General features: G+C 61.6%; 47 protein-coding genes and 3 pseudogenes. 16 read left to right on the plus strand and 34 right to left on the minus strand.

Annotated features, from left to right (window positions below):
- Positions 1-182 precede the first annotated feature (182 nt).
- On the minus strand, positions 183-455 hold the full coding sequence (locus OCL88_RS14950) for a hypothetical protein (protein ID WP_243542959.1): 273 nt from the start codon (positions 453-455) through the stop codon (positions 183-185).
- A 375-nt stretch (positions 456-830) separates the two neighbouring features.
- Here OCL88_RS14950 and OCL88_RS14955 point away from each other — a divergent pair, with 375 nt between their 5' ends.
- Genes OCL88_RS14955 through OCL88_RS14970 form a run of 4 tightly spaced genes read left to right on the plus strand, consistent with a single transcriptional unit; the run spans position 831 to position 6219 of the window.
- Positions 831-1961, plus strand: a complete 1131-nt coding sequence (locus OCL88_RS14955; RefSeq protein WP_264963028.1) for a hypothetical protein — start codon at positions 831-833, stop codon at positions 1959-1961.
- 13 nt (positions 1962-1974) lie between these two features.
- Positions 1975-3105, plus strand: coding sequence for a hypothetical protein (locus OCL88_RS14960; protein WP_243542957.1), 1131 nt, complete (start codon positions 1975-1977; stop codon positions 3103-3105).
- 2 nt (positions 3106-3107) lie between these two features.
- A complete protein-coding gene (locus OCL88_RS14965; RefSeq protein WP_243542956.1) occupies positions 3108-4877 on the plus strand; it encodes an Hsp70 family protein in 1770 nt (589 codons plus the stop codon).
- Position 4878: 1 nt separating this feature from the next.
- Positions 4879-6219, plus strand: a complete 1341-nt coding sequence (locus OCL88_RS14970) for a hypothetical protein (RefSeq protein WP_243542955.1) — start codon at positions 4879-4881, stop codon at positions 6217-6219.
- 140 nt (positions 6220-6359) lie between these two features.
- Here OCL88_RS14970 and OCL88_RS14975 read toward each other — a convergent pair whose 3' ends face one another.
- The 8 genes from OCL88_RS14975 to OCL88_RS15010 form a co-directional block, all read right to left on the minus strand.
- On the minus strand, positions 6360-7850 hold the full coding sequence (locus tag OCL88_RS14975; RefSeq protein ID WP_243542954.1) for a hypothetical protein: 1491 nt from the start codon (positions 7848-7850) through the stop codon (positions 6360-6362).
- Positions 7843-9036, minus strand: a complete 1194-nt coding sequence (locus tag OCL88_RS14980; RefSeq protein ID WP_243542953.1) for a GIY-YIG nuclease family protein — start codon at positions 9034-9036, stop codon at positions 7843-7845. The genes OCL88_RS14975 and OCL88_RS14980 overlap by 8 nt, the downstream gene beginning before the upstream one ends.
- Positions 9033-11021: a DEAD/DEAH box helicase gene (locus OCL88_RS14985; protein WP_243542952.1), complete on the minus strand. Its 1989-nt coding sequence runs from the start codon at positions 11019-11021 to the stop codon at positions 9033-9035. Before OCL88_RS14985 ends, OCL88_RS14980 begins: the two co-directional genes overlap by 4 nt.
- On the minus strand, positions 11018-13735 hold the full coding sequence (locus OCL88_RS14990; RefSeq protein WP_243542951.1) for a DNA methyltransferase: 2718 nt from the start codon (positions 13733-13735) through the stop codon (positions 11018-11020). The genes OCL88_RS14985 and OCL88_RS14990 overlap by 4 nt, the downstream gene beginning before the upstream one ends.
- Before the next feature lie 669 nt (positions 13736-14404).
- On the minus strand, positions 14405-15220 hold the full coding sequence (locus OCL88_RS14995; protein WP_243542950.1) for a hypothetical protein: 816 nt from the start codon (positions 15218-15220) through the stop codon (positions 14405-14407).
- Positions 15213-15902: a helix-turn-helix domain-containing protein gene (locus OCL88_RS15000; RefSeq protein ID WP_243542949.1), complete on the minus strand. Its 690-nt coding sequence runs from the start codon at positions 15900-15902 to the stop codon at positions 15213-15215. The genes OCL88_RS14995 and OCL88_RS15000 overlap by 8 nt, the downstream gene beginning before the upstream one ends.
- A 226-nt stretch (positions 15903-16128) precedes the next feature.
- Entirely contained in the window at positions 16129-17295 is a 1167-nt protein-coding gene (locus OCL88_RS15005) for an ATP-binding protein (RefSeq protein ID WP_243542948.1), read from the minus strand.
- A gap of 280 nt (positions 17296-17575) precedes the next feature.
- On the minus strand, positions 17576-18178 hold the full coding sequence (locus OCL88_RS15010; protein WP_264963029.1) for a DNA-binding protein: 603 nt from the start codon (positions 18176-18178) through the stop codon (positions 17576-17578).
- 406 nt (positions 18179-18584) lie between these two features.
- Between OCL88_RS15010 and OCL88_RS15015 the strand changes: the two genes are divergently transcribed.
- Positions 18585-19178 carry a hypothetical protein gene (locus OCL88_RS15015; RefSeq protein ID WP_243542946.1) on the plus strand — a complete coding sequence of 198 codons (594 nt, stop codon included), beginning with the start codon at positions 18585-18587 and terminating at the stop codon, positions 19176-19178.
- Between the two features lie 77 nt (positions 19179-19255).
- Here OCL88_RS15015 and OCL88_RS15020 read toward each other — a convergent pair whose 3' ends face one another.
- The 4 genes from OCL88_RS15020 to OCL88_RS15035 form a co-directional block, all read right to left on the minus strand.
- A complete protein-coding gene (locus OCL88_RS15020) occupies positions 19256-19837 on the minus strand; it encodes a hypothetical protein (protein ID WP_243542945.1) in 582 nt (193 codons plus the stop codon).
- Between the two features lie 64 nt (positions 19838-19901).
- Positions 19902-21134 (minus strand): hypothetical protein, encoded by a 1233-nt coding sequence (locus OCL88_RS15025; RefSeq protein ID WP_243542944.1) that lies wholly within the window; start codon positions 21132-21134, stop codon positions 19902-19904.
- Between the two features lie 28 nt (positions 21135-21162).
- Positions 21163-22791 (minus strand): relaxase/mobilization nuclease domain-containing protein, encoded by a 1629-nt coding sequence (locus OCL88_RS15030; RefSeq protein ID WP_243542943.1) that lies wholly within the window; start codon positions 22789-22791, stop codon positions 21163-21165.
- A gap of 4 nt (positions 22792-22795) precedes the next feature.
- Complete coding sequence (locus tag OCL88_RS15035; RefSeq protein WP_243542942.1) at positions 22796-23188, minus strand: MobC family plasmid mobilization relaxosome protein; 393 nt, start codon at positions 23186-23188, stop codon at positions 22796-22798.
- A gap of 238 nt (positions 23189-23426) precedes the next feature.
- Here OCL88_RS15035 and OCL88_RS15040 point away from each other — a divergent pair, with 238 nt between their 5' ends.
- The 4 genes from OCL88_RS15040 (at position 23427) to OCL88_RS15055 (ending at position 25256) form a co-directional block, all read left to right on the plus strand.
- Positions 23427-24116: a hypothetical protein gene (locus tag OCL88_RS15040; protein WP_243542941.1), complete on the plus strand. Its 690-nt coding sequence runs from the start codon at positions 23427-23429 to the stop codon at positions 24114-24116.
- Between the two features lie 31 nt (positions 24117-24147).
- The gene (locus tag OCL88_RS15045) at positions 24148-24459 is read left to right on the plus strand and encodes a hypothetical protein (protein ID WP_243542940.1); all 312 of its coding nucleotides are present in this window, start codon (positions 24148-24150) and stop codon (positions 24457-24459) included.
- 146 nt (positions 24460-24605) lie between these two features.
- Complete coding sequence (locus OCL88_RS15050; protein ID WP_243542939.1) at positions 24606-24893, plus strand: hypothetical protein; 288 nt, start codon at positions 24606-24608, stop codon at positions 24891-24893.
- A 9-nt stretch (positions 24894-24902) separates the two neighbouring features.
- Positions 24903-25256 (plus strand): VOC family protein, encoded by a 354-nt coding sequence (locus tag OCL88_RS15055; RefSeq protein WP_264963030.1) that lies wholly within the window; start codon positions 24903-24905, stop codon positions 25254-25256.
- 359 nt (positions 25257-25615) lie between these two features.
- Here the strand turns inward: OCL88_RS15055 and OCL88_RS15060 are convergent, their stop codons facing one another.
- The 9 genes and pseudogenes from OCL88_RS15060 to OCL88_RS15095 form a co-directional block, all read right to left on the minus strand.
- The gene (locus OCL88_RS15060; protein ID WP_052474217.1) at positions 25616-25885 is read right to left on the minus strand and encodes a ParB family protein; all 270 of its coding nucleotides are present in this window, start codon (positions 25883-25885) and stop codon (positions 25616-25618) included.
- Positions 25872-26636 (minus strand): single-stranded DNA-binding protein, encoded by a 765-nt coding sequence (ssb, locus tag OCL88_RS15065; protein ID WP_243542937.1) that lies wholly within the window; start codon positions 26634-26636, stop codon positions 25872-25874. Before ssb ends, OCL88_RS15060 begins: the two co-directional genes overlap by 14 nt.
- Positions 26633-26896 (minus strand): glutaredoxin family protein, encoded by a 264-nt coding sequence (locus OCL88_RS15070; protein WP_243542936.1) that lies wholly within the window; start codon positions 26894-26896, stop codon positions 26633-26635. Before OCL88_RS15070 ends, ssb begins: the two co-directional genes overlap by 4 nt.
- Before the next feature lie 546 nt (positions 26897-27442).
- A complete protein-coding gene (locus OCL88_RS15075) occupies positions 27443-27685 on the minus strand; it encodes a hypothetical protein (protein ID WP_021474734.1) in 243 nt (80 codons plus the stop codon).
- A 479-nt stretch (positions 27686-28164) separates the two neighbouring features.
- Positions 28165-28527: a hypothetical protein gene (locus OCL88_RS15080; RefSeq protein ID WP_225740155.1), complete on the minus strand. Its 363-nt coding sequence runs from the start codon at positions 28525-28527 to the stop codon at positions 28165-28167.
- A gap of 99 nt (positions 28528-28626) precedes the next feature.
- Positions 28627-29112: pseudogene (locus OCL88_RS21305) on the minus strand (TniQ family protein); the annotation flags it as partial.
- Positions 29109-30017 (minus strand): TniB family NTP-binding protein, encoded by a 909-nt coding sequence (locus tag OCL88_RS15085; protein WP_166186494.1) that lies wholly within the window; start codon positions 30015-30017, stop codon positions 29109-29111. The gene OCL88_RS15085 and the pseudogene OCL88_RS21305, both read right to left, overlap by 4 nt.
- Before the next feature lie 2 nt (positions 30018-30019).
- Positions 30020-31705: a Mu transposase C-terminal domain-containing protein gene (locus OCL88_RS15090; protein WP_243542935.1), complete on the minus strand. Its 1686-nt coding sequence runs from the start codon at positions 31703-31705 to the stop codon at positions 30020-30022.
- A gap of 199 nt (positions 31706-31904) precedes the next feature.
- A complete protein-coding gene (locus OCL88_RS15095; RefSeq protein ID WP_264963033.1) occupies positions 31905-33560 on the minus strand; it encodes a ParB/RepB/Spo0J family partition protein in 1656 nt (551 codons plus the stop codon).
- A gap of 14 nt (positions 33561-33574) precedes the next feature.
- Here OCL88_RS15095 and OCL88_RS15100 point away from each other — a divergent pair, with 14 nt between their 5' ends.
- On the plus strand, positions 33575-33730 hold the full coding sequence (locus tag OCL88_RS15100; protein WP_264963034.1) for a hypothetical protein: 156 nt from the start codon (positions 33575-33577) through the stop codon (positions 33728-33730).
- A 467-nt stretch (positions 33731-34197) separates the two neighbouring features.
- Here the strand turns inward: OCL88_RS15100 and OCL88_RS15105 are convergent, their stop codons facing one another.
- The 8 genes and pseudogenes from OCL88_RS15105 to OCL88_RS15140 all read right to left on the minus strand — a co-directional run bounded on the left by OCL88_RS15105 (position 34198) and on the right by OCL88_RS15140 (position 41763).
- Complete coding sequence (locus OCL88_RS15105; RefSeq protein ID WP_021474739.1) at positions 34198-34545, minus strand: DUF3846 domain-containing protein; 348 nt, start codon at positions 34543-34545, stop codon at positions 34198-34200.
- 66 nt (positions 34546-34611) lie between these two features.
- The gene (locus OCL88_RS15110; RefSeq protein WP_264963035.1) at positions 34612-35043 is read right to left on the minus strand and encodes a hypothetical protein; all 432 of its coding nucleotides are present in this window, start codon (positions 35041-35043) and stop codon (positions 34612-34614) included.
- A gap of 628 nt (positions 35044-35671) precedes the next feature.
- A pseudogene (locus OCL88_RS15115) lies at positions 35672-36218 on the minus strand (DNA-processing protein DprA); the annotation flags it as partial.
- A gap of 243 nt (positions 36219-36461) precedes the next feature.
- The gene (locus tag OCL88_RS15120) at positions 36462-37229 is read right to left on the minus strand and encodes a DUF5677 domain-containing protein (protein WP_152343067.1); all 768 of its coding nucleotides are present in this window, start codon (positions 37227-37229) and stop codon (positions 36462-36464) included.
- On the minus strand, positions 37226-38395 hold the full coding sequence (locus OCL88_RS15125) for a helix-turn-helix domain-containing protein (protein WP_021472088.1): 1170 nt from the start codon (positions 38393-38395) through the stop codon (positions 37226-37228). Before OCL88_RS15125 ends, OCL88_RS15120 begins: the two co-directional genes overlap by 4 nt.
- Positions 38325-38915, minus strand: a pseudogene (locus tag OCL88_RS15130) (recombinase family protein). Before OCL88_RS15130 ends, OCL88_RS15125 begins: the two are co-directional and overlap by 71 nt.
- A gap of 286 nt (positions 38916-39201) precedes the next feature.
- On the minus strand, positions 39202-39948 hold the full coding sequence (locus OCL88_RS15135; RefSeq protein ID WP_021472087.1) for a FadR/GntR family transcriptional regulator: 747 nt from the start codon (positions 39946-39948) through the stop codon (positions 39202-39204).
- Between the two features lie 72 nt (positions 39949-40020).
- Positions 40021-41763: an L-lactate permease gene (locus OCL88_RS15140; protein ID WP_021472086.1), complete on the minus strand. Its 1743-nt coding sequence runs from the start codon at positions 41761-41763 to the stop codon at positions 40021-40023.
- A 186-nt stretch (positions 41764-41949) separates the two neighbouring features.
- Between OCL88_RS15140 and OCL88_RS15145 the strand changes: the two genes are divergently transcribed.
- The 4 genes from OCL88_RS15145 (at position 41950) to OCL88_RS15160 (ending at position 45360) form a co-directional block, all read left to right on the plus strand.
- Positions 41950-42753, plus strand: coding sequence for a (Fe-S)-binding protein (locus tag OCL88_RS15145; RefSeq protein WP_021472085.1), 804 nt, complete (start codon positions 41950-41952; stop codon positions 42751-42753).
- Positions 42750-44291, plus strand: a complete 1542-nt coding sequence (locus OCL88_RS15150; protein ID WP_021472084.1) for a LutB/LldF family L-lactate oxidation iron-sulfur protein — start codon at positions 42750-42752, stop codon at positions 44289-44291. Before OCL88_RS15145 ends, OCL88_RS15150 begins: the two co-directional genes overlap by 4 nt.
- A complete protein-coding gene (locus OCL88_RS15155) occupies positions 44288-44920 on the plus strand; it encodes a LutC/YkgG family protein (RefSeq protein ID WP_021472083.1) in 633 nt (210 codons plus the stop codon). Before OCL88_RS15150 ends, OCL88_RS15155 begins: the two co-directional genes overlap by 4 nt.
- Before the next feature lie 92 nt (positions 44921-45012).
- Positions 45013-45360 (plus strand): hypothetical protein, encoded by a 348-nt coding sequence (locus OCL88_RS15160; RefSeq protein WP_052474142.1) that lies wholly within the window; start codon positions 45013-45015, stop codon positions 45358-45360.
- Here OCL88_RS15160 and OCL88_RS15165 read toward each other — a convergent pair.
- Positions 45303-46049: a GntR family transcriptional regulator gene (locus OCL88_RS15165; RefSeq protein ID WP_082038871.1), complete on the minus strand. Its 747-nt coding sequence runs from the start codon at positions 46047-46049 to the stop codon at positions 45303-45305. The genes OCL88_RS15160 and OCL88_RS15165 overlap by 58 nt on opposite strands.
- Positions 46050-46158: 109 nt before the next feature.
- On the opposite strand from OCL88_RS15165, the gene OCL88_RS15170 reads away from it, so the two are divergent.
- Together OCL88_RS15170 and OCL88_RS15175 are read left to right on the plus strand one after the other, a co-directional pair.
- On the plus strand, positions 46159-47580 hold the full coding sequence (locus tag OCL88_RS15170) for a purine-cytosine permease family protein (RefSeq protein WP_021472080.1): 1422 nt from the start codon (positions 46159-46161) through the stop codon (positions 47578-47580).
- 29 nt (positions 47581-47609) lie between these two features.
- Positions 47610-48266, plus strand: coding sequence for a flavin reductase family protein (locus OCL88_RS15175; protein WP_021472079.1), 657 nt, complete (start codon positions 47610-47612; stop codon positions 48264-48266).
- Between the two features lie 157 nt (positions 48267-48423).
- On the opposite strand, the gene OCL88_RS15180 is transcribed toward OCL88_RS15175, so the two are convergent.
- The 3 genes from OCL88_RS15180 to OCL88_RS15190 form a co-directional block, all read right to left on the minus strand.
- Complete coding sequence (locus OCL88_RS15180) at positions 48424-49035, minus strand: recombinase family protein (RefSeq protein WP_021472078.1); 612 nt, start codon at positions 49033-49035, stop codon at positions 48424-48426.
- 101 nt (positions 49036-49136) lie between these two features.
- Positions 49137-50339, minus strand: coding sequence for a TniQ family protein (locus OCL88_RS15185; RefSeq protein ID WP_264963036.1), 1203 nt, complete (start codon positions 50337-50339; stop codon positions 49137-49139).
- On the minus strand, positions 50336-50823 hold a 488-nt coding region (locus OCL88_RS15190), incomplete at its 5' end, for a TniB family NTP-binding protein (protein ID WP_264963037.1). The genes OCL88_RS15185 and OCL88_RS15190, both read right to left, overlap by 4 nt.

The raw sequence follows: 50823 nt of genomic DNA on the forward strand, positions 1-50823 counted from the left end.
ACCTTCCCGCAGAATCCCAGGATCCCGCTACTTCAGGTGTCCACCAACAGAGGCTGACGCCACGCGTGCCTGTTTGCGGCGAGGAGTGCACGACGTACCTGTCGGCCTAATACGCCTAGCCAGCCGGCATCACCGGCCGCCGCTTACACCACTCATCTCATACCCGGATGTTGAGGAAGACGTCAGCTCTCGAGCCAGAACTCTTGGACGTTCCCAAAGTAACGTTCGGCGGAGGTTAGGTCCTGGGATAGGTCCTGTATTTCCTGCTCGATCGTTGCGAGTCTGCGAAGCGCGACGGCCTCTTCCTCGGGCGACTTCGCTTCGTTCGCTTGTCGCTCGATTTCTTCGGCCCGTTCCTTAGCGATAGCCAACTCGTCATCCAGCTTATCTATGGCAACACTAGCCTCTTTGATGGCGGCTTCCGCAGCTTCTGGATTCTCATCGTATCTCGTCAAAATTGATCCCCTCAGTACATTTTTAGTGACCTCGTGAATAGTCTTATCAGATCCACCGCTGCTCGTTTCCCTTGAACCTCAAGTTGCACATAACTTCGAGTATGGTTCAAGCGCAGCGACTACGTCGTCGAAGGCCTGTTACCAGCAGATATATACTCCCCACATATGCAAAAAAGCTCGCCCTGTTCGGTCACCGCTGGGCCGGAAGGAAGAACATGGGTAATTTCTCTGACAAACGAAGACACCTTACGTCTTGGCAGGCAGGGACCGCCGTCCCATGCCTAAGCATCGAAGAACATACGACCGGAGAGGATGACCGTCCTCCACGGCCGGTCTTCTTCGCGCACGACTCAACAGCGGAGATCTAGGAGCGCAGTGGGTTTCTGGCATACCGGTTACATGGAGTTCCATGAGCACACTGAAGAGGGCGGCGGAGGATTCATCGACGAGCGGCAGGTCTCGGTGTTCCCATGTACAACATGTGGCCTCCAGTTCGTCACCGAGCGTGACTTCCGTGTTCACACGTTTCAAGGACATTCAATTCAACGGCCCGTCCTGGTGTTTAAGGGCCGGGAATGCGGAAGAGGTCGACTCCTCGTCACAGAAGAAACCTCGGTCGACGACTGGGTAATACGCAATACCGATAAAGTCACGGTGAACGGCAGCACAGTCTCGTTGGAAAGCGTAGCCGAAGTCCTCTGCTCTCAGCGGACCGGGGTAGTCGAAGTTACCCTCGCGCAAAATGGTGTTCCCCGTCCACCGCGTTTCGAGTTCGAGTTCAATCTCACCGAGGAAAACGACTTGCTCTCGGTCGACGAGGCTCTAGACCGCCTAATAGATGGACGTGAGCTAAGTGCCCGCTCCATCGATGACTTCATTATGCGCTCCAAGCACTATCCGACCTCCGCCAGGTACGTCGCGGGTCTTGCCAACTATCTGTACGGCGTCATGGCCCGCGAACGCGCGGCGGAGAGCGGAAATCCCGACGAAACACCTGCTGGAGACGGCTATCAGGCTAAGTACGACCAAGCAGTCGAAATTCTCCGAAACTTCGATCGACCTCCGGCAGAAGCAATTTGCGGCATAGTCGCCTTCCACTACAACCAATTCAAACGAGCCATGACCAAAACCAGGAGCCAACGCGTCGCAGAGGCCTCTCTACGGCTCCAGTCGCTGCTCACTGGGCAACCTACCGCGCTGGGAGACCTGTCGCTTACACCGCACTCGAGTCTCGACAGAGCACTTAGCGATTCTGTAATTGAACAGGTTCTACAGTGGAGCACCATACCGCTTGATGGGTCCGCCGCGCCTGACGTTGTATCTGAGCTAACTTCAGGCATCAACACGCAGCGGTTCAACGATTCCCTCAAACTGCACCTTGTTGCCGCTGAACACACCTTCGCGGCCGGTGATTTGGTCTCCGCCAAGCGCCACGCAGAGAACCTACGTCACAGTCGACTCACCGAAGACTGGTATGCAGCCTTCCAAACCCGCGTCCAACTATAGGAGTTGCAAGATAGTGACGATAAATCCCGAATCCACTGGGCCTGCTGCTGATGTCGCGCCCGATTCCAAGCACGATGAGAACTTTCGACGGAAGGTGGCACAACCGCCGGTCACGGACACCACAGCGAGGAAGGAAACCCCCAAATCCATTCTTGCCCTCTTTGAGTTTGCTTACAGGGAACCAGGCCGAAAGCTCAACCTCACACGCAAAGCACTAGACGACATACCCCTGCAGCCCAACGCGGCACAAGACGAAGTGGATGCCGTTCGTCGACTAGTCCAAACGGATCCTTTCCTCAATGTTCCGCCCAACGTGTTAGCGGCGGTGGCCGAATTAGGCGCTGAACGACGTGTTCGTGAACGAATCCTTGATCTGGTGCTGGAAGCCATGGATAACCACAGTGTCTTTAAAAACCGGATCAGGCCGTGGATGGAAGCCCAGACCCAGGCTCCCACCCAACAAGTCATCGAGGCAGTCAAGGAAGCAAAGTTCAATGAACTTGGCCTTCAAAAACCGTCTGACCTGACCGAGGCTACCCGTGAGCGGCTGCGAGTCAATGCGGTGACAACGGTTGCACTCATGAGCGTTCTTCGGGGTATGCCACTGGATCATTTTATTGATGACATGAGCACACACATCTGGAAAAAGCACATGGACCGAAACGAAGCACGAGCTGCTGCCGTATTGTCTGCTGCCAAGAACACTGACGCCCTTCACTACCTATCCCAGCGATTCACAACTCGTGTGCAAGACAGCGATGCTGGACGTGAAAGAGCCACCATTCAGGCACGAGAATACGAACTCCGTGCGATAAGAGCTGAGGCTTTAGGCAAGCAACGACTAAGCGATCTGGACTCTGAGAGGACTCGTTCCGCACGCCTGGAGGCAGAAATCGATGATCTAAAGCGGCGCCTGGCTGCAGAGCAAAGCAGCCGGATAGTGGATCGAAGCCACCACGTAGATGACTATGAAATTCTCCGAACACAAGTCATCCGTCGCTTAACTAACCAGGTGGAGCTCCTGAACGACGGCCTTCACGCATTACGCAACGGAAGCACAGATGTTGCTGAGGAGTTCGTTGACCGAGCCCTGAACGCGATCGGCGGCGAAGTCAAACGCCTCAAAGAAATCGATGGAGTGTAACCATGATTGTCGGATTCGATTTTGGAACCACAAACAGCCTGGTTTCCATAATAAGCGGCAACCGGGTCATTGATGTCTTGGATGAAGAAGGCCGTCCTCATCCTTCCGTAGTCCGGTACGAGGGCGAGGAAGTAATAGTTGGGCGAGAAGCACGCCATGCCCTGGAAGAGGTCGGACTGGGAGTCCATGGCAGCACCGTGCGCTCACCCAAATTCTATCTGGGGCAAGAGACCATCAACGTGGGCGGGGTGGATCGCAGCCCTGTCGATATTGTGGCCGAAGTCATCAGCCATGTCCGGACAGAGTCCAAACGAAGCAATCGGCGTCAAGTGCTGGGCGAATTGGACCGTGCTGTCGTCACCATCCCGGTGAACATGAACGGTCCGAGACGTGCCGCGCTTCGCGAGGCGTTCGCTCAGGCCGGGATGTCAGTGGCCCAGTTCGTTCACGAACCGCTAGCAGCACTATATGGCTACCTTCGAGGAGCAGCGGACCCTCAAAGTGAGATGCGCCGGTTGATGCGCCGCAATGTTCTCGTCGTCGACTGGGGTGGTGGCACGCTCGACCTAACGCTCTGCCGGATTGAATCCGGCAGGATCCTTCAGCTGCGTAATGGCGGGACAGATCTCGTCGGCGGCGACGAATTTGATCAAGTTATTCGCGACGAGGTCGTCACAAGGTTCTCCAACACGCACGGGATCTCAGGATCGGACAAGCCGACACGAGAGGCACGCTTACGCCTGCTTCAACTCACGGAACGAAACAAGATCGAACTGTCAGAGCGCGCAAAAGTAACGTTCTACGGCCCGAGCTATTTCCCTGAATCTGGTACTACGCTTCAGTACTCCCTGAGCCGACAGGAACTTGACGGGATAACCCGCCCCCTCGTGGCAGCGGGAGTTCGGGAAATTGAATCACTTCTCGAAACCGCCGGAATGGCTCCCGCCCAGATTTCACTCTGCCTCGTCGCAGGAGGTATGGCAGCTATGCCCAGCATCCGGAGCAGCCTCCACGAGTTGTTCGGTCCAGAACGCGTGCTCGTCCCGGAAAACAGCGGCACGTTGGTTTCGCAGGGCGCAGCCTGGATAGCTCATGACTCGCAGCGGTTAGTACTGGCAAAGCAAATTGAACTGGAAATGTCCCGCGGATCCAGGCTTCCCCTTCTAAGCGCCGGAACGCCGATGCCCACTCACAACCATGTCCGCCGGGAGCGCTTCCACCTCTACTGCACAGACCCGACGGATGGGACCGCGAAGTTCTCAGTGGTGGCACCCTCAGAGCTGACCGAGCAACCACAGGCAAGCGATCCCAGAACTTCACTAGGGGTAGTAACCATCAAGGTCGATAAGAGTGCACCGCCGCTCACCGAACGACTCGAATTTGACGTCCAGGTGGACGATGACCTCATCCTCTCGGTAGAGGCCAAGTCCAGCCAGCAAGGTAGCCGCGCCACAGCCTCCTATTTCGACCTGGAGTTCGGAATCGGCCTCCCCGGTGCAGAGGACCTCGGATCCATCGACGCTGCCGATACCAGCCGCTTCGTGCCTAACGACGGTCTCGTAATCCGAGCCAATGTTGCAGACGAAAAGGACTCGCGCTTAATTCCAGGTGATGTCCTCTACAAGCACAAACCACAAGCGTTCTCGAGAATCCCCGGCCCCGGCCAAGCTACTGAGGAGCAGATCCAGGAACATCTGTACTACATGCCATGTGCTGTCTGTAAGCGGCAGTGGGGCGACCCTGCCTGCAGGTGCGCCTCGTCGGTAATTTAGCGTGGCAGCTCAGCAGCTTGTCGTCTGCATCGTCGACGGCGATTTCACCGTTGAAGAATCCATCCGCCGGCCAGTTCGGCTGACCCCCGATGGTTATGCCGGCATAGTATTTGCGGGCGCAGTCTACCCAGTCTTCGACGGCAACCTCGTTGACATCTCGGGAGCGTCATGGGAAATCGAGGACTGCAACCGGTTCCTCTTCTCAGATGCCTCAGTCCCCTACGCGCCCCGACTCAGTAACGCAATCAGGCCGTCTAGATTCGAAGGATTTGCCGGAGAATGGGCACTCGAAAGCAACCGCTTTGGGCACCACGTCGTTTTCAACGCCTCCGAGCGAGCTGCAGCAGAGGTCATTGGCGCCCTGGAAGCAGCGGACCTCTCAGTGCAGCGGTGGGACGTAAGCCATCGAACGGCCTCCGATGGCAAGTTCTATGACTGGTTTGCCCGCCTGCGCCTACAGGCTGGCCGCGACGAAGTAATAGCACGGGTTTCAGCGGCATTCTCGCCTTCAGCAGTCAGCCCTCTACCCGATCTCTTACAACCAGAAGATACACGGCTGGAAGACCTCACCGCCCAGGTCGAGCGTCTGCTTGACCAAACCATCACGCTACAGGAGCGCCTAACCGGGTCAGAACTAGAAGTTCACAACCTTCGCCAGCGGCTCAAAGCGGCTACAGACCGCGAAGCTAAACTGTCGGCCGACCTCAAGCGGTCGCTAGAGCACCAGAAAACTCTGCGTACCCAGATCGCGACACTGGCCAACTCAACTGAACCATCCAACTACGCCAAAGAACTCCTGGCTGAACAAAAGGAGACGGAAGAGCTACTTGAATTTGCACTGTCTGAGAACGCTGAACTCCACAGCAGCATCGCGAACTGGCGCACTCGGGCAGAACAAGATGGGGCCCGGATCGTTTCTCTGAAGGCTACGATGTCTGCCCTGCAAGACAGGATCCAAGAGTTCCAGCAACAGGAAGGCGAACGACGTAGAACCACCACAAATTCCACAGTCCCGCGGCGAGGCGTCCTCGGATTTCTGGACACGATCTTTTCGCGGCTAGTTTTCGTTCTCGATGGCGCAGAAGTCCTGGCAAATGTGGAATCACCAGCTTCGCTTCTACGGTCGCTCGTCCAGATCGATATGGGCGAGAACCTCGGAAAAGATCTAGAAGGCGTCCGAGGATGGCGCGAAATTTCGAAGCTCTCAACCGGAATTGCCGGAAGTGAAGACATGGGCCGTCTCTACTACAAGCCCGACGGCAACCGTGTGCTTGTCAGCGTTCACATAAAGCAGGACGACAAGGAGCAGCGCCGCCACATTGACCGACTTCGCTCCGTATAGCTGGCTGCGAAGCCATGCCATCCAACAGAATCGCTGACCACTCCGAACACTGAGTGCCGACCGGTGCCAGCTGTGCAGGCGGGTTGCCGACAAGATGGTAAGCACTTGATGTTCGTGAAAATGTTTGTGGCCTAACGGGGCTAGACCTTGGAGGCCGACTCCTTCGGTGAAGCATCGATGATGACAACCTCCATCGTGTCCGTCCTGTTCAGGCCGAGGTCCTGCACCGCGTTCTCAGTCTTTTCGATTTCCTTCGCCGAGTACGCGATGACGACAAAGACTGCTGAGTCTGTGCCATTCGCCTTCTTATAGACCTCGACTTGGTTCTCCATATTGCGCTTAAGGGAGCTGCTTTTGGCGAGCTTGAACTCGATCAGGGTCTTGTCGAGGCCCATCGAAATCTTGAAGTCGACCGGTCCGCGACCGTTGTTGGCTTCGCGGTTGACATCGAACCGGGATTCTTGGAGTAGCAGGCCGAAGAAGATCTGGACATCCGCTTCGCTTGACAAACCTTTACCGTCGCCCTTGTTGATTGCGCGCCAGCCGTCTTGGTTCTCGACGTAGTTCTTGAAGATTCCGACTGCCCGGCGCGCTTCCTGCTGCGAGTTCCACGGCTTCTCGTAGAGGCTCGTCTTCTGAGCGATGTCACGGGCCGCCAGCTGCACCTGGTCGCGGAGCAGGGCTTGGGTGTCTTGAACCTTCTCCCAGCTTCTGGCGATGGCCTGGTCGCCGGTCTCTTCTTTGAGTTTGATGTAGCAGTCGACGAGCTCGGGGAAGTGGCGCAGAGCGAGAGCACGCGCCTCGCGGTGGTCCTTGTCCGTAGACTTCTCGGTAAGGCGTTTGGCGAGGTAGTTGTTGACGTCCGATCTGAGCTGATCGTCTTCTGTTGCTTCGAGAACCGTGTCAAAAGATCGATCCATGTCGGAGCGGTTGATCCACGTATCGTCCTTCGTGAGGAGATCGCTGGGGGTCAGAATCACGAAATCGCCTTCCGTGAATGGGAGCTCGTACGTCCCGGCCGCCCACGTCTGGGTGTTGTAGTTGAACTTCGCGCGCGGGACCGCGATCTTCTTCCGGCTGTCCGGAGGGAGGTGCTTGATTGCGAATTCGCTCGTGTACTTCAGCAGGAAATGTTTGATGAGGTTTGTCGTCAGGTCTGAGATGGTGTCCCGGCCGACACCGTTGCTGACGAGGGCGAGCTTCTCGACATGGGTCGAGTTGGTGATGGGCTCGTTGCCGACGTTGCGGAGCAGATTGCCAAGGGCGCCGTGCATTGCGACTGCGAACTTCCTTCCGAGGCCGTGGCCGCGGTTGCTGCCGACGGTGAACCCGAGCCAGTTCTGCCTCACCTCGCTGAACGAGTACCAGCTCTTGATGCGGCCCGAATCGAGCGGTTCGTCGGCGTGATCGCGTAGGAAGCGGAGATAGTTGACGATCTGCTCGTGCAGCGCGCGGTACTCTTCCTTATCGCTGTTGAAAAGCAGGAATGGATCGATGAAGACCGGGAGGTCGGAGACGACTGAGATGTCGAAGGCACCCCAGTCCTCAAGCACCTGTGGGTCCACGTTGAATCGATCGCTGAAGTAGACACCTGCGGGGTCAGCGGCCCATTGAGCCTCCGCCTCAGCCACGCTTGACCAGTCGCTGCAGCGCCTTGTCGTAGACGTAGTCGGTGATCTCGCCGGACATGATCATTGCGACGGCCTTGTTGATAGTCTCCAGCGGCACCAGGAACCATTCCGAGGGATCGTAGTCGAGCCCTTTCCGGTCTACCTGTGTCAGGTCCAGACGCACCTCGGCAAACACCCGGTGCAGGAGGTGCTCCAGCCACGACGCACGCACGTTGTAGAGGCGGTAGTCCGCCAGCACCTTCACGGGTGCCATCAGGTAGGTCGGTGAAGTTGTCGCATTCTTGATCCGCGTCTCGACGTTTGTGGTTGAGAAACCGATCTTGTGGAGGTCGTTCATTCCCGCGATTTGGGGGTCCTCGCTGAGCGACTGCAGCACGTAGATGTGACCGCTCTCCACATCCGCGTCGAGGACTTCGCCGGCATCGTGGCCCGCCCGTGCAAGGACCTGGCCCTGCGCTTCATATAGCCGGGTCATGAGGCTCTGCCTGTACATCGCCGACTCCGTGCCGTTCTCGAAGACGACGCGCAGGCGCTGCTTCTGCCTGGGCCTACCGCCGACGATCAGGTCGACGTCCTCGCCGACCTCAGCCACGAAGCACATGACGCCGCTCAGCACGAAGAACACACCCACGCGGATGAGATCCATGCCTGTGAAGGGCATCAGCTTGTATGTGCCATCGGCCAACTCGGCGTGCTTGGCCTTGAACAGCGGCTCGAACAAGTCGAAGTCCTCGGATTTCACCCGCTGGGCAACCGAGTCCGGAGACTCGGGCCGCTTGATCACGGGTAGATCCGACACGTCGAGGATGCCGGAGTCGTCGCCGAGCAGATCGTCCAGCTCATCGCTCTCAAGAAGGTCGCCCAGCGACTCAGGAGCTGCTTCTATTGTGAGTAAATCGAACTCCGTGTCGAGGTGTTTGAGCGCCGCAATCTTTTCGTCGTTGGCGAGGATGCCTTCGAGCCGGGCCCCGAGCTTCCGTTCGGCGATCTCCCGGGTCACCGAGCTGGGCAGACGCCCGTGCGTTCGCCGGAACTCCACGATCTCCAGGAATGCACGTTCGAGCCGGTCGGACGAGGTGATCTTCCTGGGCTTCTCGGGCGCGTCGAGGAGCCCGTCGAGGTCGTTGTCGATGAGGTCCTGCAGGGAGGACGGTGCTGCTTCGAGGATGTCGTCGTAATCGCTCATTCGCTCTCCACCATCTCATTTGCCCGCTTTTCGGCTTCGAGCTTCTGCTTCGCCCGTTGGAGCCACAGCAGTGCGTCTGCATAGCGCTTCTCAGTCGGGTCCTCGGCCCGCGAGTCCGGTCGCCGGCCACCGTTGACCTTGATCCAGTTCTTGATCTTGGGGACGAGTGCCAGCGCTTCTTCTTCGGTGAACTCGACACGGGTGGCCGTGATCTGGTCCTGAATGATCCGGAGCACTGAGGGGGTCACCGATTTCGACATGACCTCGAAGGCGCGCTGGAACGGATTCACCGAGTCGATGAGGTTGATGTTGAGGTCGTCGATGTTGACGAACTTCTCTGCCATTTTGATGAACCGCTTGTCGCCGACTGTGCGCACTTCGCCGTTCTTGATCACAGAGTCCACGACGACCTGCTGGCGGACCTCCTCCACCTGGGCCTCAGTGAGATCCGGGTACTTCTCGCGGATAATTTTAGGGATAAGCACCTTGTTGGTCGTCTCCGCGTCCACAGAGCCGGCGGCGGCGCGCGCGAAGGAATCGTCCTGGAGGATCGTCGCCTTCAGGTCGTTCAGATCAGTCTCCACGATCTGCTTCACGCGATCGCTCGACGGTTCCTTGAAGCCCTTGATCTTCAGCTGGCCCGGCACCTCGGAGTCGTCGCCGTCGAACTTCTTCGTCTTGAAGGTGAAGTTCTGCGCGAGCACCTGTTCCATGAGGAGAGAAGCGGTGATGGCCTTGAGCATGTTGTTGACCGAGACCTTCACCTCACCCTGTGTGGCGTCCGGCTCGGCGATGAGGTTCGTGAACTGGGCGTGCTCCTTGCCGGGGCTGTCGCGGGTGACACGGCCGATGATCTGGATGACCTCGGTCAGCGAGGCCCGGTACCCGACGGTGAGGGCGTGCTCGGCAAAGGGCCAGTCAAAGCCTTCTTTAGCCATGCCGAGGGCGATGATGATGTCGACTGCGTCGCGGTTCTTGGAGGCTGTGTGTGCCAGGTAGTGGAGGGTGTCGCCGCGCTTCCTCTGGTCGGTGTCGTCGACGAGGTCCGCGACACGGACGATGGTTCCAGTGTCCTGCCGGCGCACGCTGATGATGCCCGTGTCCCGGTCGGTCTCCTCGACGTGCCCGATGACATCGATGATGCGGCCAATCTCTTCGAGCTTGTCCTTCGTGGATTCACCCGAGTTGACGTTCGGGATGTGCACGATGGTTTTCTTGTCGAGGTCCAGCACTTCGCCGATCGCGTCGGTGTAGCGGCCCTGGTAGAAGTGGTGGCCGATGCCGAGCGAGTGCAGATGCTCGTAGCCGTTGAGCTGGTCGTAGTAGTTGAACGTGACAGGCGTGAACCTGGCCTCGTCCTCCGGCGAAAGCACCGGGACGGAGTCCCCGCGGAAGTAGGAGCCCGTCATCGCGACGATGTGGACGTCGCTGCCTTTCATCACGTCCCGCAGGAGCGCGCCGAGGCGGCTCGACTCAACGTCCGCGGAGACGTGGTGGAACTCGTCGATCGCGAGAACTGTGCCGTTGAACGACTCCGGTGCCAGCTTCTCGAACGCGAAGCGGAGTGTCGCGTGGGTGCACACAAGCGTTGCATCGGGCCCTTCGAGGAAGCTGATGAACGCGTCGACCTTGCCGGCTGAAGAGCCGGCATCACAGAGGTTGTGCTCCGGCTTGATCTCCCAGTTCGCGAAGAAGCCGAACTTGGACAGCTCAGTCGAGGCGAAGGACGCGCCAATCGAGCGCTCCGGGACAGCCACGATGACCTTCTTGCGTCCTTGGTTGTAGAGCTTGTCGAGGGCCACGAACATCAGCGCACGCGATTTGCCCGAAGCGGGCGGGGCCTTGACCAGCAGGTGCTGCGCGTCACGCTTCGCGAAGACCCGCTGCTGCATCTCGCGCATGCCAAGCGCGTCCGTGTTCACCGAAGCCCTCGTTTGGGCATAAGTGACGTCGACGATGTTGATGGGCTTCTTGATCGCGTTCACTTCGCGGTCCTCCGGGTCTTCCTGGCTGGGGCTTTTGTAGCCTCGGCTTTAGTCATCTCCTCATACATAGCAAAGAGGTCCGACAGTCTTTGTTCGTCAGTCTCGTAGCCGCGTTTGGAGTAGATGGAATCGACCAGTGCGTCGATCTCCGCGTGGGCGGCGCGAAGATCGTCGGGCATCAAGTCAGGATCATAGAGCTCTGCCAAGGTCCGTTCGCAGTGGTACTCGCGGACGTCGAGCACCCGCAGTGCAGCGACAGTGAGCTTTTCCTTCATCGCATCTGGCAGTGGCGGGACGGGGAAGTTGTTGTAGACGATGGTGTTTGAGTAGCGGAGCCTAGTCTCCATCTGGCCGGCAACCGCACGTGTCCAGGACATGTGCATCGATGAAGTCAGCACAGCGAATACCCACGGCTCCGCGTCGTATGCCGCGTACGCTTGGTCATTGATGACGTATCCCTCATCCAAGTAGCCCATTGGGATGTAGGTCCGCCGTTCCGACGAGACTCGCGGCACGAAGATCGAGTTTGACGGTTTGTATGCGATCTGCTTGAACCGGTGTGGACGGCCGGCGAAGTCGACCGTACTCTGCGCCTTGCTCTCGAGTCGCCACTCCGAAAGCTTGTCCAGTCGGGAGGCTATGGGTGGAATCAGGCGCGCAGCTCTAACCTCGCGATCTGTAATCCATAAGCAGTATCTCTCGATGTCGTTGATGTAATCGGCGGCACCGACGTATCTCTTCACGAACTGAGCGGCTATAGGGTGCTCGTCGAGCAACCGTGCCTTCTCATCGGGCTCAAGTACGAGGTACCCGCCGTCCGTTGGCTTCGACCCAAAGGCCATGGGTGGGAGTCCAGTTGAGATCGGCTTCATCTGACGACCTACTATGATGCTCGGGGCATCGGTGAGATAGCCGTTGATGTTTTTGGCGGCGATTTGAAGATCGTCTGTGAAGATGTATTTTGGCGCATTCGACTCATTTCGAAGACTTATGACCGCCACTGTCACACCTGCGTTGCGCTTGGCGTTGTTTTCCCATTTGAATGAGGTGTAGGCAAAGCCAATCTCAATTCCCATGTTGAAGATTGTGGGAAACATCAAGCTCACGTGTTCGCCCTGTGCGACGGAGTTTGTCGTGACGAATGCGAGCTGAGCCCGAGTTCCTTTTATGTAATCGGAACCCTTTACAAACCAGAGAGCGATGTAATCGAGGTTCTTCGAGAAGGGTCGCCGACCAAAAACGAAAGAAAAGTCTGTTTTCTGGTCGCTCGACTGCATGCTCGACCCCACGTATGGGGGGTTCCCGATCAGATATATCTCACCGCCGTCGTTCGGGCAGACATGGTTCCAGTCGAAGTGGGTCGCGTTGCCCTGCTTGATCTGACCGGTCTCCTTCAGCGGGATCAGCGGGATCGAGACATTAAACTTTTCCTTGAACTCCGTGTTCATCTGGTGCTTGGCAATCCAGAGGGAGAGGATTGCGACTTCTACGGCGAAATCATCGATTTCGATCCCGTAGAAATTTTCGATGTTGATCCTGGACTCTGCGAACAATACGAGGTGTTTGTCGTCCAGTTCGGCTAGACGTTCGAGGATCGCATGTTCGAGCTTTCGCAGCTCCTTGTAGGCGATGATCAGGAAGTTGCCGGAGCCACAGGCTGGGTCAAAGACCTTGATGGCGCTGATCCGGTTGAGCAGTGCTTCCAGCTTCTTCACGGAGTCAAAGCTCTCGTCGAGCTCGTCCTTCAAGGTATTGAGGAAGAGCGGTTCGATCGTCTTGAGGATGTTCGGTACCGACGTGTAGTGCTGGCCCAGGTCGCTGCGCTTGCCTGGCGTGACGATCGCCTGGAACATCGATCCGAAGATGTCCGGGTTGATCTCGCGCCAAATGAGCTTGCCGGCGTTGATGAGTTCTTCCCGCGCCTTCTTGGTGAACACCGGCACAACGTGGTCCTCGGACATCGTGAACAGCCGGCCATTGACGTAGGGAAATGCCGCGAGGTGTTTGGGCTTATCGGACGCGTCTGCAGTGTCCAGCGCCGTGAACAGGTCTGTGAGGAAGTCCGCGGTGTCCGAGCCGTCGTCCAGCGTGTGGGACCCGACGGCATTAGTGAACTGGCTCTCGGCAAAGATGCCTGTGTCCTCGGCGAAGTAGCAGAACAGCAGACGAGTGAAAAACAGGTTAAGCGCGTGGCGTCCCCCTGGCTGCTTAAGAAGATCAGGGTTGGCCTGCAGCAGCTCATCGAACAGTTTGCCCATGCGCTCGGCAGCTTTGACGTCCGCGTGGGTTTCGGCGACGTACTGCGCCTTCTCCATCCCCGCCCAGGGCAGGAAGAAGGTGAAGTGCTGGCCAATTTCCCCGATCGGGAATCCGATTGTCTCGCCCGTCTGGGTGTCCGTGGCCACGAGCTCGACGTAGTCGGTGACGATGACGAACCGCGCGCTGAAGCGCACGACGTCCGGGGATTTCTTCAGCTCCTCGAGTTCTTCCAGGGTGTCGCCCGATGTCTCCTTGAAGTAGACGACCTTCTTCTGCGCGACCTCAGTGTCCTTGTCGGCAGCGACGTTTAAATCGCCATTGCGCAGGCGGGTGATGCTGCTTTGGGGCTTTCCGTAGGCGAGCAAGAGATCAAAGATCAACTCGCGGTCGTACGCCTCACGGCCTCCGAGCGGAGCAACGCGCTCTTCGATGGCTTTCAGATTTAGCTTTGCCATGAACGGGCTTCCTCCGCGAACGTTTTCCTGCCGTGGTCCGCCTTGCCCTTGGTACTTATGTGCCTGCCCCGGGGGCAGGCTGGAAGACCCTCGGTCCGCGGTTTACACACGTTGTTACTCCTTACAAGGTAGGGCGGAAGCGCACTGCCCCCCCCGTGATCTTATCCGGGACCTGACCGCAGTTGATTTTCCATCACCGGGTCATGCGAAGGCTGCCCCTCCCCATGACCCGATAAGGGCTGATTTTAAAGAAGCTGAGGAAAGTTGAGGGCAGATCTCCCGGCATCCCACAAGTGATTACATTGATGTCACCCAAGGCCGTCTTGCCGATGACTCGCGCCATCGCGCAGTCCGTGACGTCGTCGCCCGTACTCCCGCCAGCTATCCTCGTTCTCCGCGATGATGCCAGCGAATTAGGAACGGTCAATTGCCCCACCCGTGCGCGCCGATAACAACGCATATGTCAGTACGCGCCAGTCATCTTGTGCAGCGGCGTGGGCTATGGCGCAGAGTACAACGATTTCGGCTGTGTCTAGGTCCTGCGCTTCGTCGACGAGGATGGCCAGCCCAACATTTTCTTCTTCGGCTGCCAGCGCAAGGTCCTGGATGAGCTTTTTGAGGTCCGTTTCAAGGACGAGCCTGAACGTCCCGAGGACCTAAGACCGCGGGTCAGTCCCTCTTGAGCCGGTTCACAGGGGGCAATTGGAGGTTGCTGGCCAGGATGCGCAGGGCGTCCATTGCCTGTGTCCGGTCGACCGCTTCGAGCAGTTGCCAAGAGCGGTGGCCCGAATTCCCCAGGGCTGTGTGCAGTGTGATGATGCGGGACCGGTCGCTGCCGCCCATCTCCTTCGCAGTCTCCAGTGGCTTCTTGATCGTGGCGCACAGCACGACGGCGTCATCCAAGTGGCGGTCCCTGTCCCGGGAGTCCTCCTTGTAGGCCGCACCTTTGAGGACGAGAGCACCTAGGGCGTTGGGGATGCTGATAAGGACTGGCTCGATGTCGTCGACCTTAAGCCGACAGTTGACTGTCCGCTTCAGTGCTTGAGTGCCGCCGGAGACCTGGAACGGCTTGCGGCCACCAATGGTCGGCACCTTGCTCTCGGGCATGTGGTCGGCAATCATAACGTCGATCTGTTGCTTGTCACGGACAAAGCGGTGGGCCGGCGCCTCGTCGTCGATGGACTTTTGCAGGGTGTAGCCGAGCTTGGCGAGGACAGCCATGACCGACGTCGTCGTCGCTGCCCCGGTTTCGATATGCAGCACTATGTCCACATCAGCTGTCGGCCGGGATACGGCCAGCCCGGCGGCCGCGGAGTGCAGCTGGACCATGAGTCCGCCCACCAGTGTCCACTGAGTCGACGGCAGTGCCCTGGCCAGTTCAATGCACTGCGGCCAGGGCGTGCCCCAGCCGCCCGGCGGAACTGGGACGTCCCAGACCTCGCGATGGTCGTCCTCGGCCACATCGGCCAGCACGGGTTCAGACATGAAGCAGCTCCTCGATCACGCGTTGGCCGGCGCTTCGTTCACGGATCGCAAGTGAACGCATGAGGTCCACCGCGACGGCGGCAATGGGTGCCCGTCCTTCGGCGAAAGGTTCCTCCAGCTCTACCTCGTGGATGACGGCATTGCCCTCGGGATCCTCGGCCAGCCCGAAGGAGTTGGCAAGGGCCCGGGCGTCGCCGGCCATGACGTAGCCCTCGGCGATGCCGCTGCCGCCGGTCATGCCGAACGTCTCTGCCGTTGTTTCATCCCTCATGGCTGTCGCTCCGCTGGCGATCAGGTAGTCGCTGAGGGCCAGCAGCGCGTCCGGCGTGGCCCGGTAGCGGAAGGTGCGGTCCTTGTTCCTCGCCAGAATGGAAACGGCGTGGGCGTCCAAAGTGCTGAGCCGCTTCTTCAGCCGCGACTTCTCCGAGGCAGAGATCCAGGTGGGGTTCTGGCCGGACAGTATGGCCAGTGCGGCCCAGGCGATCCGAGCGGTCCAAGCTCGGCCGCGCCGTGTGCCGGTGGCGGTTAGTCGCTCGACGGAGCTGCGGTCGATTACGAGGGAATGGGCCGTCCGACCGCTGGTGATGAGCTGGCCCGAGCGGAGCAGGTCATGAACCGACGCACGGGTGATACCGAGCATCTCGGCCACCTCAGTTACAGTGAGGCCGTTCAAAGAGTTCATACACTAAACCATACGTTCATGAGGATAAGTGTCAACCTTATACACTATTCCCAACAATCGTGGGGAATAGTGCAAAGTATGCGGTAATGAGGTGAGGCCTACAGTGAGGCAGCTCGTAGTTCGCTGAGACGGGAGGGCATATCGAGCCAGATGTTGCTCTGACTTCTTTCCTGAGTATCTCCTCAGCCAGGCCGCCAGAGCTCGGAGTTAGACCATCTCACTACAGTCACTTGGGTTGGCGCTTTATGAAAGCTGCCATCCCCGGGACTGTGAATGCAATGACACCGTGCTCGGGAGCGTAGACGAGTCCTTTGGAGATGAGGTTCGCCCGGATGGGGCCGAAGCTGGCTGGTCCTCGGCCCAGTCGTGATGCTATTTCCCCTGAGGAACTGCCGTTGTCGCCGTCCTCCGCCATGGCTCTTAGGTAGTTCTGTTCCGCTCTGGTGGCCCGATCCCATCGTGCCCGGAAGAAGCCGCTGTCCAATGCCGCTCTGCCGTTGGCTGCTCCAACCCGGGCATCGTCGTAGGTGATCGTTCCTCCTGCGGCGGCGTTCCATGTGTCCTGCCCGAATTGCTGCAGGAAGTATGGGTATCCCGCGCTCTCATCGACTATCAGTGCGACGGCCGAAGCGTCCCATTCGACGCCGTCGTCGGCGGCAGGCTTGGTCAAGGCTTCGGAGGCCACGGCTCCGCGGAGTTCCTCGATTTTCTCGTAGTTGAAGCGCTCCGCGTAGGATTTCGCTTCGGCGAGGACCCTGGGCAGGCTGGGCAGGCCAGCGAATGCGAACAGTACGCGCCAGTCATCTTGTGCAGCGGCGTGGGCTATGGCGCAGAGTGCAACGATTTCGGCTGTGTCGAGGTCCTGCGCTTCGTCGACGAGGATGGCCAGCCCAACATTTTCTTCTTCGGCTGCCAGTGCAAGGTCCTGGATGAGCTTTTTGAGGTCCGTTTCAAGGACACCGGTGTCCGCTCCCCCGCCTGAAGCACCGTCCAGATCCAATCCGAAATTCCAGGCTCCATTCTGGTCATATGAGGCCTTGAAACTGACGGCGGTCTTCAGGGCTTTCAGCAGCCTCCTGCCCGCGGAGGGGCGGGCGAGGTCGGCTAGAGGGCCATGGAGCGCTTCTCCCAGCGCTTCGCGCAGGGATTTTCCTGCGCCTGCTTCGACCTGCGCGACGAGCCAATCCCGGTCGGCAGCTGAACGCCGGAAATCCGAGAGGAGCACGGTTTTCCCGACCCCTCGGAGCCCGTAAAGGACGAACGGTTGGGCTGACCGGCCGGCTTCAACCCGTTGGATTGCGACTTGCCAGTCCCGTCGGGGTCGATCCCTGCCGACCAGTGCGGCCGGTTTTCTTCCAGCACCTGGCGAATAGGGATTGGCTACGGGATCCATGAAGTACCGCCTCTTCCGGTCTATCAATGTCTAACAAAGTATAGCGAAACACTAGATCCTAGTAGATATTGATATTTTCCCGCCCAAGGTTCACGTCGACAGATGTTTGACAGGAGAGGACTGGCGGGGGACGAAGCCCCACAACGGTGCGCACGCCGCTCGCTTCCCGAGGAGGCATGGCGCAGGACGGCTCCTCCCCAGGATCGGGAACTCCGGCAAGTCCCGGGCTCAGCAGTCCCGAGCCTCCGGGAACCATGGTCACCCCCCGATTGCCATGGAGTTACTGCTCGGCGGCGCCGGCCTGCGGGGTGATCCGGGCAAGGAGGGCGTTATGGGCTTCCTCCAAGGTGGCTGCCCGGGCTTCAGCGATGGCCAAGGCACGGACTGCGTCGGCGGCTTCGGAGGCTGCGGTGCGTTCTGCGTTCTGTGACTCTTCCAGTTTCTGCCCCAGCTCGGCTATCTGGCGTTCCAGTCCGGTGCGCCGTTCCTGCAGGCGGGCGAGCTCTTCTGCATGGGCCGTGGCGGTGGCGTCCTTTTCGGCGCTGGCCGCATCCAGATCGGCCACGAGCTCGGCGATCTCCTGGTCCTTGTCCCGGCGCTCCTGAACCCACAGGGCCTCGATCGCGGCGTGCCGTTCGTTCGCGAGCGTGACCGCTTCGGCCCAGGTTGCGCCGGCGAGACGGGCGGCTGATTCGAGCAAGGCCGGGGGCGTAGCGGCGACCTGTCCCCCAACGGCCTGCCGTTCCTCGTTCCACTCCTTCAAGTACCGGGTCGCGTCGGCGTTACTCACCCCCGCCGCGGCGCGGACCGTCGAGACCGTCGGCCGACGCTCAGCACTGATTTCCTCGGCGGCGGCGTACACCCGGTCTTTCGCACTCAACATCATCGCAGCCTTTAGTAGTAGGAGTAGTTTCGATACTACTCCTACTACGAGAGACGTGGAAACCGCGAGAGAGGGGTTCGGGACTGAGCACCTAATCCGGGGACCAGCGGGGACAGCAACTGGCGCATCCGTGGGCTGAAGTGTCGGTATTGCCGTCCTGCCAGCTACCCCTGGAACACCGATAACAAGCGTCACCGTCCCAGCCCATGCGAGGGACAGAGAAGGTCAACGGGTCTTCACCTCGATAGGGTTGGAGAACCCCCTTACGGTTACAGTGTGGGTTCGGTCCGGATCGTGACGCGAAAACGGGAGAAAACTTTCTCGCCGGCAGTAGCGGCATAGACTCGGTTCCGGCCTTGGAGTTGTTGGGCCTCACTGCTCTAAGAATTAGGGGGAGGAAACTGTCATGCGTGCGCTGGATCCTGAGTTTCTGACATTCCGGTACAGCTGTGAGTACCGTGGCATTCCCGGGCGCCGGTACAACCAGACGGACCCGGTCGAATGGGACCTGGCCATCGAAACGGGCACGTTCGTGTTCGACGATGATGAGGATCCTGACGGGGTGGTACCTGTCGGTGATGCCCGGTTCTGGGTTGTTCCGGACGCCGGCACGATCGACTTGCTCGATGCCTTGGACGCGGTCGACCAGGAAATGCTGAATGTCGCGGAGACGCTGGTCCATGAACGGCCGGACCTGTTTTTCGCAGCACGGATGGATCTCGGCGGTGACTTGCTGGTCGTTCCGGAGATGACGATTGATCCGCGCTTCCGCGGCCACCAAACCGGCCACGCTGTTCTGACGGCGATCCTGACCACGGTGGCACGCAACACCACCCTTGTCGTTCTGGACGCCGCTCCCGTCCTGGAGGACGGCGTGCCGGAGGGTTCACCACAGCATGTGCAGGCCAGGGCAGCGCTGCGGCGTTACTGGAGTGAGTACGGCTTCCAGGAAGCAGCCGGTGACTACCTCGCCCTGGTCATCGGCGACGACACCCCCTAAGGGGCACGCCAAAGGATCCCGGCCAGCCACGGTACGGTGGGCCGGCTCCGTGTCCTCATTGCCCTGACGGGTGGGTGTCAGGCCGACTTCCTGGCAGCTGAACTGTGGTGTGCGGCGGTACTGTGGTGGGCGGCTTTGCCGGTGAGGGTGAGGGACCCGCTGTCGGTGGTGAAGGAAATGACACCCTCGGCGAGGAGCTGGGTGAGTCCGTGCCGGGTCTGGCCGCGGTCCCATCCCATGACCGTGCGGATCTCGGACCAGGCCGGTCCGTGGCCCCGACGTTCCCAGGACGCCCGAATCATGGTGGTGAGGTGCTCGACGACGGCCGGGGTCAGGTCCACCGGGGAGGCTTGGGCATTGCGGCGCAGGTACGCGTTCTTCCGGGACTCGTACCGGGCAGCAACCTTTTTGATGGTCGGGATTTCGTTGTTTTTCACCATCGCGTCGGCGATGGCTTGATACCTGGACCCGGGCCGGTACCTGTCGACGTACTCTGCCAGCTCGTGCACCCGGGCTTCGGTGATCCGTTCGGGTGGCACGAGCCGCTCCAACCAGCGCCTGGCGTCGTCCTGCCGCCGGACCAGGCTCCTGCGCTTCGGCCTTCTTTTCCTGCCGGGCTTCGCTGCTTCGGGCAACGTCTTCGTCTCTAGCTCACCCATTAACACACCCTACCGACGCTTGATTCATTGTTCTGGGATTTTTCGATTCCTGGATTTCCGGCCCTTAGCGGCTGGGGCCGTTCTTGCTGCGCTCGGCACCCTTCGATGCCCCAGTGAGGGTCTTTCGTGCTTTGGCTGCCCCATTACCCGTGATCAAGCCCGCGCGGGGATGAGTGGCCTCGCTGCGCTCGGCAGCTACCCGCCCCCGCACCTGGGATTCGGTGGCGCCGCTGGCGGCCAGTGAGGCGGCGAAGGCCTTTTGCTGTTCGGCCGAGCCGTAGTCGCTGTCGGACGTCGTTTCCGCTTTCAAGCCCTGATCTTTCAGCCGACCACGGTCGGTGCCGGTGACGCGGTCCTCGATCTCACGTCCGACACTTTCCAGGCGGGCGAAGAGTTCCTTCTCGGCCCGCTCGTAGCGCTGTTTCTGGGTTGACCATTTGTCGCCGGTGAAGCCGCCCTCGGCCAGGAGTTTGGCTTCGTGCAGTTTCTTGGCCGCGTCCACGAAGGCGGGGTCGTTGAAGTGCTCCGACTCCGCGCCGTTGACGTTCGCGGTGGTTTCCTCGCGGAGCTGGTCGATGTCGGGTCCGTTGATGCCGTCCTTGCCGATGAGGAACAACCGCTCCTTGATGTCGGCGTCCGCAACGTCCAGGGCTTTCGGGGTTTTCGCGTTGTGGGCGCGCTGGAGCCCTTGGGTGAGTTCGGGGTTGGCGAGGTATTCCACCGGCACCTGGTGGCGTTCCATTTCGGGTGCAAGTTTCGCGGCCTGGGCGCGGAGTTCTTCGTTGCGGGCTGCCGCGAGCAGTTGCATGGCCTTTTCGTGTTCAGCGGCAGCTTTACGGGACTCTTCCTGGCTGCGGGCCAGGGCTTCCTGCCGCGCACGTTCCGTGGCGATGGTCTGGATACCTGATTCAAGGTAGGCGGTGTCCGCGCCGACGTCGTGTTTGTCGATGCCGTACCGTGCCAGGACTTCCTGACGAATCTTCTCCGACGCTGCCAAGGCGGCCGGGTCGTGATCCTTCCACGCTTCAGCCACAGTGTAGGCGGTGGCGATATCCGAGGGCTGGGCTTTGTCCCACCACTGATCCTTCTCCACCGGGGACAGTGCCGCGCGGGCGGCGCTGCGCTCCGCCACCAAACGTGCCTGGGCTTCGTGCGCGGCCCGGGTGTCGTGATGTTCTTGTTGGCGCTGGGCTTCCTGCCGTTGGCGGGCCAGCGTTTCGGCGACGCGGGATGCGATCATCAGCGATTGCCGCAGTCCGCCGTCCAGCAGGTCGTCCATTCCGTCCGATTCACTCATGGTGTTCCCCTCGCACTAGTGGTGTTGGTTATCGGTCAAGTACTGGCCCGGAATCCGGTCCGGTCCGGGTGGTTTTCTTCGCCGGTGTTAGCGTGCTTGGAACGGCGGAGCCGGGACGGATCGGGGCCATGCCGCGCAAGCCCAGCTCCACCGGGTTCCGTCCCCCGCCACGTGGAGATACTGCCTCCATTGCACCTACGGTGACCGGTCGCGGCATGGTGCCCGCGAAGGGCTTCAGCTGCGTTGCGACAACGGTCCGGATCCGCTCGGCTTCCCGAGCCCGGCCAGATTGCTTGTGCATCTCGTAGATGGCCGCTGCCATGTTCGCCAGCTGCACCATCAGGGCAGCTTGGGCGGCTGGTTTGTTCTTCGAGGACGCGGCCAGGAACAGCATGGCCGTGCCGGCGATGGACGGCAAAGCCACGGACTTGCTGTGCTCCCGGGGTGCGCGCAGCTGCGCGGTGCGGGACAGTTCAGCCGCCGTGGCCGCCAACGGCCCGGGAGTCGGTTCAAGACGGTGGGACCACGCAGCGAACGCCCCGGACACGTCCCGCGCGGCTTTCGCCCAGGTCGCGTGATCATCCAGCGGGACCGAGCGCAGTTGCTCCGCCAATGCCGTGGCGTTGCGGGTGTAGTCCACCCACACCTGCGGCGACGGTGTCGCCTTTTCTGGCCCGGTCCTGGAGACCGTTCGCTTGTTGCGCGCCGCGGCGTTCCACTCAGCCGCGGCCTCGGTCGCTGCCTGCGGTGAGTCCACCCATTCCTGACGCAGGGCACCCAGTCGCAGGTCGGTCGCGAGGGTGCCGCCCCCGAACCAGATGGGCCGCTCCCCCGGCTTCGGCCGTTCGGCCACGGAGTACCCGACAATGACCTCCGTGGTGTTCTTCGCATACCGCGGCCGCAGCAACATGCCCGTGTTCCGGGCGCGGCGGACGAACTCCCCTTCGGTCGCTGAAGCGCTGGCACTGGCACGGACCTTCCGCGCCAACGAAGCCCGGTGCATTTCCCGCTCATCCCGCACGGCGGTGGCCTTCTCCGCACGGTCATAACCACGGGTCGCGTACACGGCCGAGAGCTGTTCCAGGCCGTACTTGACCTCCAGCTCGCGGCAGGCCTGCTGGGCTCGTTTGTAGTCCCCGTGGGTGGAGGCTTTGGTGCCGTCTTCCCGGACGAGGGACACGGCGATGTGGATGTGGTGGTTGCCGTTCTCGCTCGTACCGTGGTTGATCGCCGCCCACCGGCACTGCGCTTTGCCGCTGGCCGCGGTGAAGCCCATCGCGTCGACGAAGTCGTTGGCGATGTCGCCCCATTGCTGGTCCGTCAGGGCGCCTTCTTCGGCGCGCAAACTCAGCGAGCAATGCCACACGCTCGCGTCCTTGTACCCGACGTGGACGCGTTCCTTCTTCGCCGCGTCCCAGGCGAAGTCCTTGACCCTGATCTCTACGCCGAACAGTTTCCGTGGCTGATCCAGATGCTTCGCGATCGCGATCGCGTCTTCGTGGTCCAGGACACCGTCGTCGTACCAGGCCATGATCGCCGCGTCACCGGCTACCAGGTGCGGGTCGGTGTGCGCGTTCTTCGTCTTGTCGGTATCCGTGGAGGCCAGATAAACCATGAGGCCGGCCATCCGTGAACCGCGGGTGATGTTCGGGATCACTGGCTCACATCAATCCCTCAATAGCCTGGTCAATGCGCATCGCCACGGAGCGGATGTGTTTCAGGGCTTCACGGGCCTCAACGGGGAACTCCCCCGTTGCGTTGGCTTGACGTGCGAGCTGGTTGATGTTGTTCGACGAACGCGCCAACAGGTTGTGCAACTGCATCAGTTCAGCGCCGATGGCGCGCCGCTCTGTCGGTGAATCCGTGCGCTCGGCCAGGGCGGCCGACACCAGCAGGTTCGGCACCGTCACTTTCTCCCGCTCGGCCCTGGCAACGAGCGCCGCTTCCTCTTCCACCGTGACCCACACGTCACGGCGCTTCTTCGATCCCGCAGGCGCATTCGCCCGGCGCCGCCGGGACAGGTTCGGACGGCCAGTAGTTTCTTCTTCCGGCATTCCAACCCCCTCTCCCAAAAGGCCCAGCGTAGCGACCCCGAACCGGGGACCCACAAGCCAGTGTCGCCCACAAACCCGTCAGGGTCAGTGAGCGACACGCCATTTACACCCGTGTAAATGTATAGCTTGCTTCGCTCTGGGGTTGTTTTGCGGCACACCCCCCGATATGCCGTGGGAGGCTGCTTTTGGTGGTTAGGGTGGGTTGGGTCTGAACCAGTCACAAGCCTTTGGGGGGACCATGCTGAACGAAGACATCAGCGGCGCTCCGCGCCTTGCCGAAGCCCGATACCGGGAAGCGAACGAAAGCCATCCCGAACACGTCCACGTCAGATTCGACATCGAACGCGGACCCGGCATGCACCTGCTCGACAAAGCCACCCAACTGCTCCACAGCTCCGACTACCTGGTCGGCGGTGTCATCGACGGCCTCGCTACCGAACATCTCCGCAACGCCACCGGGACCACGGCCAGCATCGGAGAAGACGGCTACGCCGTCTTCATCACCGCGAACGTTCCACCGGAAAGGGCGGATCCTGCAGCGTTCTCCGGGCACACCGCCGCCAGGGCGGCGGTGTCGTTGACGCCGGGACAGGCCGCGGTCCTGCCGGCCATCGAAGAAGCCCTCACCGAAGTGCTTCCTTCCTCGCGCCGGCATCACTCCGGTGCCCTGGCCGAACGGTTCGCCAAAGAACTTCCCACCCGCGACCAGGTCACAGAGGCCTACCACCGGCCAACCCTGGACGAAGTCATCGACAAATACGCAGAACAATACGACCCCGACGGGCGCTTCCTCATGCCCAAGAGCCTCAGAACCGTCGCCCTCTCCTACCCCCACAACGCCACAGCAGCACCTGCTGCAGCGGCTCCCGCCGCCGCAGCAAACGGCGCCGCGCAGAGACCAGCGATCAGCGCCGGTTACGGACGCTGAACCAACCCATCCAAGGAAAGGCAAACGCAGCATGCCCATCGATATCGAACGCACCAAAGACCAGGCCCGCGCCCTCCTCAACTCACGCATCAAAACAGTCGAAGAACTCGTCAAAGCACGACAGCGCGTCACCGACCTCAAAGAACAACTCGCCAGCGCAGAACGCGACGACAAACGCGCCTACGTCAAAGCCACCCGCGACGGCTGGAGCCCCGAAGAACTCAAAAAACTCGGCCTCGAACCAGCCGCCGCCGGACGGCGCCGCAAAACACAGAACAAAACCACCAACACCCCCGCCGCGGACACCGACCTGGCAGGAAGCGGCACCGCCCAGCAGCTCTGAAGCCCCTCGCCCACCCGGGCACGGCAAAAGCTAAAAACCTCCGGGCTTTTCCCGCACCCACGTGGACGACGGGACCCACCTGCCGGCTGCACACAACCACCACCACACCACCCCCTCAAAGGCAAACCCTTGAGGGAGCGGTGGCCGTGCACAGCCTCCCCCCGAAGGTGGTCACCACAACGGCCAAGCTACCCATGGGCCAACACCCGCTGCCGGCTCCCCCGGGCATCGTTAACCGGGTTCTTTTCCGCCAGGACAACGACGACAAGAGCGCAGCTGCAAACGCCTTCGGACGGATCCCGGCACGGAAGGACCGTGTCCCGAAACACCATGGGCGGACCAATGTGTGCATGGGGTTCGGGCCGGAACGGTCCAAGGCAGAACAGCCCTCACCGGAAATCGTTGGGCCGATGTTGTCGAAAAGGGATGTTTAGACTCTGCTCATGACGACGATCGGAAGCGTTTTTCTCCCCGTCAGCGACACCCGGGCATCAGCGGAATGGTTCGCCGAAACCTTCGACATGCGCCCCATCAGTGTTGAAGAACATGCCGCAGTCCTCCAGACCGGGGCCTCGGGCCACCGGCTCACCCTGCTCGGACCAGCCAGCGGGATCAGCTCACCACCCGGCCTCCCCTGGGCACCGTTCAACCTCCTCGCAGAAGACCTGCACGCCACACACGACCGCTTGGCCCGAACCGGCGGTAACCCCAGCGACATCAACGGCGACAACCAAACATGCTTCTGGTTCACCGCCACCGACCCGGACCAAAACACCCTGCTGATCGTCGACCGCTGAACACCCTCGACGCGGCAACAACCTAGCCAACCCAACAACCCACAAGAGCATCAAGCATCACGCCCCTACACCGGGGACCAATCCCACGACTTCCCACAGCAAGAAGGCTCCACCCCACAGGGTGGAGCCTTCTGACGTATCGTCCTGCCAGATCCAGGTGCCGGATGCCTCAACTTCACCCCGCCCGCCCGACAGCCCGGGCAAGCATCGCGCACCGTGTATACGGTGCCGGGCACGTGGGGAGTTAAGGCAGAAAAAGGGCCGGCAACTCCCTGCCCTTTCTGTTCTTCGGTGAAGACAAAAATGCCATCTCACTCAAGGTGGCGATGCGTGCGCACCCTCCGGTGCGGCACCGGGGTTTACGAGTGGTCTTCGTGGGCTGCTGTTTCAGCGCGGGTCCGTCGTCCTGGCCGGAGACCGCCGGCCTTGATGCCCTCCCATTTCTTCCCGCCGTTGTACTTCCGCTGGACGCGCCGCAACTCCCGCTTCACGGCGGCTTCGACGAAGTCGTTCACCGAACCATAACCCTCCAGCACGCCCACGTTCTTCACGACGGCGCGGATCTGTTCCGCGTCATCCTGGGTGAACTTGGCCGTGATGGAGTTATCGTCCCGTTTAGCCCGCTGCACGGTCCTCCCGACGTCCTCGTTGTTGGTCACGCTCAACAATGACGCCCTGGAACTTCAAGGACACCGCCACGTCTTCCACGACCAGCTCCTCGACGGTTTTGGGCTGCCCGTCTTTGCCTTGGAATGTGCGGGACTTGATTGTTCCGACCGCGATGACCCGGGCCCCTTTCGTCAGCGACGCATGAGCGTGCTGGGCTGTCGCGTTCCAAGCACTCGCGCGCAGGAACACGGTCTCCCCGTCCTGCCATTGCCGGGTGTCCTGGTCCCAGGTTCGGGGTGTGGAGGCGATGGTGAAGTTCGCGACCACGGCACCGGTGCCCAGTTCCTTCAGCCGCGGGTCGGCGACGAGGTTGCCGATCACCGTGACCGGCTCCCCCACGGGTGCATCAGCAGGGGTTGCCGAGGCATACCTGGGCTGCCCTGCCGGATCCGCGTCGCCGTCGGTCTGGCTGTCAGTGGACCCGGCGTTGATGGCGTCCGTGGAGGGGTGGTATGTGGCGGTGGTGTCCGTGAAGGGGTATCCGAAAGTGGTGTCCATGGGCCAGTCCGGAAGACCTGGCATCACCAAGGACCCGCCTCCCGGCGCGATGTCGTATTCCGTGTCGCTGGCGGTGTCGGTGTAGGGGTTGCTGACGGGGACGTTGATCCGTCCTGTGGGGTTGGCGGTGCGGCCGAACTCTTCAAGGTCGTCTTGCCGGCGTCCGCTGAGCCGGAACCGTTCGTTGGCCTTCCAGGCCTCGAGGGCGCTCATGCCGCTTTACGGCGCAGCGCCGCCTGAGTCAGCTTGTCCATTCGGATCCCGGACCAATGATTTTCACCATCAGCACTAACTACGACCGGCGCCTCGGAGTAGCCAAGCTCTTCGCTGATATACGTCAGCGCTTCAGGGACTTTGGTGATGTCGACGGCCTGGTAGGTGATGCCTTTGCGGTCGAAGTACTCCATCGTCTTGACGCAGTTCGGGCAGCCGGGCTTGGTGTACACCGTGTAATCAGGGGTTGAAGAAGTCATTGTCAGTCCTACGTTTCGTATCAGTTCTGGTTTCGTTCGTCTGGTCGACTTGATACCTCAATTCTACCGTTATTCAGGTAGAAAACAAAGCGTTTCAGCCCGTGTTTTAGAGGTTTTGATACATGTAGATGTCCCGCGGAAAGAACCGATGGCGGGCCCGGCCAGGGTGGACATTGTCATTTTCAGAAGCTGACGGCACAAAATGTCAGAAGTCCCCTTCAATAGGTCATTCTGTGGGTACTGCGAGCAGAGATTGGCGTTCTTTGCACAGGAGTAGAGAGCACCCAGAGGTCACAAGTCCTCTGCAGAACCGATCCTGGCGTATTCAGCCCTGCCGGGAAAATCTTTGGGTTTTGGCCCGTTTGAATAGCCTTGTCACGCCTCGGCGACCTTTCATTCACCCGTAACTAAGGGGTTTCCTGAGTCGTCCCGGCTGAGAAAACCGATGTCGCGCGGTTGGTTGGCCGGGCCAGTTAGCTTCGTCCCATGGGGAAGGGGCCCAAGCGGGGCTGCCGCTCTGAAGCGACGTTCCGCCCCAAAGTGTGGTCAGAAGGTCTTGCTGCTGGCATTACACCGAGCGGCGTGGACGGTAATGCCTCCGCTGACACCCAAGCTCAGAAGCAGGGCCAGGAAACCGACACTGGCTGCCGCGAAGTAGCTCACTGGCATGGGCGCGGTATCGACTACCGGTTCCATGTACGCCCAGATAGTGGCACCAGCGGTAACTCCCAAAACGGCGATCAGGCCGGTTAACACCCACACGGCAATGGCCAGAATGATCATCTTCATAGCTCCCCCAAGCCGAGTACATTCCCCTGTTGTTGATAGATCCTAACCGTGGGTCATGGCAGGTAGCCGCCGATCATTTTCTTCGGCCGTGCCGCCGTAGGCGCGGCGGACGCTGGTATTGCAACGGTTGAATGATGATCGTTGCGTCATCGCGGAGGAACATTCCGGGTGGCCGATGCCCCGGCTGGACTCATCCGCCACTTACGAAACGGGGGAATTGTGAGTACATCAACTGCGAACGCATCACTGGGCATCCCCCCAACCAACAAATTGGCCATCGCGGCAACAGCGTTGGCCGGGTTTGCCTTTGCCGGCATCTGGTTCTTCGGCTTCGGGGGTTCTTGCAACCTTCGCTGCGGGCGCCGGCCAAAGTGACACCACATCCGGACCCTGACCGTTTGACGGAATTGATCACTTTACCCGCTACTTATTCTAAATTCCGCAAAGGCAAGATCCATGGGTTGAGCGATTCCTGCGCCTCACGGCTCCCCGCCGTCTCGGGTCTGTAGCCCCCGAAAGAAGGCGGAGTCTGGGCCCCTGCCGCTGACGGTGTCGCTCTCAAGCAGTTGAATCGCCGTCGCCGTTGCCTCGAGTGTCCGGATCTGGCTGTCGATCGTGTACCCCTCGTGGGGTTGCCATTTCAAAGGTCCTACCCGCCCGCCATGGCCGGCCTGATCCCAGATCCCCATGATCATGCGATTTGCTGTCCGGCACTCGGTCAGGGGTGCATTGAGCTCGTCGATGATAGTGCGCATCAATCGGAACCAGGTCCCGGCCTTGACCTGCTGGCTGAGCAGCTGGACTCTGCCAGTCGCCATGGCCTGCCAGGTTCGTGTGTCCATCGCCAACACCGTGGCCGGGACAGGCCTCGGCGATGGCGTCCTGTATTCCCAGCCAGCGAAGTAGTTGGGCGACTTCGTCCGGGTTTCCAGAAGACATCCATGGGATGGGCAGCTAAGCGTCAGCGGCAACAGCCACAACAATTGGTAAGGGTAGGGCGGTGCCGTGGTCTCGATGCAGTGCGGGCATGCCCGCACTGCCGGGCGAGTCGGACACCATGGCATCCACGGGTAGATCTCTCGCGGCCACCGTATTTCCGCTGGCAGGAGCACGGCGAATTGTCGCGTGTACTTCGCGAACAGCCCGGGGTCTGGTTCAGTCTGGTCCAGGAGCCATGGTGACCAGCCGCTGAGGCTCATTCTCCGGATCCGGCGTGTATCAACGCCGGTTCTACTCGAGAGCTCCTGGGCGAAACGTCCGGGTGGGCAGGTGTCCAGGTCCGCGGCCCATCCGGGCCAAAAGCCCAGATCAGCGACGAGATCTTCGAGGTGGACGTCGTAGCGGTCGGCGATTCGTCGAAGCCAGGACGACAGCGCTTCGCCGGGGATCGGTGCCGGGTGAACGGGCCAGCGCCGCACCACGGTCACTGCAGTTGTTTTTCGAAAAGCCTGCGCCGCTCCGTTGGCCCGATGTAGTCCGCCAGGGTCAGGGTCCGGTGGTTGATCCGTTCCTCGCCTGTTTCCACGGCAGCGACCGCGGCCGCCGTGAGGAGGTGGGCGAGTTCACCGATGGTGCCTTCACTGCGGGCCAGCAGATACCTGGCCATGTCCTCGGTTTCGATGACCGACGGTAAGCGCAAGGGGAATGCCGCGGCGAAACTGGCCAACAGCGACCGGGCCTCCATCCCCACTTCCCAGAGCGGCAGAATGAACGGTTCGAACCTGTTCTCAAGCTGGTCATCGGACCGGACAGCCAGATAGGCCTCCCGGGTGCCGACGCCGACGAGCGGGATGCGCAGCTCGTTGCCCAGATACCGGAGCAGGTTCAGGAACTCGCGTCGTTTCTCACCGCGGCCGGCCAGAACATTGTGGAACTCATCGATCACGAGCATCCGGGCGTCGACTTCGAGCAGGAGCGAAAGAGCCAGGCGTTCGGCTTCGGGAAGACGCAGGTTTGACCGGAAGGGCGCGCCCATCGCATTAAGAAGGGCAGTGTAGAACCGAAGCTCCGAGGGTTCGGAGGGCATTTGCATGCACACGATTGGGATGTTTTCGCCGTCCGTTCCCGTGACGGGCGGATGCAATCGATGGAATCGCTCAACGATCATGGTCTTGCCATTGTTCGTTGGCCCAACCAGCAGGAGGTTGGGCATCCGCTGCTTCTTCGGCCAGCTGAGCAGTACTTCCAAACGGGCAATCGCGTCCAAGGCCTTGGGATAGCCGATCCACCGATCCGCGCGGATGCGCCGCAGTCTCTCCTGGGAGGGCAACTTTGCCACCTCCCGCGCTACGGGATGCAGATGCAGTAAATCCCCGGTCCCGTTAATTTCCACGGTCACCACTCCTCGATCTGTTCGAAGGGTTGAACGGAAACCTCTTCCGGGTCGTTTCCTCTCGCGCTGTCCGGTGGCGGCGGCACTTTCGACGGGGTGGGGTCGTGTCGGCCCGGGTCCTTGGCGTGTCTACGCCGTTCGTTTTCCCTGCGGATACGCTTGGTCGTTTTCACAGCAGTCTCGGTGACCCGGCGCATTTGCTCGATCATGCGGAACAGTGCCGCCTCGTCCACTTGGGCGGCACCGAGATCGTGTAACCGGGCCAGGGCCTGCCGGTGCTCCCACATGCTGATGGGAGGATTGGCGATCGATCGGTACGGGACCTCGACGTAGTGGCGCCCGTCCGGTTCCAACACCCAGATCCGGCTGATATCGCGGGGATCGCGTCGAACGATGAACGGCTCCAGCTTGCCGCGGTGGCTGATCCACGGTTTCAAAGCGTTCGCGAAGTAGTGGACATGATCGACGACGAAACCCGTTCGGGTCAGCGTGCGGCGGATGACCGGGAGGAAGTCCACCAGGAACGACGTCTGGTTAGCGGCAACGGCTGGCACGCCGGTGGCCGCTACCCCGACGGCCCATTTGGCCGCCGGGGTTTGTCCCAAGGTGCTGTGCACGGTGCCGTGATAGCTGGCAACAGCCAGCACCAGCCACTTCTCAAGCTCCGGCAGCGTCAGGGCAGCCAGCCTCTCCGAGTCATACCGGCCCCGCTCCCCGGGGTTGGAAAACGTCGTTCCTGGAAGCTCGTGGATCCTGCGCATGGCCGTGCCGATGACGCGTTCGACGATGCCGCCGTAGTGGGGTTGTCCAAGTGGACGGTAAGACAATCCAATGCCGTGCTGCTCGCAGCCACGACGCAACGCCTCGCTCTTGAACTCGGACGCGTTATCCAGAAACAACGATTTCGGTTTGCCGCTCATCGACCAATCCACCTCCAAGCCGAGCCGCTCAAGCCAAGGACGCTTGTCACCAACGGCGTGGGCCAGGCACAAACCCACAGACACGGCCGATGGAGGTTCCAGCGTCACTACCATGCCCACAAGAGCTCTGCTGAAAACGTCGATGGCCACAGTCAGATAGGGGCGGCCTATCGACTGGCGTTCCCTTTCGTCGACGATGACCACATCGATGATCGTGTGGTCGATCTGTACCTGATCCAGAACCGAAGGGATCAGCGGCACCTTACCGCCGGCGGCCTGCAGGGTCCTCACTGCATCCGGCCCTTCCCTGCGGCGTCCCACTTCAACCGGGTTGAGCATGGAAATACGCCGATCCACCGTGTTCCGTGTCGGGGGCTTCAGGCCTTTCTGCGTGCAAGCCTGGGCAATGTCCCGGTGGAGCGCGGCGACAGAGAGTTTTTGGCGCGTCATGAACCGCCGGCGGATCAGGTCGCGGGTGATTTGCTCGACGGGTTCGGGCAGCCGGTTTCGGCCTTTGCCTCCGGTGGAACGATGGACCGCCAGGTCAGTTACGAGACCCGCTCCTTGGCGGTACCGTGCAAGCAACACGTAGACCCTGCGTGGGGAGATACCAAGCTCCGCGGCCGCTTGGTCAACGGCAGCACCGCTGGGGCTCTGGCGCTGCGCCAACGCCCCGATCACTGCGGCACGAGTCTTGGCCTGTTCCCACGCGGCATCCGACATCGTCAGCTGCCCATCGGCAGCAACACGACGCGGATCTGCATCCATGCCTGCCTCCTCTTGGGGAACAGGAGTACCGAACAAAAGCACCATAATGCACGGGACTATCGCGCAACCAGTGTTCACAAGTGCTGTGCACAACTCCCGGAATCAGCGGGAACTTTGTGCCGTCAGCTTCTGAAAATGACAACATATCCGAGCAAGCGCACTGCGGAAAGCTCAGTCCGGAGGCAAACTCATGAGTGAGTCACGCCCCAGCACCAGACTGCCGACCGCTCACAGAGCAACCGCGTAAAGACTTAGTGCCCATGGGGCAGTCGGCCAGCTTTTTGGTGGTTAAACACGGCAGGACCGGCGCGGGCCGGTCCTGCTTGTTCCTCGGACAAAGGAAATCTGTGATCCAGCCTAGCGGATTGTACCTGTAGCCCGGTGGTTGGGGAGGCGCGGCCTGTGGTGGGTGGGTGCCTGGCGGCGTGGGGTGGCGGTCCGCCGCTGGTGAGTGGCTGCTGTGGTTCCCCCTGAGCGGCGGACCGCCCGACGTGTGGGAGGTCCCCGGCCCTGCGGCTGTCGGTTCGTCTTCGCTTTCGGTCCTTTCCTCGGTTTCTGTGCTGGGGTTGGTGAGGATGATCTTTTCAACGTCGCTGGGTTCGTACCCCCAGGCGGTGAGCTGGGTGAGGTAGTAGCGGGTGTCGCTGTTGCGGGTCCGCCAGCTCGTGCGGTCGATGTTTGCCTCGTAGGCAGTGATCATCGTGGCGAGGATGACGGTTTCGGGTTTGGTGTTGGGCTTGTCGACGTAGGCCGTGAACTCCCCGTACCCGGCGCCGGCGCCCAGCAGTTCCGCCGTGAGGTCGGTCTTGTTCAAGGCTCTGGTCAGGATGTAGCTGGAATGGGCAATCGTGTGGGCGATGAACTTCTGGGCGTTCTTTGGCAGGGCCTTACGGGCCAGCAAGGTTTTGACGAACCCCCTGCGTACCACCTCGGCCGAATCCATGGCTTTGTTGTTTTCAATGACTTCCCGGCGTGCGGCCTTTTCCTCCTCGGTCATCCCTCCTGCCGGGGCTTTGCCATCCTTCCGCAGTCCCCGGGCTTTCCAGTCCGCAACGGCGAAGCGCGTCACCACACCGCTGTATCCGATGCCGATATAGACTGCGTCGGCGTCGGCCTCGCTGAGGCGTTCGCCCTCGGCGGTGGTCAGGGCGGAGATCATCGCGGCGGATCCTTTGTAGTCGTAGTAGCCGGGGTCCTCTTCGAGCACGGTCAGGCCTCTGGCGGCTGCTTCGGCGCAGGCTTCGGCGATCAGGGCGTTGTTTCTGCGCTCGTCCCGGAGCCGTTGGGCCCGGTGGGCGAAGTTGCCGGGGTTCTCGATGGCGAGGCGTTCGAGCAGGGCCACGGCGTCGGCATCGTCTGCGAATTCCTCGATCACCGCGGACTGCTCCAAGGTCAGGCCTTGGTCGAGTGCCTGGGCGGCGGTGGCGTTGGCTTTGACCTTCAGCGCGGTTTCCACCAGTGCTTTCTTGGCTCCCATTTTCCGGGCGATGACGCTGGCGCTCACTCCCAGCAGCGCCATTTGGTGGAACGCTTCGGCGCGGTCGCCGTCAGTGAGTGCGCTGCGGTGGTCGTTCTCGACGACCTGGGTTGCGAGTCGTTCCGCTTCTTCGGGCGTGTCTCCTACCAGCACGGGAATGCTCGCGACTCCTGCCTCGATGGCTCCGAGCGTGCGGCGCTGTCCCATCAGCACGTGCACGGTCCCGGCCTCGGTCCGGTGCGCGACGACGGGGACCAGCACGCCGTGCTCTTTGATGCTGGCTACGAAGTCCGTGGTGAGGGCGGCATCCTTGCGGACGTTGATGTCCACGGTCAGGGTGTTGGGGTCGAGCATTTCGAGCGTGGGTGCTGCATTCATGGTGTTGTTCCTTCTTGTCCGAGAAGTTGGAGGGCGGGGCGCTCGTTGGTGACGGCCAGCTCCCCATCTCCCCCAGTTGTTTTTGTTGCTGGCACGTAGTGCTCTACGGGGCCGACGGAGGCGTCTCCTCCCGCCAGGGCAAGGTGCTGGAAATCTTCGAAAGGAAATAAGCGACACAGGAGCGCCGTCGAAGAATTCCAGGGCCGCAGGGCCCCGGAGCTTCGCGGAGGGGTCAGGAGCTTGAGCCGGAGCGGAACCGTATGATCCGCAGGACAGCCACAAAAACGTCGTAGACAAACAAGTGATGACGGGCAGGAGCTCTGCGACGGACCGGCAACACCCAACAGCCGGCCACGAAGCGAAGCGGAGAGGACGCCCTCATGGGTGCGAGCCCTGCGAGAATGCCTTTTCCTGGACCGCTCCCCCATGCCCAGGTCAGCGCAGGCTTGGGGTCGCCGCACGCGCCAAGTGACCAGCGCCGGCTCTCATGCGGGAACGGCGGGCCGTCGCCGGCAACCACCCGCCCAGGCGGCCACCCGCGGCGGACCGCCCCGCCCACAAAATGCGAACGGCCCATCACCGCTGGGGGAATCCTTGCCGGGCGGTGAGGTTGCCGCCCGGCAAGGAGTCCGGCTGTTTAGGCGGCTGGGTGAAGTCCGAAAAGCTGTTGCGCCGTGTCGATCAGATGCTCCGGGACGTCTGCTTCGTCGCCGTCATCGGTTTCGCCCAGCACAACGACATCGCCGCAGTAGACATCTGCCAGAACACCGGTTTCTTCCAGCACCAACTGCGCGGCGCGGCGGTTCGGTGCAAGCTGCATGATTTTGCCTTCTTCGTTCAGGTAGAAGTGCCAATCATCGACGGTAACGGCTTCGATGTTTCCGGCCACGAGGGTTTGCAGGTTGGCTAGTCCGGCGTCGATGGTTTCGATGCGGGCCGGTTTGGTCAGGTCGGCGGGGATGACCAGGGCGGTGCAGGTGCTCATGGGTTTGTCCTCTCAGAAGATGATGCCGGTGCCCCGCCTACGGGCGGGGCACCGGTTTGGTGGTGGTTAGACGGCGGCGGAGAGATTGCAGGGAATCCAGTACCGGCCGGGGAGTTCGGCGGCCGCTTCGGGCAGGTCGGCCGGGCCTTGGGCTTGTCCGTTCTTCCAGTGGAAGTACGCCTGCTCACTGATGGCGTTCCAGAAGGCGGCCTTGGTCCGGTAAAACATGGTCCTCACGTCGCCCTCGCAGTAGGTGGCCATGCCGAACAGGTTGCCGATCTCATCTGCGGTGCGGATTCCGGCGACCATGACATAAGGCCACTGGCCAAGGTCCCAGCCGTCGCAGCCCCAACTGGGGATCACGGCCCAGCCGTGTTCGCCGATGACGTCCATCCAGTCGTAGCCGTCGTTCATGTGGTAATCCACGAGCACGGGCACATCGTGGATGGTTTCATCGGTGTCGAGGGTGGTCACGGTCATGGTGATGACTGCGTTCATGGTGTTGTTCCTTCTTTGTCCGAGAAGTTGGTGGATGGGGCGCTCGTGGTGACCGGCCAGCACCCCTCTCCCCCGTTCGTTGTTTTGGCTGCTGGCGAAGCTTGCGGAGCTGTGCCCGACGGAGGCCTGTCTACCCGCAAGGCAAGGGACGGGAAATTCCCGAAAGGAAATCAGCGACGCAGGAGCGCCGCAGGGAAATTCCCGGCACGCAGGCCCCGACGAAGGAGGGGCTAGACGGGCCGGAGCGGGCACGTACAATCCGTCAGGACAGCAGCCAAAACGTCGAAGACAAGAACAGGGCCAGGACGTGCAGGAGCCCTGCGACGGCCCGGCCTGGCCCCAACATCCGGCCACGGAGCTTGCGGAGTGGACGCCCGCTTCACGGTTCGCCCCGGCGAACCGGCCCTCCAACACCACAGCTCCGCGCCCAGGCGAGAACACCGGCCGGTGCGACGCGCCACCCGGGCAAGCCGGGAACAGCCCTGTGCTGTGGCGGTCCGCCGCCGGCAACCAACCACCCCAGGCGTCACGACGGCGGACCGCCCGCCCACCAGAGGCGATCAAGCCATCAAAGCAGCCACGCGCCTTGGTGGCCGGGACCTTCGGCAGGTCCCGGCCACCGTGGGGGTTAGCTGGCGAGTAGCTCGGCGAGTTCCTGGGCTTCGGTGACCAGCGCGGCGCCGCCGTCGCGGATCAACCGATGACACCCTGCGGAATTGGCGCTGTGGACGGGCCCCGGTACCGCCGCCACGTGGCGTGCGATGGTCTCGGCCTGATGGGCGGTGTGCAGGGCACCGGAACGCCAGCGGGCCTCCACGACACAGGTCACCCCCGCCAGCCCCGCAATCAACCTGCCGCGCTGAAGGAACCGGTACCGGGTAGGTGCCGTGCCCGGGGGCTGTTCGGAAACGATCAAACCGCGGGCCCTGAGCGCGGCGGCGAGGTCGGCGTTCCCTTCCCCGTGAACCCATTGAGCGTTGCTCGGTGGGCGTGCGCGTCGATGCCGTAGCCGAGGACGGAGACGATGCAGATACCACGCCAGCCAGCTGATAGGCCATGTCGCCGGTCACCGCCGCACCGTAGCTGGTGGAATCCCGCGAACCGGTCAACGCCACAGCATGCTGCGGGGCAGGGATCCCCTTCGCGATATCGCCCCGGTACCAAAGCCCGTACGGTGGCCGGTCCCCGAATCGCCTCCCTTCGGAAGAAAGGAGGCCGCAACATGGCGAAGCGCAAGCCGAACCACCGTTGAGGCATTTTGAGCTGCGTCATTGGGTTTGGACGCTTGATCGTCGCGCTCGTTGATCTGTTCAACGATGCACCGTAGTTGAAGTGGTGGCTGCGAACCTGGTTCCCAACCACCGCTTTGGTGCCTAGGTCATAGCTGGTGGGATTACCCTGCCAGCGGCGAACGAAAACTAAGCGGGGTTTGCTCGGAGAGCCACCATCTTCTTCTCGATTTCCGTGAGTGGGCCGTCAAAATATCCACTGAGCCCTGCGACGGAACCGAATGCCGCTATGGCCATTATTAGAAACGACGGAAGCACTATGTCCATGCGACTCTCAGAAGGCTCAGGATCATCGTAAAGGGACCAGCCAAGGCCAGCCTTGTTCGGTGCAAAGTAGTCGTTCGCGCTATGGAGGGTCGGGTGGCTGTAGAGGGTTTCCAAGAGCCAATATTGATATGGCCCTCCCAAAACTTTGATATTTGTTTCAACGACTTTCGCCAGGTGCCTGTAGATATCCAGCTCCTTGAATTCGTCACTGGCCTCAGCTTGGGATTCTCTTATGGCTTGTTGCAGCTCGGGCGGTAGCGGCCATCCCTTCTCAGCTGCTTCCAGAGTTCGGCCTAGACTCCATTGCTTATTTCGGAGTAGCGCTTCTACGAAACGGTGCCGTTCGAGACTCGCGGCCCATACAAGCCAGATCGTGTGCTCTATGACTGAGCGAATCAAAGGGCGGCTCTCAGCCGTGAAGTGCGACTTTTCCAGTAGAAATACTGCTTCGCAGGTTCGCCTTATTCGTGTGAGCCAGCCCCATGCCACAGCGACAGCATGAGCGCCAGCCTGGTCTTCTCGTGTCCACTCCCCCGCTTCACGGCGTGGAGGTGGGGGCGCATGCTCGATGAGTTCAACCAAATCTTTAAAGACGCTAGACCATGACTCTGGAGTTGATTCTTTGGTCATGTGCCCATCGACTTCGCCGGCGTGGTCTCTGGGTAGTCTTCGCTGATTGCTCCTTGCCCTGAATGATCAGGCGGAAGATGTCCCCGTCGTAGGAGAGCCCGGCCAGCTACTAGCGTCGAATGGATCTCTTGGGCCGTGGTGGGAACAGAACCTTCACCTCTGCGCCGAACGATACTGATAAAGGCTCCATCGACCTTTCCGTCAATTATCGTCCCGGAGACTAGGAAGGGCTTCAGCTCCTCCGGCTGAGGGGGGATGTCCACGAGGACGATTTCTGAATCCGGTCCACTTGAAATTGCCTCTATCCGAAGGTCCCTAACCAGCGGAAACAACCGATTTTCCAGCACCCGGTGATACGTGCGGACAACACCCGGCCTCACCGGCATCGGGTTCAACTTGCGAATGTACTCGCCCTCTGGAGACTTCTTCGTCGACATGCCGACCACAATCATTCCCCCGTCTTCGCTGTTGCAGAAGCGTGAGACAGCTTGAGCAAGCGAGATCTGCCCGCTGGGCGTCTGAAGGTCGTAATGCTGACTCTTCACCTCCAGCCAATGCCCTTCGGGTTGGCCGATCAGCACATCCGCACGTCCCCCGCGCACCACGTTTCCAGCTGACTCCCGGGTCATTTTTCCGCCGGCCAGTGCCTGCATGAGATTGAGCATGTCCATCCCAGCGTCAAAAAGAGCTGCTAGCTTACGGCCTCTGAGCTTGAATCCCAGCTGCACGTTCCAGATTCTCACTACGCCTGAATAGTCGTCCCCGCTAACCGAGATTAGGTTCGCTCGGTGTCGCGCCAGCAGGGGCTGCAGAGCAGCGACCACGAGCTCCAGTTCGCCTTCTTCCTCTTCCTTGGGAAACTCGTCCCAAAATTCGAACGAGACGGTAAGGGCCCCATCCACAAGCTCGAAGACAACGTCTTCAACTGGAACTCCCTCCACATCCGCGTGTTCCTCAGGAACGGACGTAACGTGAACCTTCTCCGGACCACCTTCTTCCTCCGCCCGCAGTAAAGCCCATTGAAGGTCCGTACCCGTACACAAATCTAGATCCGAACGATGAATGACGAGCACCTCGGTGTGACTGTCGTAACTCCTAAGCCGGCCGCCGAAATTCCACACGCCGAAAAAGGGATCGCCGGTATAGGAAACGGTTCTCGTAGTCATCACCTGTCCCCCCCCGCTCAGGGGCTACCCGGCCTTGAGACCCGAAGGTTCTTACCACAGTCGAAAGACTGACACCCAAGACGGCCGAAATGTCTTGGAGTGTTTTCCCTTGCGCTCGAAGGTGATGCGCCGCTTCTTCCTTTGCCGGTGTCATGGCCCGAGGACGTCCCCCTTTTCTACCTCTTGCTCGTGCTGCAGCCAAGCCCCCACGAGTGCGCTCCGAGAGCCTAGACCGCTCATACTCAGCCAGCGCCGCAAACACGCCAAAGATGAGTTGCCCATGTGCCGTCGTTGTATCAAGCCAAGGTTAGGCCAGTGATCGAAATCCCACTCGCTTCTCGCCGAACGTGCCAACTATCGAAGAGAGATCCGCTGTGCTTCTTCCAAGCCTCGTCAAGTCGGTAACCACGAGGACATTCCCTGGTTGAAGGTACGCATGACACAACTGCCACTGCGGTCTGGGCTGTGTCACCTCCGATGCGTGCTCTTGGAAAATTTTGACGGCCCCGGCTTCGAGCAGAGCATCTACTTGGGAAGTTACTACTTAATCTCTGGTGCTCACTCTGCCGTAGCCAATGTCCGATTGTGGCGACACGTCAAAACCCCCCTGTTGCAGTTTTAAGCCACCTTGATTACGGCGACGAGTTTTGATGTCAGTTTCAGAAGTCGTCTGCACAGAATGTCAGAAGTCGTCTGCACCCGGAGTCGGTTGGGTTGGAACCGTACAGGTCAACGCGGGATGACGGCGGGCGCTGTGTGGCAGCCCTGCCCCCGCGTCATGTCAGAACGCCGGGAGGATCAGGGCCTCAGTGTCCGTCCCGGGGTGCGGTCGCTTCCTGTGCCTTCTGGTGGAACCATTCGATGTGTTCTTGCAGGAGGCGGGCTGCGAGTTCTCCGTCGTGTGCTTGGACGGCGTCGAAGATGTGGTGGTGTTGGGTCCGTAGCGTGGCGATGACGTCCGGCCACGTTTCCATGGCGTCCATCGCACCTTTGACGTAGCCGACGATGGATCCGGACAGGGATTCCATCATGGTGGCGACCACCGCGTTCCCGGCGAGCGAGCTCAGCGCCACGTGGAAGCGGGCGTCGAGTTCGTGGAACGCGGCCCGGTCGATGTCTGGATCGTCCATGGCGTGCAGGAGCTGGGATGCCTGTTCCAGGTCTTCGTACCCTCCGGTGCGGGCAGCGCCGGCCCGGGCTGTCCAGGTTTCGAGCAGGATACGGGTCTGGACAATGTCCGCGACCGGGAGCCGGTTGGTGGCTACGTGCAGCCGCAGGGCCGATGATAGGCCCGCGGAAGGATCGGAAATGACGATGGCTCCGGAGGTGGGCCCAGACCCGACGGAGCTTCGCAGGATTCCCATGGCGTCCAGGACCCGGATGGCCTCGCGTACGGAGGCCCGTGAGATGCCGTAGTTTTCGGCGAGTGTGCGTTCGCCCGGGAGGCGGTCCCCGACCGTGATTTTGCCCGAGCGCAGGTCCGCTTCGATGTCTTTCAGGAGCGCGTCATGGGTGCGACGGCGGGGGGTTGCTCCTGCTTCGGCGGTGCTCACGGTTGTTCCTTAAGGGCGGGCAGTGTGCGGGTCTGGGGTGGCCCGCACACTGCGTCTGGAGTAGGCGGGATGCTAAGGCAGCATCCAGCCGAGGATCGGGGTGGACTGGAGGTAGGAGAGGGTGCAAAGCACCAGCAGCAGCGCTACGCTCCATCCGACTACTTTACGCAGGATCACCGATTCCTTTCCTTCAAGGTTGACCGCGGACGCGGCGATGGCCAGGTTTTGCGGGCTGATCAGTTTCCCGACGACGCCGCCGGAGGTGTTTCCGGCGACGAGGAGGTTCGGGTCGATGCCTGCTTTCAGGCCGGCGGTCTGCTGGAGTTTGGCGAAGAGCGCGTTGGCTGACGTGTCGGAGCCGGTGACGGCCGTGCCGATCCAGCCCAGGACGGGTGAGAGGAACGCGAAGAAGGTGCCAGTGCCGGCCAGCCATGTGCCGATGGATACTGTCTGCCCGGAGAAGTTCATCACGTAAGCGAGTGCGAGGACGGTGATGATGGTCAGTCCGGCCCAGCGCATCCTGTAGATGGTGCGGCCGATCTCCTTCACCGCGTTAGCCACTGTGATGGGGTAGCGGCCGCCGTCGTTGTACTTCGAGTACACGAAGGCGACGATCAGGCCGGTGATCAGCAGCAGGGTTCCGGGGGTGGAGAGCCATTGGAAGGAGTAGATGGTGGAGGAGACGGGTTTGCCTTCGGCATTGACCAGCGCGTCGTGCAGGATCGGCCAGGGGATTCTGACGTCGGTCGAGGCGAGGAATGCGGGCACGTCCGCACCGAGTTTCCATAGCTTGGCGATGCCGAAGACGACGATGACGAGGAAGTACGGGAACAGGGCGAGCCAGGTGCGGGTTGGGGTCAACCGGTCTGCAGCGGCTTCGCTGACGGCGACTGCCGATGCGCGCCGGGAGCCGCCGCCGGCGGTGGTGGAGGCTGTGTTCTTCGAGGCTGCATCAAAGGCTGCTCCGAGACGCTGGCGTGCTGCGACGCTTCCCTTGGGCGTCCAGACGCGGAAGAACAGGACAGCCGCGCCGAGGCCTACGAGGGAGGCGACGATATCGGTGAGTTCGTAGGAGAAGTAGTTGGAGCACAGGAACTGTGCGGTGGCGAAGGAAAAACCGACAACGAGGGCTGCGGGCCAGCAGTCTTTCAGGCCCTTGCGGCCATCGAGGATGAAGAGCAGGATCAGCGGCACGATGGTGGCCAGTAGCGGAGCCTGACGTCCCACGACGGAGGCAATGTCCGTGGCGTGCAGTCCGGTGAGGCCGGCCGCGGTGGTGATCGGGATGGCCATGGCGCCGAAGGCAACAGGTGCCGTGTTGGCGACCAGAACGGCGGCGGCTGCGCGCAGCGGCGGCAGTCCGAGCGCCAGCAGCATGGTGGCGGTGATGGCGACCGGCGCACCGAACCCGGCGAGGGCTTCGAGCAGCCCGCCGAAGCAGAAGGCAATCAGGACCGCCTGGAGGCGCACGTCGCCTTTGCCGATCACGTCGAAGACGCGGCGGAGGTCCTCGAAACGTCCGCTGAGGACCGTGACCTGGTAGAGCCAGACGGCCATGATGACGATCCACAAGACAGGGAAGGCACCGAAAACCCCGCCCTGGGTAGCGGACAGCAGCGCCAGCCCGGCCGGCATCTGGAACGCGAATATTCCGACCAGGAGGGCAGCCAGGAGCGCAAAGGCACCGGCGACATGGGCGCGGGTTTTGACGACGGCAAGCAGGATGAAGAACGTCAGGAGCGGCAGCAGGGCGACGATGGCCGACCACATGACGCTGTTGAGCACCGGGTCGGTGCTGGGTGTGAACTGATCCACGGAGTTCCTCCACATTGAGGGGGACGGCAGGGGGGTATGGTCAGACCTTTGTGGTCGGACCATCAGAGTGTAGCGTAGATTTTTCTGAAAGTGTGAGCAGCTTCACTTGGAGCCGCCGGTTGCCAGTGGCGTCGGTCACGTGATCTACTATGGTCAGACCACAACCCATTAGCCCGAAAGGCTGCCATGCGAATCGCTTTGTTCGCTACGTGCATCGTGGATGCGATGTACCCCGCCACAGCGCGGGCCACCGTGAAAATCCTGGAACGGCTGGGACACGAAGTTGTGTTCCCGTCGGGCCAGGCCTGCTGCGGGCAGATGCACGTCAACAGCGGCTACCTCAAGGAAGCTGTCCCCGTGATCGCCAACCACGTCGCCGCCTTTGATACCGAGGACTACGACGTCGCGGTTGCCCCGTCCGGCTCCTGCGTCGCCTCGGTGAAGCACCAGCACCCTATGGTCGCCCGCTCGTGCGGCGACAAGGATCTGGAAACACGTGCAACCGCAGTCGGCGCCAAAACTTACGAGCTCTCCGAATTGCTGGTGGACGTGCTCGGCGTGACCGATGCTGGCGCGCAGCTCGGTTCCTACTTCCCGCACCGTGTCACCTACCACCCGAGCTGCCATGGCATGCGCCTGCTCGGGCTCGGGGACCGGCAGGCGCGGTTGCTGGGCAGTGTCGCAGGGATCGACATGGCCGAACTGCCGGAGGCTGACCAGTGCTGTGGCTTCGGCGGCACGTTCTCGATGAAGAACGCCGACGTCTCCTCCGCCATGCTCGAGGACAAGACGGCGAATATCACGGCAACAGGGGCAAGCCTGTGCGCCGGGGGGGACGCCTCCTGCCTCATGCACATCAGCGGCGGCCTCTCCCGCCAGGGCAGCGACGTCACCACCCTGCACCTGGCCGAAATCCTCGCCAGCACTCTGGAAGAACCGGCCTCTGTCACCGGCGAAGTCCGCGTCACCACCGGAAAGGCCACACGATGAGCACCTACCTGGGTATGCCCTCCCTCCCCGTTCATGGCACGGGCAACCTGCACGCCTCCGAATCCTTCCCCCAGGCCGCGCACCGCGAACTCGGCAACGCCCAGCTCCGGGCCAACCTCGGCCACGCCACCCACACCATCCGAGACAAACGCATCCAAGTGGTCTCCGAACTGCCGGACTGGGAACAACTGCGCGACGCCGGATCCGCAATCAAGGAATCCGTGATGGCCCGCCTTCCCGAACTCCTCGAACAGTTCGAGAAAAACTTCACCGCCCGAGGCGGCGTGATCCACTGGGCCCGCGACGCCGATGAGGCCAACGGGATCGTCGCCGGTCTGATCCGGGAAACCGGGGAAACCGAAGCGGTCAAGATCAAATCCATGGCCACCCAGGAAATCGGTCTCAACGAATACCTTGAAGAGCAGGGCATCGCGGCCTACGAAACCGATCTGGCCGAGCTGATCGTCCAGCTGGACCACGACAAGCCCAGCCACATCCTCGTCCCGGCGATCCATAAGAACCGGACCCAGGTCAGGGACATCTTCCTGCGCGAAATGGAGGGCGTCGACCGGGAGCTGACCGACGAGCCGGCCCGCCTCGCCGCGGCAGCCCGGGCACACCTGCGCCGTAAATTCCTCACTGCCAAAGTCGCTGTCTCCGGGGCCAACTTCGCCCTTGCTGACTCGGGCACCCTGGCCGTCGTCGAATCCGAGGGCAACGGCCGCATGTGCCTGACCCTGCCGGAGACACTAATCACCGTCATGGGCATCGAAAAGCTCCTGCCGACCTGGCAGGACCTTGAAGTCTTTATGCAGCTGCTGCCCCGCTCCTCCACGGGGGAGCGGATGAACCCTTACACCTCGCTGTGGACCGGTGTCACCATCGGCGACGGGCCCCAAAACGTGCACCTGGTGTTGCTTGATAACGGACGCAGCGCCGCCCTGGCCGACGAAATGGGCCGCTCGGCCCTGCACTGCATCCGTTGCAGCGCCTGCATGAACGTCTGCCCGGTTTATGAACGGACCGGCGGCCACGCCTACGGATCGACCTACCCCGGACCGATCGGGGCGATCCTTTCGCCGCTGATGACCGGTATTCAAGCCGAGGAGAACAGTTCGCTGCCGTACGCGTCCTCGCTGTGCGGGGCCTGCTACGACGCCTGCCCGGTCAAGATCAACATTCCGGACATCCTGGTGCACCTGCGCAGCGTGGACGTGGACAGCAAACGCGGGAAGAAGAAAATCCCCAGCCAAATGGACGTTGGGATGAACGCCGCGTCCTGGGCCCTGTCGTCGGGCAAACGACTGGGATTGATCGAGAAGGGACTGCCCCTGGGACGTCTGGCCGCGGGCCCGGACAAGAAGATCACCAAACTGCCCGGAATCGCCGCCGGCTGGACCCAAAGCAGGGATATCCCCGCGCCGCCGTCGCAGTCTTTCCGCGACTGGTGGAAGAAGGAACACCGGCCCCCGGCCACCGGCGCTGCCCCCGCGGCGTCAGATAACCAGCCCTCAGAACACCAGGAAGACCAGACATGAGCGCACGCAATGAGATCCTTGAACGGATCCGCACCGCCCTGAAAGACAGCCCCAAAGTACCGGAAGTTCCCCGCGGGTACCGGTCCTCATCCGATCTGGACGAGGATGCCCTGATCCACCTGCTGGTGGACCGCCTGATCGATTACAAAGCCCAGGTCTCCGTCGTGGACGCCGAAGAGGTGCCCGCACGGATTGCTGAACTGCTCGCGGCAGCGCGCAGCTACGTCCTGCCTGCGGGGCTGGACGCCGGCTGGCTCAGCGACCTCAAACTCGACCACGACAACCGTCGCCACACCGATTCGGCCGCGGCTCCACTGAGCGTCCTCGAGCTCGATGGTATCGACGCGGTCGTGACCGGCAGTGCTGTCGCTGTCGCCGAGACAGGGACCATCATCCTGGACGGCAGTCCCAACCAGGGCCGCCGGGCAATCACCCTCGTCCCTGACCACCACATCTGCGTCGTGAAAGTCGCCGACATTGCCGGGATCCTGCCGGAGGCGCTGCGCCGGATTGACGGCACCCGGCCGCTGACCATGATCAGCGGGCCGAGTGCCACCAGCGATATTGAACTCGAACGTGTCGAGGGAGTCCACGGGCCCCGCAAGCTCGACGTCATCATCGCCCGCTAAATCCGGCAGTCAAGTCCGGGCCATCACCCTGGCCGTGCCCGGACGCACCGCCGCGCATCCCGAACCCTCACCGCTGAACGAAAGGCACCCTCATGACCTCCTACCGCCATGACGCCTGGGAGCACCTCCGCGGTGCCCTCGTGCAGGTCCGGAAGAACGGCACCGTCCTTCGCGAAGGACTCGTCGAGGACGTCATGCCTGACTCGTCGGCCCTCTGGATCGCCGCCGACGGGCTCGCCGGCCGGGTGCTGATCGAAGCTGCCGAAGGCCACGAGGTGTGGGTCGAGCCGCGGCAACTCGAGGGTAAACGCGCGTACCGCATGACATTGTCCGCACTCCAGCACCGAGAAGGAGATCAGGTCCGCGGGATGCACCTCAACCGTCAGGCTGCGGATGAATCCTTGTTCCGCGGCGGCCGCAGATGGCCGAGGACCGCGTAGGCAAAGTCCACCAGGTAGTCGTTCAGGGCCAGGGAGGCAGCCCTGGCCGCTGAATCATCTCTGGCGAGAATCGCTTCCAGAATTCTTCCGTGAAGCGTCGATCCCCGTGAGATCTGGTCTGCCTCGTCCCGCATGTGGGCGATCCAGAAGCGCCGGGAAAGAGCCTGGGCGGGGGCCAGTGCATCCGCGAGGTATTCGTTGGCTGCGGCATCGACAATCAGATGATGGGTCTCCTTCACCGTCTCCAGGTAAGTGCCCAAGGTGAATTCCTCGTGTTTGAGCCGGTCCACCATGGCAGCCATTTCCCTTCGGTGCTCTCCAGCTGCCCGGCCGCAGGCAAGCTCCACTGCCAAGGCCTCCAGAACCCGGCGCAGCTCAAGGAGACGCAGCTGAGTGTCGACCGAAGCGGCCGGGACGAGGACCCCCTTGCTGGGGTGGATCTGGACCATGCCCTCCCGGGCGAGCCGCTGCAGGGCCTCACGAACCGGGGTGCGGCCGAACCCGGTTGAGGCTGTGAGCATCGACTCGGAGACCAAAGACCCCGGTGTGATTTCCTGGAAGATGATCATCCGCTCGATCTCGTCATAAGCGCCGTCGGCCTTACCTTTTTCCGCCACCTGGCCACTCCTCCCCAGCCGGGCCACCCCGGCTACCGCGTCTCCCGATTCACCGGGCGATGGAAAGCCCATTGACTTAGGGACATCCTAAAGCATATGTTACCGGTATATCGGTTGCATGTCGGTCAATGGTGACCGTACCGGCCTTAGGCTGCATTGCACCTCTTCTACGAAGGAAGCCATGAAATCCTCGCGTATTGAGCACCGCGCCATCGACTACATACCGGAAACCGAGCGCCACGGCGTGGCTCGAAGCCTCTTCTTTGTCTGGTTCGCCGCCAACACATCCATCACTGCGGTGGTGACCGGCGCGCTGTTTGTCATCCTGGGAAACTCGGCCCTGTGGGCCATCCCGGCCGTCATCATCGGAAACATCTTGGGCGGGTTCGTTACCGCCCTTCACTCCGCCCAGGGACCCAAACTGGGCGTGCCGCAGATGATTCAGAGCCGGGCGCAGTTCGGCTACTATGGCGCCATCCTCCCGCTCGTACTCTCCCTGATTATCTACCTGGGGTTCTACGCCACCGGGCTCGTCCTGGGGGGCCAGGCCATCGGTGACCTCCTCCATGTGCCGGTCCAGGCCGGCGCCACGATCTTCGCGCTGCTCTCCACGACCCTGGCCATCTTCGGCTACCGCTATATCCACAAATTCTCCAAGATCGCCACAGCGCTGAGCGCCGCCGTGTTCGTCGTGCTCTTCATTCGCATCCTCACCGCCCCCGATGCCGCTGCTCTGATCCAACAGACTGACTTCGCTATCGGCCCGTTCGTCCTGGGAATTTCCTTGGCGGCATCGTGGCAGCTCACTTTTGGCCCCTACATTGCGGACTACTCCCGCTACCTTCCCAAGAACACATCCCAGCGTGCGACCATGGGGTGGACCTTCGCCGGCAGCGTGATCGGAGGCTCACTCGCCATGATCCTGGGCGCCCTGGGCGCAGCGATCGGCGGCCACAGCTTCAACACCAACCAGGTCGGATACCTCGCCAACCTTGGAGCCGGGTTCGCATGGCTGGTCCTGCTTGCCGTGATCTGCGGAAAACTCACCGGCAACACCCTGAGCACCTACGGCGGGTTCATGTCCCTGGCCACCATCGTCACCGCCGTCACCCGGCGCGAAATCATCACCGGCAAAGCCAGGACCGGTTACATCGTCCTGATCTCCGCAGCAGCCCTGAGCATCGCCCTGGCCGCAAGCGACAACTTCCTCGGAGCCTTCACCAATTTCCTGCTCTTCCTGCTCTACTTCATGACACCGTGGTCCGCCATCAACCTCGTCGACTTCTACTTCGTCCGCAAAGAAAAGTACAACGTCGCCGCACTCTTCGAACCGGACGGCGAATACGGGCGCATCAGCTGGACCGCCATCGCCGCGTACGCCGCCGGAATCCTCATCCAGATCCCGTTCATGAACAGCCCCCTCTACGTCGGGCCCGTCGCGGAATGGCTGGGGGGAGCCGAAATCGCATGGCTCATCGGTCTGGCCGTCTCCGGCGGCCTGTATTACCTGTTCGCTCCGGCCCGCAAAGCACCGCCGTATTCCACCCGCCCCGCCGTGGACGAACAGCCAGAGGCTGCCGCCATGACCCGCCCGTCCATCTGACCCGCTAACGCCTGCACAGGAGTACCCCCATGAAATATGATCCCGGCTTCGAGAAGAGCCCCCTGCCGTTCGCCCCCTTCAAGAGCCTCACGGTCCCCCGGCCCATCGGCTGGCTCTCCAGCGTCAGCAAAGACGGCGTGGAGAACATCGCGCCCTACAGCCAATGGCAGAACCTGACCTTCGACCCGCCCATGGTGATGTTCGCCGCCAACCAATATCCCGACGGGAGGCGTAAAGACACCGTCATCAACGCCGAAGAAACCGGCTGGTTCGTATGGAACATGGCCACCTGGGACCTCCGCGAAGCCGTCAACATCAGTGCAATGGCACTCCCGCCGGGCGACAGCGAATTCGACCGACTCAACGTCACGAAAAAGAAGGCCGATCTCTCCGACACACCCATGGTCGCCGAAAGCCCCTTCCACTTTGAATGCCGGTACCTGTCCACCCACCGGATCCCCGGCAACTCCACCGTCGGAAGCATCGACGTCGTCTACGCCACCGTGGAACGCATCCACCTGGACGAAAACTGCCTTACCCCGGACGGACGGATCGACATCCCCAAGGCCAAACCGATCGCGCGCATGGGCTACTACGACTACACCGTCGTCACCGACACCTTCGAGATGAAAGTCCCCAGCTCCGACGCCGACGAAATGGCAGGCCTCGCAGGACAACCCGCATAGTTCCACGGCACAGCTATTTTCGCGCCGCGTGCCCGGTACCGCTGAAGTCTCACTTCCGAGGTACCGGGTTCCGGCGCCGGCCTGGAGAACCCGTGGGACCGCCCGAACCCGGTTCGGCTAATTTCGTTCCACAACTATGTGCCAAGGCCGTCCGCGGCTATCGGGAAAGTAGTTTCTCACCGTCGGGTCGCAACTCTCCGTTGGGCGATACGTGCCGGTACAGCGTCTGGCGGGTAATTCCGAGTTCGGCACAGAGTTCGCCGACTTTGGTGCCGGGCTTGCCCATGGACGCCAGGGCGAGCCGGAGCTTGGCGGGGGTCATCTTGTACGGGCGTCCGCCGTTCCGGCCTCGGGCGCGGGCGGCCGCGAGACCCGCGAGGGTGCGTTCAGAGATCAGTTCGCGTTCGAACTCGGCCAGTGCGGCGAAGATCCCGAAGACCAGCTTCCCGGAGGCCGTGGTGGTGTCGATGGCGGCACCCTGACCGGTGAGGACCTTCAGTCCGATGCCGCGTTCAGTAAGGTCGTGGACGATGTTGACCAAGTGCCGCAGGTCTCGTCCGAGCCGGTCCAGTTTCCAGACGACCAGGGTGTCCCCGTGCCGCAGGGCCTTGAGGCATGCGGCCAGCTGGGGCCGGTCGTCCTTCTTTCCGGAGGCCATGTCTTCGTAAAGGGAGTCCGCCCCGATGCCGGCGGCCAGGAGCGCGTCGCGCTGCAGGTTAGTAGTCTGGGAGCCGTCCGCCTTCGAGACCCGCATGTACGCAACCAGCATGGTCCACTTCTCCTGTCACTTATACGTTCGTTTAAGTGATAGCAGACCCTCTGACTGATTCGAAATCGGAACGTGTCACTTAACCCGTTACGTATTCTACGTCAGGCAAAGGGTTCCTTTCCTTTTGTTTGTGACAGAGAGTCGAGGGGGATCTGAAGCTCGGCGAAGGCGTCTTTGAGACCGCGAACGGCTTCCTCACTGCGACACCCGTAGTGTGCGAAGTCGAAGAGGTGCTTCGCCACCACGGGATCGGTTTTGGCTGCCGCGATGCATGCGTCCAAGGTAGTCGTCACTATGTTCCAGAGCTCGTCCAGTGTCGGCTGCTTCTGCGCTCCTGCGCGGGCTGTCGGTGGTCCGGGCGGGGTCCCGCTGCTGATCGGTGCCTTCGGTTCGGGACGCAGAAGGTGCGCGGAGGTACCCAGGGCGGTCAGTGAGCCGTCCTCGATCATTTCCATCGCGGCGGCAGCGGCTTCGAGCAGTTGCTGCTGCCTGGTCCAGTGCAGGGTCTCGAAGGGTTGCCATGAGTGCAGACCGGCTCGGAACGGGTGGCCGCAATGGTCCCAGACCCGGCGCACGTCCTCCAGTTGCCGGCCGTATCGTCCCTGGGGCGCGCTGAGTTCATCCAGGAGGGTCCTGAGCAGCCGGAACCAGACTCCGGCGTGAACCGAGCGCCGGGGTAGGTCCACGGATCCTGTTGTTATTGCCTGCCAGGTGCGCCGGTCCATCAGGGTCAATGATTCTGGGAGTTCCCGCTGGTCCTCGGCGGAGGTTGTCCACTTAATGTAGTCCGCAGGGTGTCCTTCATAGGTCTCGAGCCGGTGTCGGTGTCCCGGGCAGCTGGCCATGAGCGGTAATTGCCAGAAGAGCAGTATCGTCGGGCCGGACTCCAGGCATTCTCGGCATCCCCGCAGCACCCGGGTTTCCGCGAGCCATGGCTGCCACTTCCGCGGTGTGTAGATTTGGCGTCGCGCCGGTGGCAGGAGTACTGAGAGCTGGTGCACATAGGTTTCGTAGGTATCGGGTGCAGGGGTGAGGGAGTCGAAGAGCCATGGCACCCAGCCGGCCATGGTCATGGCATGTACGCGGTGCTGTTCGGTGCCCGTGCGCTTGGCGAGCTCGTCGAGGAGGTGCCGTGGCGGGTTCAGATCCAGCTCAGCGTCGCTAAGCTCCCCGTGGCCGAGTGCGTGTTCGAGCAGCTGGTACGAGTACATGCCGTAGCTGCTCGCCGTCCGCCGCAGCCAGGAGGAAAATGATTCCGTTGCTGCAGGTGCCGGATGAAGGGGCCAGCGCTCCGGCGGTCTCACATCAGTTCGCGTTCAAACAAGCGGCGCCGTTCTGTGGGTCCTGCATAGTCGGCCATGACCAGGGTGCGGCGATTGATGCGCTCTTCACCGCTTTCCACGGCAGCGATCGCCGCGGTCGTCAGGAGCCGGGCGAGTTCGCCAATGGTTCCCTCACTTCGGGCGAGTAGGTACTGCGCCATATCGGCGGTAGCGATGTCCGAGGGGCGCTGCAGGGGCAGGGCGGCCGCGAAGCTGGCCAATAACGACAGGGTGTCCGCACCGGTGTTCCACAAGGGAAGGACGATGGGTTCAAACCGGTTCTCTAGCTGATCATCGGAACGAACCGCGAGATATGCCTCCCGGGTTCCGACGCCGACGATCGGGATGCGCAGCTCGTTGCCCAGGAATCGCAGGAGATTGAGGAACTCCCGGCGGCTGTTGCCCTGCCCGGCGAGGATATTGTGCAGCTCGTCGATGACGAGCATGCGCACTCCCGTCAAGCGCA

Origin of the sequence: Paenarthrobacter sp. PAE-2 (assembly GCF_026013155.1) — a bacterium.
Classification (GTDB): Bacteria; Actinomycetota; Actinomycetes; order Actinomycetales; family Micrococcaceae; genus Arthrobacter; species Arthrobacter ureafaciens.

Coding starts and splice junctions, on each gene's coding strand:
- OCL88_RS15090 (WP_243542935.1), bottom strand. CDS start 31,705: ATGGATGCAGATCCGCGTCGTGTTGCTGCCGATGGGCAGCTGACGATG.
- OCL88_RS15180 (WP_021472078.1), bottom strand. CDS start 49,035: ATGCTGGTTGCGTACATGCGGGTCTCGAAGGCGGACGGCTCCCAGACT.
- OCL88_RS15110 (WP_264963035.1), bottom strand. CDS start 35,043: ATGAACGCAGTCATCACCATGACCGTGACCACCCTCGACACCGATGAA.
- OCL88_RS15010 (WP_264963029.1), bottom strand. CDS start 18,178: ATGTTGAGTGCGAAAGACCGGGTGTACGCCGCCGCCGAGGAAATCAGT.
- OCL88_RS15045 (WP_243542940.1), top strand. CDS start 24,148: ATGCCCATCGATATCGAACGCACCAAAGACCAGGCCCGCGCCCTCCTC.
- OCL88_RS15145 (WP_021472085.1), top strand. CDS start 41,950: ATGCGAATCGCTTTGTTCGCTACGTGCATCGTGGATGCGATGTACCCC.
- OCL88_RS15120 (WP_152343067.1), bottom strand. CDS start 37,229: ATGACCAAAGAATCAACTCCAGAGTCATGGTCTAGCGTCTTTAAAGAT.
- OCL88_RS15005 (WP_243542948.1), bottom strand. CDS start 17,295: ATGGATCCCGTAGCCAATCCCTATTCGCCAGGTGCTGGAAGAAAACCG.
- OCL88_RS15175 (WP_021472079.1), top strand. CDS start 47,610: ATGAAATATGATCCCGGCTTCGAGAAGAGCCCCCTGCCGTTCGCCCCC.
- OCL88_RS15165 (WP_082038871.1), bottom strand. CDS start 46,049: ATGGGCTTTCCATCGCCCGGTGAATCGGGAGACGCGGTAGCCGGGGTG.
- OCL88_RS15025 (WP_243542944.1), bottom strand. CDS start 21,134: ATGAGTGAATCGGACGGAATGGACGACCTGCTGGACGGCGGACTGCGG.
- OCL88_RS14980 (WP_243542953.1), bottom strand. CDS start 9,036: ATGAGCGATTACGACGACATCCTCGAAGCAGCACCGTCCTCCCTGCAG.
- OCL88_RS15055 (WP_264963030.1), top strand. CDS start 24,903: ATGACGACGATCGGAAGCGTTTTTCTCCCCGTCAGCGACACCCGGGCA.
- OCL88_RS15035 (WP_243542942.1), bottom strand. CDS start 23,188: ATGCCGGAAGAAGAAACTACTGGCCGTCCGAACCTGTCCCGGCGGCGC.
- OCL88_RS15070 (WP_243542936.1), bottom strand. CDS start 26,896: ATGACTTCTTCAACCCCTGATTACACGGTGTACACCAAGCCCGGCTGC.
- OCL88_RS14965 (WP_243542956.1), top strand. CDS start 3,108: ATGATTGTCGGATTCGATTTTGGAACCACAAACAGCCTGGTTTCCATA.
- OCL88_RS15075 (WP_021474734.1), bottom strand. CDS start 27,685: ATGAAGATGATCATTCTGGCCATTGCCGTGTGGGTGTTAACCGGCCTG.
- OCL88_RS15000 (WP_243542949.1), bottom strand. CDS start 15,902: ATGAACTCTTTGAACGGCCTCACTGTAACTGAGGTGGCCGAGATGCTC.
- OCL88_RS15095 (WP_264963033.1), bottom strand. CDS start 33,560: ATGAATGCAGCACCCACGCTCGAAATGCTCGACCCCAACACCCTGACC.
- OCL88_RS15105 (WP_021474739.1), bottom strand. CDS start 34,545: ATGAGCACCTGCACCGCCCTGGTCATCCCCGCCGACCTGACCAAACCG.
- OCL88_RS15150 (WP_021472084.1), top strand. CDS start 42,750: ATGAGCACCTACCTGGGTATGCCCTCCCTCCCCGTTCATGGCACGGGC.
- OCL88_RS15015 (WP_243542946.1), top strand. CDS start 18,585: ATGCGTGCGCTGGATCCTGAGTTTCTGACATTCCGGTACAGCTGTGAG.
- OCL88_RS15170 (WP_021472080.1), top strand. CDS start 46,159: ATGAAATCCTCGCGTATTGAGCACCGCGCCATCGACTACATACCGGAA.
- OCL88_RS15160 (WP_052474142.1), top strand. CDS start 45,013: ATGACCTCCTACCGCCATGACGCCTGGGAGCACCTCCGCGGTGCCCTC.
- OCL88_RS15040 (WP_243542941.1), top strand. CDS start 23,427: ATGCTGAACGAAGACATCAGCGGCGCTCCGCGCCTTGCCGAAGCCCGA.
- OCL88_RS15125 (WP_021472088.1), bottom strand. CDS start 38,395: ATGACTACGAGAACCGTTTCCTATACCGGCGATCCCTTTTTCGGCGTG.
- OCL88_RS14995 (WP_243542950.1), bottom strand. CDS start 15,220: ATGTCTGAACCCGTGCTGGCCGATGTGGCCGAGGACGACCATCGCGAG.
- OCL88_RS14990 (WP_243542951.1), bottom strand. CDS start 13,735: ATGGCAAAGCTAAATCTGAAAGCCATCGAAGAGCGCGTTGCTCCGCTC.
- ssb (WP_243542937.1), bottom strand. CDS start 26,636: ATGAGCGCCCTCGAGGCCTGGAAGGCCAACGAACGGTTCCGGCTCAGC.
- OCL88_RS15020 (WP_243542945.1), bottom strand. CDS start 19,837: ATGGGTGAGCTAGAGACGAAGACGTTGCCCGAAGCAGCGAAGCCCGGC.
- OCL88_RS15080 (WP_225740155.1), bottom strand. CDS start 28,527: ATGGACACACGAACCTGGCAGGCCATGGCGACTGGCAGAGTCCAGCTG.
- OCL88_RS15155 (WP_021472083.1), top strand. CDS start 44,288: ATGAGCGCACGCAATGAGATCCTTGAACGGATCCGCACCGCCCTGAAA.